The organism is Methyloferula stellata AR4 (assembly GCF_000385335.1).
GTDB lineage: Bacteria > Pseudomonadota > Alphaproteobacteria > Rhizobiales > Beijerinckiaceae > Methyloferula > Methyloferula stellata.
This window is the reverse complement of the sequence record NZ_ARWA01000001.1, coordinates 169,701-226,169: the sequence shown is the minus strand read 5'-3', so window position 1 is coordinate 226,169 and position 56,469 is coordinate 169,701. Positions and strand designations below refer to the sequence as shown.

The 56,469-nt window shown below is 59.3% G+C and carries 56 protein-coding genes, 1 tRNA gene and 1 other RNA gene (2 of these 58 running past the window's edge); 27 read left to right on the top strand and 31 right to left on the bottom strand.

The window, feature by feature from the left end; translation table 11 throughout:
* From A3OQ_RS0101130 to A3OQ_RS0101120, 3 genes are all read left to right on the top strand, one after another.
* Positions 1-689, top strand: the 3' portion of a protein-coding gene (locus A3OQ_RS0101130; RefSeq protein ID WP_020173508.1) for a response regulator. The gene continues 40 nt to the left of window position 1, outside the view; only the last 689 of its 729 coding nucleotides appear in the window; the start codon falls outside the window, past its left edge; it ends in the stop codon at positions 687-689.
* Between the two features lie 150 nt (positions 690-839).
* On the top strand, positions 840-2,087 hold the full coding sequence (locus tag A3OQ_RS0101125) for an ATP-binding protein (protein ID WP_152428270.1): 1,248 nt from the start codon (positions 840-842) through the stop codon (positions 2,085-2,087).
* A gap of 274 nt (positions 2,088-2,361) precedes the next feature.
* Entirely contained in the window at positions 2,362-3,384 is a 1,023-nt protein-coding gene (locus A3OQ_RS0101120) for a hypothetical protein (protein WP_020173506.1), read from the top strand.
* A gap of 42 nt (positions 3,385-3,426) precedes the next feature.
* Here A3OQ_RS0101120 and A3OQ_RS0101115 read toward each other — a convergent pair whose 3' ends face one another.
* A complete protein-coding gene (locus tag A3OQ_RS0101115) occupies positions 3,427-3,738 on the bottom strand; it encodes a hypothetical protein (RefSeq protein ID WP_020173505.1) in 312 nt (103 codons plus the stop codon).
* Positions 3,739-3,900: 162 nt separating this feature from the next.
* Here A3OQ_RS0101115 and A3OQ_RS23870 point away from each other — a divergent pair, with 162 nt between their 5' ends.
* A complete protein-coding gene (locus A3OQ_RS23870) occupies positions 3,901-4,608 on the top strand; it encodes a cytochrome c oxidase assembly factor Coa1 family protein (protein ID WP_020173504.1) in 708 nt (235 codons plus the stop codon).
* Here A3OQ_RS23870 and A3OQ_RS0101105 read toward each other — a convergent pair.
* Positions 4,575-5,231, bottom strand: coding sequence for a pyridoxamine 5'-phosphate oxidase family protein (locus tag A3OQ_RS0101105; protein ID WP_020173503.1), 657 nt, complete (start codon positions 5,229-5,231; stop codon positions 4,575-4,577). The genes A3OQ_RS23870 and A3OQ_RS0101105 overlap by 34 nt on opposite strands.
* Before the next feature lie 143 nt (positions 5,232-5,374).
* Here A3OQ_RS0101105 and A3OQ_RS0101100 point away from each other — a divergent pair, with 143 nt between their 5' ends.
* On the top strand, positions 5,375-7,927 hold the full coding sequence (locus tag A3OQ_RS0101100; RefSeq protein WP_020173502.1) for a heavy metal translocating P-type ATPase: 2,553 nt from the start codon (positions 5,375-5,377) through the stop codon (positions 7,925-7,927).
* A 10-nt stretch (positions 7,928-7,937) separates the two neighbouring features.
* Here A3OQ_RS0101100 and A3OQ_RS21055 read toward each other — a convergent pair whose 3' ends face one another.
* Positions 7,938-8,963 carry a sensor histidine kinase gene (locus A3OQ_RS21055; RefSeq protein ID WP_020173501.1) on the bottom strand — a complete coding sequence of 342 codons (1,026 nt, stop codon included), beginning with the start codon at positions 8,961-8,963 and terminating at the stop codon, positions 7,938-7,940.
* Between the two features lie 218 nt (positions 8,964-9,181).
* On the opposite strand from A3OQ_RS21055, the gene A3OQ_RS0101090 reads away from it, so the two are divergent.
* The gene (locus A3OQ_RS0101090) at positions 9,182-9,799 is read left to right on the top strand and encodes an invasion associated locus B family protein (protein ID WP_152428269.1); all 618 of its coding nucleotides are present in this window, start codon (positions 9,182-9,184) and stop codon (positions 9,797-9,799) included.
* 69 nt (positions 9,800-9,868) lie between these two features.
* On the opposite strand, the gene A3OQ_RS0101085 is transcribed toward A3OQ_RS0101090, so the two are convergent.
* Positions 9,869-10,177 (bottom strand): hypothetical protein, encoded by a 309-nt coding sequence (locus tag A3OQ_RS0101085; RefSeq protein ID WP_152428268.1) that lies wholly within the window; start codon positions 10,175-10,177, stop codon positions 9,869-9,871.
* A 418-nt stretch (positions 10,178-10,595) separates the two neighbouring features.
* Here A3OQ_RS0101085 and A3OQ_RS24775 point away from each other — a divergent pair, with 418 nt between their 5' ends.
* Entirely contained in the window at positions 10,596-10,787 is a 192-nt protein-coding gene (locus A3OQ_RS24775; RefSeq protein ID WP_040579813.1) for a hypothetical protein, read from the top strand.
* Between the two features lie 36 nt (positions 10,788-10,823).
* Here the strand turns inward: A3OQ_RS24775 and A3OQ_RS0101075 are convergent, their stop codons facing one another.
* The 4 genes from A3OQ_RS0101075 to A3OQ_RS0101060 all read right to left on the bottom strand — a co-directional run bounded on the left by A3OQ_RS0101075 (position 10,824) and on the right by A3OQ_RS0101060 (position 13,677).
* The gene (locus A3OQ_RS0101075; RefSeq protein WP_020173497.1) at positions 10,824-11,195 is read right to left on the bottom strand and encodes a hypothetical protein; all 372 of its coding nucleotides are present in this window, start codon (positions 11,193-11,195) and stop codon (positions 10,824-10,826) included.
* A gap of 79 nt (positions 11,196-11,274) precedes the next feature.
* Entirely contained in the window at positions 11,275-11,859 is a 585-nt protein-coding gene (locus A3OQ_RS21045) for a GNAT family N-acetyltransferase (RefSeq protein ID WP_152428267.1), read from the bottom strand.
* 233 nt (positions 11,860-12,092) lie between these two features.
* Positions 12,093-12,401 carry a hypothetical protein gene (locus A3OQ_RS0101065; protein ID WP_020173495.1) on the bottom strand — a complete coding sequence of 103 codons (309 nt, stop codon included), beginning with the start codon at positions 12,399-12,401 and terminating at the stop codon, positions 12,093-12,095.
* 91 nt (positions 12,402-12,492) lie between these two features.
* A complete protein-coding gene (locus A3OQ_RS0101060; protein WP_020173494.1) occupies positions 12,493-13,677 on the bottom strand; it encodes a 2'-deoxycytidine 5'-triphosphate deaminase in 1,185 nt (394 codons plus the stop codon).
* A 165-nt stretch (positions 13,678-13,842) separates the two neighbouring features.
* On the opposite strand from A3OQ_RS0101060, the gene A3OQ_RS0101055 reads away from it, so the two are divergent.
* The 3 genes from A3OQ_RS0101055 (at position 13,843) to argE (ending at position 16,997) form a co-directional block, all read left to right on the top strand.
* The gene (locus tag A3OQ_RS0101055) at positions 13,843-15,069 is read left to right on the top strand and encodes an O-succinylhomoserine sulfhydrylase (RefSeq protein ID WP_020173493.1); all 1,227 of its coding nucleotides are present in this window, start codon (positions 13,843-13,845) and stop codon (positions 15,067-15,069) included.
* An 88-nt stretch (positions 15,070-15,157) separates the two neighbouring features.
* A complete protein-coding gene (gene apaG / locus A3OQ_RS0101050) occupies positions 15,158-15,550 on the top strand; it encodes a Co2+/Mg2+ efflux protein ApaG (RefSeq protein WP_020173492.1) in 393 nt (130 codons plus the stop codon).
* Positions 15,551-15,824: 274 nt separating this feature from the next.
* A complete protein-coding gene (gene argE, locus A3OQ_RS0101040; protein ID WP_020173490.1) occupies positions 15,825-16,997 on the top strand; it encodes an acetylornithine deacetylase in 1,173 nt (390 codons plus the stop codon).
* 133 nt (positions 16,998-17,130) lie between these two features.
* On the opposite strand, the gene A3OQ_RS0101035 is transcribed toward argE, so the two are convergent.
* Positions 17,131-18,549, bottom strand: coding sequence for a glutamate synthase subunit beta (locus A3OQ_RS0101035; protein WP_020173489.1), 1,419 nt, complete (start codon positions 18,547-18,549; stop codon positions 17,131-17,133).
* A gap of 286 nt (positions 18,550-18,835) precedes the next feature.
* Positions 18,836-19,174 carry a hypothetical protein gene (locus A3OQ_RS0101030; protein WP_020173488.1) on the bottom strand — a complete coding sequence of 113 codons (339 nt, stop codon included), beginning with the start codon at positions 19,172-19,174 and terminating at the stop codon, positions 18,836-18,838.
* Positions 19,175-19,432: 258 nt separating this feature from the next.
* Between A3OQ_RS0101030 and A3OQ_RS0101025 the strand changes: the two genes are divergently transcribed.
* The 3 genes from A3OQ_RS0101025 to A3OQ_RS21035 all read left to right on the top strand — a co-directional run bounded on the left by A3OQ_RS0101025 (position 19,433) and on the right by A3OQ_RS21035 (position 23,839).
* Positions 19,433-20,380: an aldo/keto reductase gene (locus A3OQ_RS0101025; RefSeq protein WP_026595356.1), complete on the top strand. Its 948-nt coding sequence runs from the start codon at positions 19,433-19,435 to the stop codon at positions 20,378-20,380.
* Between the two features lie 71 nt (positions 20,381-20,451).
* Positions 20,452-22,305, top strand: coding sequence for an HAD-IIIC family phosphatase (locus A3OQ_RS21040; RefSeq protein ID WP_020173486.1), 1,854 nt, complete (start codon positions 20,452-20,454; stop codon positions 22,303-22,305).
* Positions 22,306-22,483: 178 nt separating this feature from the next.
* Positions 22,484-23,839 (top strand): glycosyltransferase, encoded by a 1,356-nt coding sequence (locus tag A3OQ_RS21035; protein ID WP_051116009.1) that lies wholly within the window; start codon positions 22,484-22,486, stop codon positions 23,837-23,839.
* Here A3OQ_RS21035 and A3OQ_RS24230 read toward each other — a convergent pair.
* From A3OQ_RS24230 to A3OQ_RS0101000, 3 genes are all read right to left on the bottom strand, one after another.
* Positions 23,747-24,457 (bottom strand): hypothetical protein, encoded by a 711-nt coding sequence (locus A3OQ_RS24230; protein ID WP_152428266.1) that lies wholly within the window; start codon positions 24,455-24,457, stop codon positions 23,747-23,749. The two genes, A3OQ_RS21035 and A3OQ_RS24230, sit on opposite strands and share 93 nt — an antisense overlap.
* A gap of 168 nt (positions 24,458-24,625) precedes the next feature.
* On the bottom strand, positions 24,626-25,612 hold the full coding sequence (locus A3OQ_RS24225) for a hypothetical protein (protein ID WP_020173484.1): 987 nt from the start codon (positions 25,610-25,612) through the stop codon (positions 24,626-24,628).
* 18 nt (positions 25,613-25,630) lie between these two features.
* The gene (locus tag A3OQ_RS0101000) at positions 25,631-25,867 is read right to left on the bottom strand and encodes a DUF6471 domain-containing protein (protein WP_020173483.1); all 237 of its coding nucleotides are present in this window, start codon (positions 25,865-25,867) and stop codon (positions 25,631-25,633) included.
* A gap of 106 nt (positions 25,868-25,973) precedes the next feature.
* On the opposite strand from A3OQ_RS0101000, the gene A3OQ_RS0100995 reads away from it, so the two are divergent.
* Positions 25,974-26,942: an IS1595 family transposase gene (locus A3OQ_RS0100995; protein WP_020173482.1), complete on the top strand. Its 969-nt coding sequence runs from the start codon at positions 25,974-25,976 to the stop codon at positions 26,940-26,942.
* A 141-nt stretch (positions 26,943-27,083) separates the two neighbouring features.
* Positions 27,084-27,154 (top strand) — tRNA-Ser (locus tag A3OQ_RS0100990).
* Between the two features lie 366 nt (positions 27,155-27,520).
* On the opposite strand, the gene A3OQ_RS0100980 is transcribed toward A3OQ_RS0100990, so the two are convergent.
* Complete coding sequence (locus A3OQ_RS0100980) at positions 27,521-27,964, bottom strand: hypothetical protein (RefSeq protein WP_020173480.1); 444 nt, start codon at positions 27,962-27,964, stop codon at positions 27,521-27,523.
* A 115-nt stretch (positions 27,965-28,079) separates the two neighbouring features.
* Here A3OQ_RS0100980 and A3OQ_RS0100975 point away from each other — a divergent pair, with 115 nt between their 5' ends.
* Entirely contained in the window at positions 28,080-28,784 is a 705-nt protein-coding gene (locus A3OQ_RS0100975) for a glycosyltransferase family 2 protein (RefSeq protein WP_161607285.1), read from the top strand.
* A gap of 45 nt (positions 28,785-28,829) precedes the next feature.
* Positions 28,830-29,516 carry an RluA family pseudouridine synthase gene (locus A3OQ_RS0100970; protein ID WP_020173478.1) on the top strand — a complete coding sequence of 229 codons (687 nt, stop codon included), beginning with the start codon at positions 28,830-28,832 and terminating at the stop codon, positions 29,514-29,516.
* On the opposite strand, the gene A3OQ_RS0100965 is transcribed toward A3OQ_RS0100970, so the two are convergent.
* From A3OQ_RS0100965 to A3OQ_RS0100950, 4 genes are all read right to left on the bottom strand, one after another.
* Positions 29,498-30,511 carry a tetratricopeptide repeat protein gene (locus A3OQ_RS0100965; protein ID WP_020173477.1) on the bottom strand — a complete coding sequence of 338 codons (1,014 nt, stop codon included), beginning with the start codon at positions 30,509-30,511 and terminating at the stop codon, positions 29,498-29,500. The genes A3OQ_RS0100970 and A3OQ_RS0100965 overlap by 19 nt on opposite strands.
* Positions 30,508-31,140: a thiamine phosphate synthase gene (locus A3OQ_RS0100960; protein WP_020173476.1), complete on the bottom strand. Its 633-nt coding sequence runs from the start codon at positions 31,138-31,140 to the stop codon at positions 30,508-30,510. The genes A3OQ_RS0100965 and A3OQ_RS0100960 overlap by 4 nt, the downstream gene beginning before the upstream one ends.
* Before the next feature lie 185 nt (positions 31,141-31,325).
* On the bottom strand, positions 31,326-32,759 hold the full coding sequence (gene pyk, locus A3OQ_RS0100955; RefSeq protein WP_026595354.1) for a pyruvate kinase: 1,434 nt from the start codon (positions 32,757-32,759) through the stop codon (positions 31,326-31,328).
* Between the two features lie 28 nt (positions 32,760-32,787).
* Positions 32,788-33,219 (bottom strand): DUF1036 domain-containing protein, encoded by a 432-nt coding sequence (locus tag A3OQ_RS0100950; RefSeq protein ID WP_083931645.1) that lies wholly within the window; start codon positions 33,217-33,219, stop codon positions 32,788-32,790.
* 305 nt (positions 33,220-33,524) lie between these two features.
* Between A3OQ_RS0100950 and A3OQ_RS0100945 the strand changes: the two genes are divergently transcribed.
* The 3 genes from A3OQ_RS0100945 (at position 33,525) to A3OQ_RS21020 (ending at position 36,874) form a co-directional block, all read left to right on the top strand.
* A complete protein-coding gene (locus A3OQ_RS0100945; protein WP_020173473.1) occupies positions 33,525-34,361 on the top strand; it encodes an N-formylglutamate amidohydrolase in 837 nt (278 codons plus the stop codon).
* Positions 34,362-34,688: 327 nt separating this feature from the next.
* A complete protein-coding gene (locus A3OQ_RS0100940; RefSeq protein ID WP_020173472.1) occupies positions 34,689-34,970 on the top strand; it encodes a DUF2312 domain-containing protein in 282 nt (93 codons plus the stop codon).
* Between the two features lie 152 nt (positions 34,971-35,122).
* Complete coding sequence (locus A3OQ_RS21020; RefSeq protein ID WP_152428265.1) at positions 35,123-36,874, top strand: outer membrane beta-barrel protein; 1,752 nt, start codon at positions 35,123-35,125, stop codon at positions 36,872-36,874.
* Between the two features lie 211 nt (positions 36,875-37,085).
* Here the strand turns inward: A3OQ_RS21020 and galU are convergent, their stop codons facing one another.
* The 3 genes from galU to A3OQ_RS0100920 all read right to left on the bottom strand — a co-directional run bounded on the left by galU (position 37,086) and on the right by A3OQ_RS0100920 (position 41,998).
* On the bottom strand, positions 37,086-37,976 hold the full coding sequence (gene galU, locus A3OQ_RS0100930; RefSeq protein WP_020173470.1) for a UTP--glucose-1-phosphate uridylyltransferase GalU: 891 nt from the start codon (positions 37,974-37,976) through the stop codon (positions 37,086-37,088).
* A gap of 491 nt (positions 37,977-38,467) precedes the next feature.
* Entirely contained in the window at positions 38,468-39,253 is a 786-nt protein-coding gene (locus A3OQ_RS0100925; RefSeq protein WP_026595352.1) for a Bax inhibitor-1/YccA family protein, read from the bottom strand.
* A gap of 150 nt (positions 39,254-39,403) precedes the next feature.
* Positions 39,404-41,998: an ABC transporter permease gene (locus A3OQ_RS0100920; protein WP_020173468.1), complete on the bottom strand. Its 2,595-nt coding sequence runs from the start codon at positions 41,996-41,998 to the stop codon at positions 39,404-39,406.
* Between the two features lie 224 nt (positions 41,999-42,222).
* Here A3OQ_RS0100920 and A3OQ_RS0100910 point away from each other — a divergent pair, with 224 nt between their 5' ends.
* The gene (locus A3OQ_RS0100910) at positions 42,223-42,441 is read left to right on the top strand and encodes a hypothetical protein (RefSeq protein ID WP_020173466.1); all 219 of its coding nucleotides are present in this window, start codon (positions 42,223-42,225) and stop codon (positions 42,439-42,441) included.
* A gap of 24 nt (positions 42,442-42,465) precedes the next feature.
* Here A3OQ_RS0100910 and A3OQ_RS0100905 read toward each other — a convergent pair whose 3' ends face one another.
* Positions 42,466-43,155: an ABC transporter ATP-binding protein gene (locus A3OQ_RS0100905; RefSeq protein WP_020173465.1), complete on the bottom strand. Its 690-nt coding sequence runs from the start codon at positions 43,153-43,155 to the stop codon at positions 42,466-42,468.
* Between the two features lie 114 nt (positions 43,156-43,269).
* Between A3OQ_RS0100905 and A3OQ_RS0100900 the strand changes: the two genes are divergently transcribed.
* Positions 43,270-43,887 carry an arylesterase gene (locus A3OQ_RS0100900; RefSeq protein ID WP_020173464.1) on the top strand — a complete coding sequence of 206 codons (618 nt, stop codon included), beginning with the start codon at positions 43,270-43,272 and terminating at the stop codon, positions 43,885-43,887.
* Between the two features lie 52 nt (positions 43,888-43,939).
* The gene (thpR, locus tag A3OQ_RS0100895; protein ID WP_020173463.1) at positions 43,940-44,506 is read left to right on the top strand and encodes an RNA 2',3'-cyclic phosphodiesterase; all 567 of its coding nucleotides are present in this window, start codon (positions 43,940-43,942) and stop codon (positions 44,504-44,506) included.
* Here the strand turns inward: thpR and A3OQ_RS0100890 are convergent.
* The 5 genes from A3OQ_RS0100890 to ssrS all read right to left on the bottom strand — a co-directional run bounded on the left by A3OQ_RS0100890 (position 44,496) and on the right by ssrS (position 48,375).
* On the bottom strand, positions 44,496-45,242 hold the full coding sequence (locus A3OQ_RS0100890) for a YebC/PmpR family DNA-binding transcriptional regulator (RefSeq protein WP_026595351.1): 747 nt from the start codon (positions 45,240-45,242) through the stop codon (positions 44,496-44,498). The genes thpR and A3OQ_RS0100890 overlap by 11 nt on opposite strands.
* Positions 45,243-45,389: 147 nt before the next feature.
* Entirely contained in the window at positions 45,390-46,628 is a 1,239-nt protein-coding gene (locus tag A3OQ_RS21015) for a glycosyltransferase family 87 protein (RefSeq protein WP_020173461.1), read from the bottom strand.
* A 77-nt stretch (positions 46,629-46,705) separates the two neighbouring features.
* Complete coding sequence (locus A3OQ_RS0100880; protein WP_020173460.1) at positions 46,706-47,524, bottom strand: TIGR00282 family metallophosphoesterase; 819 nt, start codon at positions 47,522-47,524, stop codon at positions 46,706-46,708.
* A gap of 34 nt (positions 47,525-47,558) precedes the next feature.
* Positions 47,559-48,137, bottom strand: a complete 579-nt coding sequence (locus A3OQ_RS0100875) for a 5-formyltetrahydrofolate cyclo-ligase (protein WP_020173459.1) — start codon at positions 48,135-48,137, stop codon at positions 47,559-47,561.
* Between the two features lie 83 nt (positions 48,138-48,220).
* A non-coding RNA gene (gene ssrS / locus A3OQ_RS23865) (6S RNA) lies at positions 48,221-48,375 on the bottom strand.
* Between the two features lie 542 nt (positions 48,376-48,917).
* Here ssrS and A3OQ_RS23300 point away from each other — a divergent pair.
* Positions 48,918-50,213, top strand: a complete 1,296-nt coding sequence (locus tag A3OQ_RS23300) for a GGDEF domain-containing protein (protein WP_161607284.1) — start codon at positions 48,918-48,920, stop codon at positions 50,211-50,213.
* Positions 50,214-50,223: 10 nt separating this feature from the next.
* Here the strand turns inward: A3OQ_RS23300 and A3OQ_RS0100865 are convergent, their stop codons facing one another.
* Together A3OQ_RS0100865 and A3OQ_RS0100860 are read right to left on the bottom strand one after the other, a co-directional pair.
* Positions 50,224-50,592: a cell division protein ZapA gene (locus A3OQ_RS0100865; RefSeq protein ID WP_020173457.1), complete on the bottom strand. Its 369-nt coding sequence runs from the start codon at positions 50,590-50,592 to the stop codon at positions 50,224-50,226.
* Between the two features lie 48 nt (positions 50,593-50,640).
* A complete protein-coding gene (locus A3OQ_RS0100860) occupies positions 50,641-50,931 on the bottom strand; it encodes a DUF4164 domain-containing protein (protein ID WP_020173456.1) in 291 nt (96 codons plus the stop codon).
* Positions 50,932-51,495: 564 nt separating this feature from the next.
* Here A3OQ_RS0100860 and gap point away from each other — a divergent pair.
* From gap to A3OQ_RS0100845, 3 genes are all read left to right on the top strand, one after another.
* Positions 51,496-52,503, top strand: a complete 1,008-nt coding sequence (gene gap, locus A3OQ_RS0100855; RefSeq protein ID WP_020173454.1) for a type I glyceraldehyde-3-phosphate dehydrogenase — start codon at positions 51,496-51,498, stop codon at positions 52,501-52,503.
* Between the two features lie 14 nt (positions 52,504-52,517).
* Entirely contained in the window at positions 52,518-53,744 is a 1,227-nt protein-coding gene (locus tag A3OQ_RS0100850) for a phosphoglycerate kinase (protein WP_040580333.1), read from the top strand.
* A 214-nt stretch (positions 53,745-53,958) separates the two neighbouring features.
* On the top strand, positions 53,959-54,753 hold the full coding sequence (locus A3OQ_RS0100845; protein WP_020173452.1) for an SDR family NAD(P)-dependent oxidoreductase: 795 nt from the start codon (positions 53,959-53,961) through the stop codon (positions 54,751-54,753).
* Positions 54,754-54,856: 103 nt separating this feature from the next.
* On the opposite strand, the gene A3OQ_RS0100840 is transcribed toward A3OQ_RS0100845, so the two are convergent.
* Both A3OQ_RS0100840 and A3OQ_RS0100835 read right to left on the bottom strand, forming a co-directional pair.
* Positions 54,857-55,921 carry a lysozyme inhibitor LprI family protein gene (locus tag A3OQ_RS0100840; RefSeq protein ID WP_161607283.1) on the bottom strand — a complete coding sequence of 355 codons (1,065 nt, stop codon included), beginning with the start codon at positions 55,919-55,921 and terminating at the stop codon, positions 54,857-54,859.
* 197 nt (positions 55,922-56,118) lie between these two features.
* A protein-coding gene (locus tag A3OQ_RS0100835; RefSeq protein ID WP_020173450.1) for an OpgD/OpgG family glucan biosynthesis protein crosses the window boundary here: on the bottom strand, positions 56,119-56,469 show its final stretch. It continues 1,224 nt past the right edge of the window; 351 of the gene's 1,575 nt are visible here — the last part of the coding sequence; its start codon lies beyond the right edge, outside the window; its stop codon occupies positions 56,119-56,121.

Sequence of the window (56,469 nt, the reverse complement as noted above, 5' to 3'; positions counted from 1 at the left end):
TTATCGTCGAGGACGATAAGGAAATCTGCACATTGATCGCACGTTACCTGAACAATCAGGACATGCGGACCTCGATCGCAAATCATGGGCGCGAGATGGATCTGAAGCTCAGCCATGATCCTGTCGATCTGATCGTCCTCGATCTCAATCTGCCTAAGGAAGATGGTCTTTCAATCTGTCTCAGGCTGCGCAGCACATCGAATATTCCGATCATCATGCTGACGGCGAAAAGCGAGGAGATCGATCGGATCATCGGATTGGAAATGGGAGCCGACGATTATCTGCCGAAGCCGTTCAATCCGCGCGAATTGCTGGCCCGTATCCGGGCGGTGCTGCGGCGTCAAACGAATGAGCGCGACACGAGGCCCAAGCATCTGTTCAATTTCGCCGGATGGCAAATCAACCGGGGGCTTCGGCAGGTTCTCAATCCGCGAGGCGCTAAAGTCATGCTGACCGGCGCGGAATTCGATCTCCTGGCTGCGTTCTGCGAACATCCGGGCCGGGTTCTGTCGCGCGATCAATTGCTCGAAATCACCCAGGGCCGAACGTCGGGCGTCTTCGAACGCAGCGTCGATATTCTGGTGAGCCGCTTGCGCCAGAAGATCGAGGTCAATCCGCGCGACCCGGAAATGATCAAGACGGTCCGATCCGGCGGCTATTTGTTTACCCAAGCCGTCGAGGCAGAGTAATTCGTGAGGATACGCTTTCCGCAGGAAATTGCGACGCAGATCGTTTTACTGCTCATAATCTCCGCGATTATATTCCATTTGTGCATCAGCGCGGCGTTTTTTATCGGCCGGGGTTCCTTCCCGCCGCATGATCCCGGCGCGGAAAATCGCATGATCGCTCGCATCGGCGATTTTCTAAAAATTGCAAATGGGCTTGCCGCGCCGGACCGCGAAAAACTTCTGGCCTGGTTCGAAGCGGATCATCCGCATCTCGACATGAAAGCGGAAACCGTCCCCGCGCAGACCTCGACGTCTGCCCAAAACAACAAGGTGGTCGAGGCGCTCCAAAGTTACGTCGGGCCGGCCATAGGCGTTACCGGCACCGATGCCTCTGGCCGCCAACGCATCGGTTTTCGATTCGAGGACGGTACCTCCATCACGATGGCGGCCCCGCCTGGCGATGGGGAGCATCGGCCGCCGCCGGATCGGGGGCCTCCGCCGCCGGATCGTGGACTTCCCGGCGAATTCGGACGCGGAGCTATGCCGCCGCCACCGTCGCCGATGATTCCCGTCGTCTTCGGGACATTGCTTTTCTTTGCCATCAGTTTCACGATTTTCATTTTATGGGCGGGACGTGGCCTGACCCGTCCATTGCGCAGATTCGCGGAAGCCGTCGACGAGTTTTCGGTCAAGGGGACCATGGCCTTGGTGGAAGAGAGCGGGCCGAGCGAACTTCGCGGCGCCGCGCGCGCTCTGAATCGTATGAGCGAACGCGTCAAGACGATGATCGAGCAAAGAACGCAGATGCTCGCCGCGGTCAGCCATGATTTGCGAACGCCTGTGACGCGCTTGCGGCTGCGGGCCGAATTCATTGAACCGAGTGACGTCCGCGATCCGATATTGCGGGATATCGAACAAATGGACGCAATGGTTCATAGCGCTTTGTCGTTTATTCGAGATGGCAAGGAGGTGCAAAGAAATGCGCTTCTTGATCTCAGCGCCTTGCTGCAAACGATATGCAATGAGTTCGCGGATATGGGCTACAAAGTCCATTTCGATGCGGCTGAGCCAATCTCAATCAAGGGCAATGTGGACGAGCTCTACCGCGCCGTTACGAATCTCGTCAGCAATGCCGTGAAATTCGGAACAGAGGTGGAAGTTCGTCTGCGCTGCGCTTCGCTGGATTGGATAGAGATCGATGTCATCGACGATGGTCCGGGTATTCCCGAAGCCGATAAGGCTGCGATGCTTGCGCCTTTCACGCGTGGCGACGAGTCGCGAAAAGCAGATGCCTTACAAGGTTTCGGCTTGGGCTTGCCCATTGTCCAGGCCATCGTGACGGCGCATCGGGGTCAGTTGCATCTGCTCGATCGCAAACCGCATGGATTGATCGCACGCATTACGCTGCCTCGCGCTTGAAACGGACCTCATGCAACCGCGTTTTACCGCGGAAATTTGTATCGCCACGATGTATGTTTGTGTCCGAATGTTTCTGCGCGCCGTCACGGGCCGACATTAAACGAGCGTGCAACTCCAAGCGTCGAGATGTTTCGCTTGCGTGAAGAAGGGCTGATCGGATTATTATGTTTCCAATCGGAAACATATCTGCAAATCGCGACACATTTTTTTTAAGCTCTGCACAAGATTGCCCTTCGATAACGCGTGCATAAGCAAGAGCGAACGGAGGGCGGCAATGTCCGTTTCAAGCGTAAACTCCAACAACGCGGATTTACTGAGTCTCTATCAGCAGCGTAAGCAATCGCTCACGGAAATCGAAAGCGACGTCGCGTCCGGAAACATAGCGGCCGCGCAGACAGCCTTGTCGTCATACAAGACAGCCTCGACCTCCATTGCAGGCGACGGCAGTACGACTACTGGCACATCCGGCATCGGCTCGGTCCAGATCAAAAGCGATCTGTCTTCGCTCTTGTCTTATGTGCAAGGTGGCGATTTGACGGATGCGCAATCGTCTCTGAGCGCATTGCAGCAGGATGAGGCGTCGCAGGCCAAAGCGGCCGATAATTTTGGGACGGATCTTTCAAACCTCCTTCAATCCGTGCAATCGGGCAACACGACGGGCGCGCAGAGCGCGGCAACTGCCCTCACGTCGGATCTGCAGGCCTTGCTCGGGACGTCATCGAGCGGCAGCACGAGTTCATCGTCTGCGACGACGGATTCGTCGTCGTCGAGCAGCAGCGCAACGTCCGGCAGTCAGTTTCTGACGGATCTGAACTCGCTTTTGAGCGCAGTTCAATCGGGTGACACGGCAACCGAGCAATCGGCGGCGAGCAGCGTCACGCAGGATCTCGCAAATCTGTCGAGTCCACCACCGCCCCCGCCACCACCGCCATCTTTAACGTCAACGGACAGCACGGATAGTTCGCTGGCGAGTCTCGCGAGCGATCTTGGGACCCTTCTCAATTCCGTCTCATCGGGCGATACCACGAGCGCGAAGAGCGCCGCCGACGCCGTCACCAAAGATTTGGAGGCTTTGTTGGGAACGTCCTCGTCCAGCGGCACGAGTTCTTCAACCACCGCTGCATCGTCCAGTTCGGCGACCACGGCGGCCTCCGCCGCCACGGCGTCGAGCAGCAGCGACGGCACAGACGCCACGACGCTTGCCAATAGTCTGGCGTCTAGGCTGATCAGCAATAGCCTCGCTTCGGCGCTTGCCGCTTATCTGCAAAACTCCGGCGATCAATTGACGACGATGTGAGGTCGGGGCCCTGACGCGCGGCCGGAGAGTTTCGAGCGGGCTTTAGTCTGCGAAGGCTTCGGCTTTGTCTTTCGCCGGCTGGGCGTTCAAGGCATCCACGAGGCAGGACGGAAGGTCGACATAGCGAAAGCGGTCGATGGCCCAACCCTGGCCTCCATCGCGTTCGATCTCGTGAAGCAGCACGCCAAAGCCGCTGATGGCTCTACGAGTCCGATAGATCGCCTTAACCGTGTAGACCGCCCGCTCTTGCAAACCGCCTAAGCCCCCGATCCAAATGGCGCGCATGTATTTTCCGTTGGCGCTTGCATCGATGCAGACGACCTTCGTGCCTGCCGGGGTGTGTGGAGAAATCATCGCTATGCCCTTTCCGCGTTCTAGAACTCCTCGCAGAACAACGGGACATGCCTAAGTTTGCGGTTGAACGGAATTAGGGCCGTTTAATTTCCATATGTTTCCGGTCGCCCTTAGGAAAAGCTGATAGATTTCGCCCCCGAAATGCCGCCGGGGACGTGAACCATGGCCGATTCAACCGCTCATATCGACGCTAAAGCCGTTCCCGCGGAAATCGACCGCTGGAACTGGGGCGCGTTCCTGCTCAACTGGATATGGGGCGTAGGAAACAACACTTTCATCGCGCTCCTGACATTCATTCCGTTTTTCGGCATTTTGATCATGCCATTCGTCCTCGGAGCGAAAGGCAGCGCCTGGGCATGGCGCAATGGGCGATGGGACAGCATAGAGCATTTCAAGCGCGTGCAGCGCTTGTGGGCAATCTGGGGCGTCGTCATATGGATTGGCGTGATCGCGCTATGGGGATCTTTCTTTGGCGGCATCCTCTATATGCTAGCACATTCCGACGCCTATAGGCTCGGGGTGGTCAGGCTTGAGGCCAATTCCGAAGCGGTGAACCTTCTCGGGCCGCCCATACGAACGGGCATTCCTATGGGCTCGATTTCGATCTTGGGCGCGTCGGGTTCCGCGCGCCTCAGCTTTTCCGTGAGCGGGACCAAGGCCGCGGGAAAAGCCTTTCTGGAGGCGGTCAAACAAAACGGCGTTTGGTCGATCAAGGGTTTCAAACTCAAAATCGATGGCCGCGACGAGGTGATCGATCTCATGAACGAAACGCGCGCTGAAATCGAGGATTCACAAAGACCGATTGCTGCGAGCATGGGGCTCTTCGCAAATGCCCTTCACGCCTCGCCCTTTGCCAGCAGCGCAAAATAATCGTCCGCGCTCAGGAGCCCGCCATTCGCTTCCGCCTTGCCTTGATCCTTGGCCGGCAGCGCGTCCTGCACGAAGTCGATGCGTTTCCATGCGGGCGCGGGCGTGTCATGGCCGGGCTGCGGCACATATTTCGATGCCGCGCGTTTTTGATAGGTCGGAATATAGCGCGGGCAGTTGATCCAGATCTCGTCCGCGTCGACGCTGACCAGGAATTGCGCTTCGGCATAATCTTGGAGCAGCGGATGTTCGAAATGGATTTCGGCCGTTCCATGCACGCGCAGACGATGCGGGGTCTCGAAATCGATGAAGAGCAGGCCGACCCTGGGCGCAGCCATGAGGTTGCCCATCGAATAATACATGCCGTTGCCGTCATAGCAGGGAAAGATGAGCTGCGATGGACCGGTGACTTTGACGAAGCCGATGGGGCCGCCCTTATAGGAGACGGTGGGGCGTCCAGCACCGTCCACTGTCGATAAGAAAAACATGTCGCGACTTTCGAGGAAGGCTTTTTCTTCCGGTGCGAATTCGCAATGCAGAAGACCATTCTCCATCAGATCGGCCATGCGCGTCGCGTCAAATTTCTCCTGCAGCGCGCGATGTGCCGGTGAATAGAGTTTGCTCATATTTCCCTCCCGATTGGCGGATGATACGGCCGGATCGCTTATTTTTGATCTCGGTCATGGCCTTTGAAGCCGTTTTCACTTTAAGGGGACGATACCATATATCTGGCACACGCCTATTTCCGCCCCGTGCAAGGAGATCCGCTTTGTCCCTCGAGACCGTATCCGCGCCCGTGGCGCTGCCGGAAGCTGGTGCCAGGCTTCAATTGCCGATCGACGGCATGCATTGCGCGTCCTGCGTCGGACGGATCGAGAAGGCCGTCGCCGCTGTGCCGGGCGTGGCAAGCGTGGCCGTCAATCTTGCGACAGAGCGCGCCGACGTGCGTTTCGCCGGAGCTGCGGAGGCGGAGCCCGTCATCGCGGCGATCCGCGCCGCGGGGTTTGACGTCCGGCAAGAGAGCTTGGATCTTCATATCGAAGGCATGCATTGCGCGTCTTGCATCGCGCGCACCGAAAAAGAATTGCGCGCCGTGCCGGGCGTGATCGAGGCCAATGTCAATCTCGCGACCGAACGCGCGCATGTGACGTTCAGCGCCGGGTCGGTGCAATTCGGCGATCTCGCACGGGCGGTCGAGAAGGCTGGCTATCATGCGCATCCCGTGGGCGAACCCGGCGCCCCCGCAGCTCATCATCATCACGATGAAGATGCCAAAAAGCTCGTGCGCGACACGGTTCTCGCGGCGCTGCTGGCGGCGCCTGTCTTCATCGTCGAGATGGGCGGCCATCTCGTGCCGTCGTTCCACATGTGGATCATGCAGACGATCGGGACGACGCCGCTGCGCGTGGCGGAATTCCTGCTGACCGCCGTGGTTCTGTTCGGGCCGGGCCGGCGTTTCTTCACGTCGGGCATTCCGGCCTTGCTGCGCGGTGCGCCGGAGATGAATGCGCTCGTCGCCCTCGGTGCCGGCGCGGCCTTCGCCTATTCGACGCTTGTCACTTTCGCGCCGGGTCTTTTTCCCGAGAGTACGGCGCAGGTCTATTTCGAAGCAGCGGCCGTGATCGTCACTTTGATCCTGCTCGGCCGGACTTTGGAGGCGCGCGCCAAGACCCATACCGGCGCAGCGATCCGGCATCTGCTTAACCTGAAGCCGAAAACCGCGCGGGTTGTGCGCAACGGCGAGACGGTCGAAATCCCGCTTGAGGCCGTCGTCAAGGACGACATCCTCATGGTCCGGCCCGGCGAAACCGTGCCCGTCGACGGCGAAATCGTGGAAGGCTCATCCTTCATCGATGAATCGATGCTGACCGGCGAAGCGGACCCCAAGGCCAAAACGGTTGGAGCGCCGGTTGTCGGCGGAACGCTCAACGGCTCCGGCAGCTTCTCCCTGCGCGCGACAAAACTTGGCGCGGACAGCGTCTTGTCGCAGATCATCCGCATGGTCGAAGATGCGCAAGGCGCGAAACTGCCGATCCAAGCCTTGGCCGACAAAGTCGCAGGCCGGTTCGTCCCGGCCGTGATGGGCATCGCGGCTTTGACCTTCCTTCTCTGGTATTTCCTTGGGCCCGCGCCTGCTCTGCCTTATGCGCTGACCAGCATGGTCGCGGTTCTGATCATCGCTTGTCCCTGTGCGATGGGGTTGGCGACGCCGACGTCGATCATGGTCGGCACCGGACGCGGCGCCGAACTCGGCATTTTGTTTCGTCAAGGCACGGCGTTGCAGACATTGCGCGACGTGACCGTGATCGCCTTCGATAAGACAGGCACGCTCACCAAGGGCCACCCGGAACTGACCGATTTCATATCCCTCGAGGGATTTTCGCGCGACGAAGTTCTGGCGCTTGTCGCTTCCGTCGAAGCGCGCTCGGAACATCCGATCGGCAAGGCTATCGTAACGGCGGCCGAGCAGGCGGGGCTCAAGCTCGCTGAGGTCAGCGATTTTTCCGCCGAAGCGGGATTTGGCGTGACGGCGCGCGTCGCCGGCAAAAAGATCGAAGTCGGCGCCGACCGTTTCATGACCAAGCTTGGCTATGATATCGGATCAGTCGCCGCGCAGACCGCGCCTTTCGGGCTTGCAGCGAAGACGCCGCTTTATGTGGCGGTCGACGGCAGACTTGCGGCGATCGTCGCCGTCTCCGATCCTTTGAAAGCCTCTGCCGCGCCGGCCATTGCCGCGCTCCGGGCCGAGCATATCGAAACGCTCATGATCACCGGCGACAATCAGCGCACGGCCGAAGCCATCGCGGCGCAAGCCGGTATCGACCGGGTCGTCGCCGAGGTTTTGCCCGCCGGCAAGGCCAAGGTCATCGAAGATTTGCGCGCCAAGGGCGGCACGATCGCTTTCGCAGGCGACGGCATCAATGACGCGCCGGCGCTCGCCAAGGCCGATGTCGGCATCGCGGTCGGATCAGGAACCGACATCGCCATCGAAACGGCCGACGTGGTCTTGATGTCGAACGATCTGATGAGTGTCGCAACGGCGATTACGCTCAGCCGGGCCGTGATCCGCAACATCAAGCAGAATCTCTTCTGGGCCTTCGGCTATAATGTCGTTCTGGTTCCCGTTGCCGCGGGCGTGCTCTATCCGGCCTATGGCGTGCTTTTGTCGCCGATGCTTGCTGCGGGCGCAATGGCCTTTTCGTCGATCTTCGTGCTTGGCAATGCCTTGCGGCTGCGCGGTTTCACGCCGCCGCGCCGGCAAGAAGGACCGCAGGCGCGTGCGCTCCCGTTGACCGCGCAGCAAAGTGCGCGGGCGACTTAAGCGACGTCGATTATTCGGTCTTTTCGCGTTCGAGCACGATCGAGCCCGCGGGAACGTCGAGGTGCCAGGCGACGCCTTCGGGATTGAAATCCGCGTGCGATGTGCCGCCCAGCGCCTGTCCCGTGATGCGTTCCATCACGATATGGCCGAAACCCTTGTGGCCGGGCGGGTTGACGGAAGGCCCGCCTTTCTCCTGCCAGGTCATTTGAAGCCTCGGGACATCCTTTTCCGTCTTCAATTGCCAGGAGATGGAGACGTGCCCTTCCGGCACCGACAAGGCGCCATATTTGGCCGCATTGGTCGACAGTTCGTGCAAGGCGATCCCGATATTCTGCGCCGCCTCCGGCCGCAGAAACAGATCTGGTCCTTCGAGATGAAATTTTTCGTCGAACCGGTCTTCGTAATGGCGCAGTTGCGACCGGATGAGATCGCCGAGCGAAGCCCCTTCCCAATCGACATTGGATAAAAGGTCATGCGAGCCCGCGAGGCCGCTCAGACGTTCGCTGAACCGTGTGACGAATTCCTCGGGCGAACTCAGATGACTGAGCGATTGCCGGGCCATGGCCTGGATCACGGCCAAAAGGTTTTTCGAGCGATGCGTCAGCTCCCGCATCAGAAAATGCACGTGCTGCTCGCGCTGTTTCAGCGAGGTAATGTCGCGGACCACGAAGGATGCGCCGATCATGTGGCCGTCCGGCGCCTTCATCGGCGCGCCACGGACCAGGATTTCGATGGGCTCGCCATTCTTGCGGTGCCGGATGGCCTGAAATTCGATCGGTTCGCCGCCGTGCAGACGTTGCAGGAATTGATGGCGCTCTGAGACCCTGTCGGGCGAAGGATCGATGTCGGAAAAGTTTTTCCCGAGGACTTCCGCCGCCGTATATCCGAAAAGCCGCTCGGCTGCGGCGTTCCAGCCCGAAATAGCGTCCTTCTCATCGATGGTCACGATGGCATCGATTGAAGAGGCATAGATCGAGTCCAATTGGGCACGGAGCGAATCTGTGGAGGCCGGGTCTTGAACGGAATTGCTCGTCATGAAGGGTATCGCATGGAAAATGTGTCCCCCTATATTGGGGCGACGGGTATCGCCGCCTATCCCCAGCGTCTTAAAGTCCTATAGCGTTCCAGCCGGATGTAAAAATTCCTGACCTATCGAGCTTCCGCCCTTTTCCGATGTTCCGCTTGCCGATGGGAAGGCGGAAATCGTACAAGGCTCCGCTCAGGCTGCCGGTTGAGACAGAAAGGCTTGTTCCGATGTTGGGAACTCCATTGCGCATTTTGACCTTCGGCTTCGCCGTTTTGATCGCCGTTCCGGGAGCGGCTTTCGCTCAAGGGGCCATCCGTGTCGGGCAGCAAAAGCAGCAGGCGGCGGCTCCGGCTCCGGCCGCCGCCCCGGCGGCACAGCCCCAGGCGCAGCCGCCGGCTCCACCGCAGCCCGTTAGAACCGAAATCTTGAATTTCGACAATTGGAGCGTGACCTGCCGCGAATTCGCCGAAGGCAAACGCAAGCGCATTTGTTTCGCGCTGCTGCAGATCGCTCAACAGAATAACAATCAGAACCAGGTCGTCTTTTCCTGGACGATCGGCACCGACGACGAAAACCACCAGCTTATGACCCTGCAAACGCCGACCGGCGTCTCGATAGCTCCCGGCGTCGATTTGAAATTGGCTAAGGGAAATCACACGGTTCCCTACACGGCCTGCGAGACGGGCCATTGCATCGCAACCCAGCCGCTCGATGCCGCTTTGGTCCGCGATATCGCGGCGACGGCCGAAGTGCAGGCCATCATACACTCTTCGGATGGCCGGGATGTCACGATCAATATTCCCATCAAGGGCTTCGACAAGGCCTATGCCGCCTTGCCGAAATAAAGGTTTCCGACCGCGGTCAGGCTTACTCGCTTTTCGAGCGGCGTGGTGTCTGCTTGCCGGTGGTCCGGCTTAATAGCCGACGCCAAGGATGACGGACTGGGAAGAGCCATAGGCCGGGCGCCCGATTTCGGGGCTCGGCGCATATCTGATCTCGGCCGTTTCATGGATGAAATCTTGCGGTACACGGCGCGGCGCGGCGCTCGGCTGAGCCGCGGCCTGCTGGGCCGGAACACGGACCTGGCTGGGAGCGGGCGCCGCCGTGAAATAGGGCCAAAACAAATAACTGTAACCGGTTTGGGCCTGAGCGGCGCCGAGCTGGCTTAAAATCGCGGTCAAAGCCATCGCCGTCAGCGCCATCCGCTTGAGACTGTGAGCCATCTTCAAAACTCCTGTCTGTAGCGGCCGGGCCATGCCGGTCGCTCGACCTTAAGTCCATGGCCACGATATGGCCCCTCGATATGAACTTTGGTCTTTATCACTTAAAATCTTCCTACAGCTTGAAGCCTTCATATACACAATTGCAGGGGTCGAGCCTATGACCTTGGAGCCACTCTGCTGGAAGATTACTATCAGTTTTGGAGATTCCACGTCGTTTTGTAAATCGCAAAGCTTGGAAAAGCGCTGCTTAGCTGGGTATTACTGGTACCACAAGGTAAAATGGCACCGTATTAACGACCTAATACTCCAGTTTTGGGTCTTCGCGCCGGCTTTGTTTGGGACCCGGATCTCTTCTCGCCACTGGCCCGAAATCCGCTATAGAACCCGCCGAAAAGACGATGAGTTTGGAGACCAGGACGTGAGCGAGTGGCAGCCTATGGCGACAGCGCCGAAAGACGGCAGTGAAATTCTTGTCTGCAAGGCAGGCGCGGAAGATGTCTTCGAGCTGATCGCGTGGAATCCGATTTTGCGGGCATGGCTCGACCGCAATGCAGAACCCTATGAAGGCGCCACGCATTGGCTGGCCATTCCGCCGACGCCGAAACATTAGCTTGTTATCTTGTGGTTCTTCCGGCGGCGTCTGCGATCAAGCTTTCGACATGACGCCATCCCAATCCGGCTTGCCGGTGGTGAGGAAGTTCAAGATGGCTTGGCCTGCTTGAGGCGCTTTGGCGCGCCAGCCGCTATGCTGAAAATTGATGGTCCGGTCGGGAAAGAAGAGCTCTGACAAGGGCTCGTTATTTTGCACGTAACGGCGTGCGCCAAGGACCGAAATGCCATGCGATAGAGCCATATGGCCGCCGATGCAGCAGATCGTGCCGCAATCGGACGCCGCCTGATGCATATCGACTTCGATCGTGTCCGCCATGAGCTTCGGCCAGAGCCCGATCAGCTCTTCGCGCTCCCAATCCTCGATCCCCAAGGCTTCGGCGGACAGATAAGGTTGATGGTGCTTCACGACTGTCTCCCATCTCGATTAAAGACTCTCGGAACGCATGCGTTCCAAGATAGCCCGCTTTTGAGATAGGGCCAGATCCTCAGGAGGGAAGAACGCCCGGTCCATGGAGAAATTTCTCCAAAAGGTGCTTTTGCGCGTCGAACATGGCATCGACAAAGCCAAGGCTGTCTTCGACATATTCGTCCCAGAGCGCCAGGGGCGAAATTTCGCGGGCGATGAGCTGCCCGGTGATTTCATCGCTTTCGAAATGCAGCTCGGCGTCGAATTTACGCGCGAGTTCGAGCATCGCCTGATTATGCGGCAGGCACAGGATCGACAGGGATTCGACGCCGCGATTACAGGCGGCGCGGATCACGCGGGAGAAAAGCTCGGTTCCGATGCCATGGTGGCGCCAATCGCTTTCGACACTCATCGCGGCTTCGCCCGCACCGGCTTTCAGGCGCAATTCACCAGCGCCACGCATCAAATCGCCTTCGAAATAGCCATAGACGATCGAGCCGTCGGAAAGACAGGTCTGGGCATATTCATCAAGGACGGAGTCTGCCGCGTAACAGCCGAAGCGGTCGTGCAACGTGTCCCGGTCGAGGCGATGGAGATGAGCCTTGAACGCGGGGAGGTCGGATAGCCACAGGCGGCGTACCCGCGAACGATTCTCGAAAGTCAACAAAGCTTTTACCTTTCAGTGGCTCAGCTTGGACTTTCCTCCCATTTCTTTCTCCGTATATCGCCCTTTGGGGAGCCTGTGGCAAGGCCTGGTATACCAATTCGCGGAGATGTGACCTATTAGATCACGATGATTATGAATTGAATCAATCCATAATCATTAACGTGATCGATTCTAAGGACTTAAAGCGGGATGCGGGCGCAAAACCGCTCCACAGTTTTGCTTGTCCCGCTTTAACCAATTTCCTCGCGGATGAACCAGATATGCGGCTTTGTTCTTAGCGCAACGGGATGAACTTTGTCTGACTCGGTTGGCTTCGAAATCCGCCAGCGCGCATTCTGCGCCATGATGATGACATCGCCGTCCGGGCGGACCTCGACGACCATGCCGTCGAATTTGCTACGCCGCAGAGTGATCTCGAAATTCAAGATATCGTTGCGGGCGAGCGATCCGTCCTCGCTCGTCGCTGGATTTTCGACGAAATCCAGTTCGAGCCCTTTGGAGAGTTTCGTCGCCGTAAAAAAGACGTCCCAGTTTCTCATGTCGCGGTCCGGGCAAATAGGTAAGTTGTCGCCTCCTTATAATTATTTTGATCTGCGGTCACATTTTTTATGACGGCCCGAGTTCGGCGCCTCAGCTCATCTTGAAATGTTTCGAGAGCTTCAAGCCCTGGCCCTGATAATTGGATGAGCCGGCCTGGCCGTAGAGCACCTGCGGGGCTTCGGCCATTTTCTCGAACATCAAGCGGCCGATGACCTGCCCATCTTCGAGAATGAAGGGCACCTCATGGCTGCGGACTTCCAAAACGCCGCGCGCGCCTGGCACGCCGTCAGGGCTGAAGCCGAAGCCGGGATCGAAGAAGCCTGCATAATGGACGCGAAACTCACCCATGGAGGGATCGATCGGAATCATCTCGGCTGCAAGATCGGGCGGAATGTGCATCCTTTCCTGCGAGGCGAGAATGTAGAACTCGCCCGGATCGAGGATCAGCCGTCTGTCATTGCGCGCGGCGATCGGCTCCCAGAAATCTTTCAGTTCATAGGCGCCGACGCGGTCCACATCGATAGGGTCGGTATGTTTTTGCGCGCGATAGCCGATGACCGGCCCAAGCGTTTCGCCGTCGAGAGCGATGCGCAGGATCAATCCGTGGCGCAGATGCAATTCGCCATCGACGAGCCTCTTTTCTTCGTGCCGTTGACGTAGCTCGCGATCGTCGAGCCCGAAGTCCGTCACGTTGAATTGCTGCGAATTCCAGCGCCGGAAACGAATCTGATTGAGCCGCGAACCTTTGTGAACCCGCACGCTGAAACTGCGCGGCGAAATCTCGGCGTAAAGCTGTCCCGTATAGCCGCGCGCGACATGATCGAAGACTTCGCTGCTATCGGTGATGAGTCTTGTGAAAATATCGAGCCGTCCGGTCGAGCTTTTCGGATTGGCGACCGCGGAAATACTTTCGGGCAGGCTCAGATGTTCGAGCAAAGGCACGACATAGACGCAGCCGCGTTCAAGGATTGCGCCATCGCCTTCAAGATCGATCTCGTCGGATTTCAGAACCGTGAGTTGATCCAAAACCGTCTTGTCTTTGCCCGGCAGAAAGCTGGCGCGCACGCGATACGCGCGGGCACCGAGCCTGAGGTCGAGGCTTGCCGGTTGAATCTGCGCGTCGTCGATCGGCGCGAGGCTCAAGATCATGCCCCGGCGCAGGAGAAAATGAATTTTCTCGCGCGGGAGCAGTCCGAATCGCGGGCCGAGATCGCCCGCTGCCGCGAGCAGGTTCTCGCTGCTGCTGTCCGGGAAAAGCTTAGGTTGCGTAGGCAAAAGCGCGGCTCTCATGTCAGGGCCCGGCAGCGGAGTGAGGAGCCCGATGGTAGAAGAATGCGTGTCTTTAGCGCAGTGGCATCGCAGCCCTGGGCGGGGTCTGTCCACACAAAAGGCTGACTCAGGCGCCTTGAGCGGGCGCCCGTCACGATATAAACCTTTGGAATGACGGATTTTAAGCCAAAACCTGCTGCAAAAGCCCTGCGCCCCGCGACCCAACTCGTCCATGGCGGCACCACCCGCTCGCCCTTCGGCGAAACCTCCGAAGCACTCTTCCTCACCCAAGGTTTCGTCTATGCGAGCGCCGAAGCCGCCGAAGCCCGCTTCAAGGGCGAGGATCCGGGCTTCGTCTATTCGCGCTATGCCAATCCGACCGTCGCCATGTTCGAGGAGCGCATGGCGCTGCTCGAAGGCGCCGAGGCGGCCCGCGCCACGGCCTCCGGCATGGCGGCTGTCACGGCCGCGCTTATGGGGCAGGTGAAGGCGGGCGATCATGTGATCGCCGCGCGCGCGCTCTTTGGGTCCTGTCTCTACATCGTCGAGGACCTGCTGCCGCGCTACGGCGTCGAGACGACGCTCGTCGACGGCGCTGATTTGTCGCAGTGGAAGGCAGCCGTCCGGCCCCAGACGAAAGTCTTGTTTTTGGAGAGCCCGACCAACCCCTGTCTCGAAGTCTACGACATTCGGGCCATTGCTGAGATCGCGCATGCGCATGGCGCGACGCTCGTCGTCGACAATGTGTTTGCGACGCCGCTTCTGCAAAAGCCCATGGCGCTCGGCGCCGATTGCGTCGTCTATTCGGCGACGAAACATATAGACGGGCAGGGCCGCTGCCTCGGCGGCGTCATTCTCGCGAGCAAAGCCTTCATCGAAGCGAACCTGCATAATTTCCTGCGCCAGACGGGGCCGGCTCTGTCGCCCTTCAACGCCTGGGTGCTTTTGAAATCGCTCGAAACCCTGCCATTGCGTATCAACCAGCAGATGCAGAGTGCCGCGCGGATCGCCGATTTCCTCAGCGACGCGCCGCAGATTTCGCGCGTGCTTTATCCGGGTCGCGACGATCATCCGCAGGCCGAGATCGTCCGGCGCCAGATGAGCGGCGGCGGTACCATGGTCGCGTTCGAGACCGCGGGCGGCAAGGCTTCCGCTTTCGCCTTTGCCAATGCGCTTTCGATCATCAAAATTTCAAACAATCTGGGCGATGCGAAAAGCCTCATCACCCATCCGGCGACGACGACCCATCAAAGATTGACGCCCGAAACCCGCGCGGGCCTTGGCATCAGCGACGGCATGCTGCGTCTTTCGGTCGGTTTGGAAGATGTCGAGGATCTGCTCGACGATCTGCGCGAGGCGCTGAGCGCGGTCGCACGGCCGCATCTCGCGGCGGAGTAAGGCGAGCCCGGGCCGGACGTTCCCTCGCGGTACGGCCTATGCTAGGCTCAATCAGATTGTCTTTCGCGTTTGGGGAACGTGATCAACCATGTACAGCTGCGTCACTCGCGATATTCAAATCACGGTGCTGCCGGAATTCGTGCCGGAACGCTCGGATGCCGATGAAGCCACCTATTTCTGGGCCTATACGGTCGAGATCGCCAATCAGGGCGATATGACCGTGCAGCTCACCGCCCGGCATTGGAAAATCACCGATGCCAATGGCAAGCTTGAAGAAGCGCAAGGCCCAGGCGTCGTCGGCGAACAGCCGGTTTTGAAGCCGGGCGAGACCTTCCGCTATACGTCTGGCTGCCCGCTCACAACGCCGTCGGGCATCATGACCGGCAGCTATCGCATGGTGACCGAAAAGGGTGACGTGTTCGAGGCGGAAATTCCGGTCTTCTCGCTCGACTCGCCCTTCGCGCGGCGGGTGTTGAACTAGTTATTTTGAAATGTACCTCTGAAGCCCTCGCGCTTCGAGACGATGCCAATCGCGATCTCGCTGTTGCGATAGATCGCCAGCGAAGGCATCTCCTCAGCATGAGGGCTTCAGGGCTGAAGCGTTAGCCCTCATGCTGAGGAGCTTGCACCCATTTCGAGTTTACTCGAAATGGGCATCTCGAATGTTCTAAGTCGCGCATGCGCGACTTGGAATGCAAGCGTCTCGAAGGACGAGGGCGGCGGGATTTGTTCTGCAACCGCAGAGGCTGAACATCATGTCCCTCGTTGATGGCATCCCGCTCGATAACGCGCTCGATCTGCTTGATCGCCTCATCAGCTTCGATACCGAAAGCTCGAAATCGAATCTGGCACTGGTCGCCGATGTCGAGGCCTATCTGACGGGGCTCGGCATCGATTATGTCAAAGTGCCCAATGCCTCGGGCGACAAGGCGGCGCTCTTTGCCACGATCGGCCCGAAGGTCGATGGCGGTGTGGTGCTTTCGGGCCATACCGACGTCGTGCCCGTCACCGGCCAGACCTGGACCAGCGATCCCTTCCAGATGCGCCGCGCCGATGGGCGTGTCTATGGCCGCGGCACTTGCGACATGAAAGGCTTCGACGCGATCTGCCTCGCCATGCTGCCGGAGTTCCAGAAGATCGGCTTGAAGCGGCCGATCCATCTGCTCCTGAGCTATGACGAAGAAACAACATGCCAAGGCCCGCTCGATACGATCGCGCGCTTCGGGCACGATCTGCCGCGCCCTGGCGCCGTGCTCGTCGGCGAGCCGACGCTGATGCAAGTTGCCGACGCGCATAAGAGCGTCGCCTGCTATGTGACGACCGTGCATGGGCACGAGGCGCATTCCTCAAAACCCTATCTCGGCGCGAGCGCTGTCGAAGCGGCCTGCGATCTCGTGACAGAGCTTTATCGCTTCGCCGAAGAGCTTGTTGCCGAAGGCGATCCGAGCGGGCGGTTCGATCCGCCTTTCTCGACCATCCATGTGGGCACGATTGCCGGCGGCACGGCGCGCAATATCATGGCGAAGGAATGTATCTTTCACTGGGAGTTTCGCGGCCTGCCGGGTGCCTTGCCGAGCCGCGCGTTGCAGAGGCTCGACGATTACGCCGCGCGCGTCGTGCTGCCGAAGATGCGACGCTACGCGCCCGATGCGCGGATCGAAACGATCACCGAAGTCGAAGTGCCGGGGCTCAAGGCGGAGGCGGGATCGTCAGCCGAGACTTTGGCCTTGAAGCTCTCGCGCTCCAATCGCACGATCACCGTGCCTTTCGCGACGGAAGGCGGCCAATTTCAGCTTGCCGAAATCCCGACGATCGTCTGCGGGCCAGGCTCGATCGATCAGGCGCATCAGCCCGACGAATATATAGAGATCGCGCAGATCGAGGCGGGCCTTGCGTTTCTGCAACGTCTCGCGAGTGAGCTGAGCTGAGCAAACTGCATCGCCGTCATGCCCGGCCTTGAGCCGGGCATCCACGTAGAAGCTGAACATCGTTGGTGCGTGGATGGCCGGGTCAAGCCCGGCCATGACGGCGCTCATGGTGCATGGCGAAGCGGCTTGGCATTCACCTCGGCAGCACGCTCGATCCCGTCAGAAATAGATCGACCGCCTGCGCCGCTTGTCGTCCTTCGCGGATCGCCCAGACAACCAAGGATTGCCCGCGCCGCATATCGCCGCAAGCAAAGACCTTATCGACCGAGGTTTTGTAATTCGTCGTCTCGGCCTGGACATTGCCGCGCGGATCGAGCGCGACGCCGAGGTTCTCGATCAGCCCTTCGTGGACCGGCGAGACGAAGCCCATTGCGAGGAGAACGAGATCGGCCTTGATCTCGAAGTCGCTGCCGGGAATTTCCTGCATCTTATGATCGACGCGCACGCATTTCAGCTTTTTGACCACGCCGTCTTCGCCGATGAATTCCTTGGTGAGCACGGCGAAATCGCGCTCCGCGCCTTCTTCTTGGCTCGACGAGGTGCGGAATTTCAAAGGCCAGTTCGGCCAGGTCAGGAGCTTGTCTTCCTTCTCCGGTGGCTGCGGCATGATTTCGAGCTGTTTCACCGCGACCGCGCCTTGCCGGATCGAGGTGCCGATGCAATCCGAGCCCGTATCGCCGCCGCCGATCACGATCACATGCTTGCCGGCGGCCAGGATCGGCAGATTGCTATGGATCGGCTCCTTGCCGACGCGGCGGTTTTGCTGCGGCAGGAAATCCATCGCGAAATGAATGCCTGCGAGATCGCGGCCGGGAATCGGCAGATCGCGCGGCTTCTCGGCGCCGCCTGCCAGGATCACCGCGTCGTAATCGGCGAAGAGCTTCGCGACTTCGAGATCGACACCGACATTGACGCCACAATGGAAAATCACGCCTTCGGCTTCCATCTGCGCGACGCGGCGGTCGATCAGATGCTTTTCCATTTTGAAGTCGGGAATGCCATAGCGCAGCAATCCGCCGGGTTTGAGATTCTTCTCATAGACATGCACGTCATGCCCGACGCGCGCGAGCTGTTGCGCGGCGGCAAGCCCGGCAGGACCTGAGCCGACGATGGCTATGCGCTGATGCGTCTTGCGCTCAGGTGGCTCCGGTTTCACCCAGCCGCTCTCCCAGGCGCGATCGACGATCGTGCATTCGATCGTCTTGATCGTGACCGGCGTCTCTTGCAGATTCAGCGTGCAGGCCGCTTCGCAGGGTGCTGGACAGACGCGGCCGGTGAACTCGGGAAAATTATTGGTCGAATGGAGATTGCGCGCGGCTTCTTCCCACTCCGCGTGATAGACGAGATCGTTCCAATCCGGGATCTGGTTGTTCACCGGACAGCCCGTATGGCAATAAGGAATGCCGCAATTCATGCAGCGCGCCGCCTGATCCTTCGTCGCTTCTTCCGATAAAGGAATCAGAAATTCCTTATAGTGGCGGATGCGATCGGAAGCTGGCGCATAGCGCCGGTCACGCCGGTCGATCTCGATAAAACCCGTCACCTTGCCCATGGATTAAGTCACACGCCTTTTCGATGTGGAGAATGGTTCGGATCAACAGCCGCGAATGCGGCCGGAGTCAAGCTCTGACCGCGCCTTGCGAGGCCGGGTTTCATGCGCTTTGCGGGGAGCGGATCGGCGCCTGACGCCTCATCTCGATCATCCCGGGGAGGCCAGCCATCCGGGAGCTCGTCATTCAACCCGGACGCCGACGTGGACGATCCTGGAATGCATGGGCACTCCAGGATCGTCTTAAGGGCATCGATCAAAGCTTTGGTCTGAGCCAAATATCGTCAAATCAGGCGGCGGGCATTTCTTTGAGAAAAGGAATGATCTGGAAGATATCCTTATCATTATACCTGCCAAAAATAGCAGTATTCTCAGCTCCCACGCCAAGCTGGCCGATCAAAACGTAATCGTGAGCGGGATTGATGCATTTCTGAAATAGAGGGGCGACATGTTCGAAATCTATGTTGGTTTCGAAGATGTAAAGCGACGGTGATTGACGCCACCAAGTCAAAGCATATTCTTCGACAACCTCAACGAGATTTTCATAACGCCTCTTATGATTAGGCTTTACGGCGGTCTCCTCCGGATCTTCGATGCGGAAATTCAACCAATAGATGCGGTTAGCCACGGCTTTGTCTTTCTTCGAATGGGGCCTGAGCGGGGACGGCGCTGACCCAAAGGGTCGCCGCTGACCTTCACCCGATCATGCAAGTGTTCAATTGGCGGGCCCTTGTCGCAGAAAGCGCCCCAGACCTCAATCCTCTTAGCAAAAACCGCTCCTCACGGTGCCAGGATCGGAACGGCTTTTCTCAGAAACGCCTTACACTTTTCTCCGGCCCGCTTTAGGACAACCGCGCAACAAAGCGATGATGGTGTGGAGCGTTTGGTGGAACAAAGATCTTTGGGTGCTTCCGGCCTGCGCATCGCGCCTTTGGCGCTCGGCGGCAATGTGTTCGGCTGGACGGCGGATGAAGCGACGTCGCTGTCGCTGATCGACGCCTTCGTCGAACGCGGCTTCTCCCTGATCGACACGGCGGATGTCTATTCGACCTGGGTCGAGGGCCACCAGGGCGGCGAGTCGGAAGAAATCATCGGCCGCTGGTTGAAGCGCGGCGGCGCCCGCGAGAAAATCGTCGTCGCGACCAAGGTCGGGATGGATATGCGCAAGGCCGGCAAGGGCCTTTCCAAAGCGCATATCGTTCAATCGGCGGAAAATTCGCTGCGGCGGCTCGGCACCGATCACATCGATCTCTACCAGGCCCATATAGACGATATTTCCGTGCCGTTTGAGGAGACGTTGGAGGCTTTTGCGAGCCTCGTCAAAGCCGGCAAGGTGCGCGTCGTCGGCGCTTCGAATTACGTGGCGCCGCGGCTCGCCGAAGCGCTGGCGGTCAGTGCAAAGAGCGGCCTGCCGCGCTTCGACTGCGTGCAGCCGAATTTTAATCTCGTCAACCGCTCATTGTTCGAAGGCGCCTTGCAAAAGCTTTGCATCGACGAGCATCTCGGCGTCATTCCCTATTATGCGCTGGCCGCCGGCTTCCTCACCGGCAAATATCGCAGCGTCGCGGATCTGCCGGGCAGCGCGCGGGCAGGGACTGTCGCGCATTATCTCGATCCGCGCGGCCTCGATATTTTGGACGAACTCGATAAAATCGCGGCCCGCCTCAACGCGACGCCGGCGCAGATCGCGATCGCCTGGGTGATGGCGCAGCCGGGCGTCACCGCGCCGATCGTGAGCGCGACAAGCTTGGCGCAACTCCAAGATGTCATGAAGGCAACGGCGATCACGCTCGACAGGAAGGCGCTCGACCGTCTCGACCGCGTGAGCGCTTAAGGCGGCGCGCCGCCGCGTTTGCGGTTGCATCGCGAGATCCATGCTTCCCGTCGCCTTGCCGGAGCTTGCCCTTGGACGCGGCCGAGTTTCTCTTTCCTTCCGACCTCACCGTCACCCGCACCAAGATCGGCAAGGTTCTGCTCATCGGCTCCTGCATGGCGGAAGCCTATCTGAAATATTTTAAAGAGATCGCACCCGACACTGTCTTCGATTGGGTGATGTTTGCCAATTTGGCCGAACTCCCCGATATGGAAGAAGCCGAGCTCCGCTCTTACGACTTCCAATATATCCAGCTCTCTCTGCGCCATGTCGTGATGGACGAGGTCGTCAATTTCTCCGGCTTTTTGGCGGATGGCGCGGCGGAGGCGATCCTGGCTCGGGGCCAGCAAATATTGCGGCTCATGCTCGACGCCGCCCTCAAGCACAATAAAAGCCATAACGTACCGAGTTTCGTCGCCAATTTCTTCGTGCCGCAGGTTCCCGTGGTCGGCGCGCTCGACCAGATCGGGTCGGCAAAGGATTTCGCGGCAATCGTCAGGCGGCTGAATGACGAGCTCGCGAGCTTGGTTCGGCACTATAAAAACGTCTATCTGGCCGATGTCGACGCGATCGGCAATTCCATCGGCAAGCGATATTTCCTCGAAGACGCGATCGGTTTCTATTCGCATTCAGCCTATTGGGGCCCGGTGAACGACGCGTTCGACCTGTCGCCAACGTATAACGCGCCTTCAAGCGGGCGGATCGAGCGTCTGCCGAGCATGGACGAGGTCTATGGCTCGCATGCGGATCAGCTTTTCAAAGCGCTGTGGCGGCAGATGGAATGTCTTGTCCGCACCATAAACCAGATCGACATGGTCAAATTGGTGATCTTCGATCTCGACGATACGATGTGGCGCGGCCAGATCGCCGAACATTACGGCGAGGCGGGCGGGTGGCCGGTTCTGCACGGTTGGCCGGCGGGCATTTGGGAGGCGGTTCAGCATTTGCGCGCGCGCGGCATCATTGTCGCGATCTGCTCCAAGAACGAGGAGACCCTCGTGCGCGAGCGCTGGCCGCGTGCCGTCCCGATGTGGCTTACGCTGGACGATTTCCCGCTTCGCGAGATCAACTGGAGGCCGAAGGCGGAGAATGTCGGCAATATCATCAAGGCCGCGAGCGTTACGCCAAGGAGCACGGTCTTCGTCGATGACAATCCCGTCGAGCGGGAATCGGTCCGCGCTGCTCTTCCGGGCATTCGCACCATAGGCTCGAACCCGCATGTCACGCGGCGCATTCTGCTTTGGTCGGCCGAGACGCAATTGGCGTTTCGCTCGCAGGAAACCGCCAAACGCGAAGAGTCCATCCGGCAATTGCAGCTACGCGAAAGCGATCGCGGCGCTCTATCGAGGGACGAGTTTCTTCAGAGCCTCGGATGCACGGTCCTCGTCAAGCACATTCAATCCTCGACCCATCCGGACTTCGCGAGAAGTCTGGAGCTGCTCAATAAGACAAATCAGTTCAACACGACGGGCGTCAGATGGAATGCGGCGCAACTGGAGACGTTCTTCGGCATAGGGGGAGAGATATTCACGTTCCAGGTCTCTGATAAATATACCGATTATGGAATTGTCGGCGTCATCCTTTACCGGGAGGGGACTTTCGCGCAATTCGCGATGAGCTGCCGCGTCCTCGGTCTGGAAATCGAGACCTCGGTCATGCATTTCATCATGGCGCATCTCCGCGCAACAGCGGGACGTACGGAATTCGTGGCACGTGTGTTCGAAACGGACGCGAACATGGTCTGCCGCGATATTTTCATCCGCTGCGGATTTGAACCGGCTGACGGCGTTGTCGGCTTGCAGCTCCGCGGAGCGGCACCCATCCCCTCCATAGCCGGTCATCTCTCCATGGGCTTTGCTTCGGAAACGGCGATGGCCGCCGAGTGACGGGCATCTAATAGTTTAGAGCGGGATACGGGCGGAAAACCGCTCACACTTTTCCTCATCCCGCTCTCGCGAAAGCCGTAGCGCGCCGACCCGCACGTTCCCGTCATATGCCAAAAAGATGAGTGCAAATTCCAGCGCGGGTGGTTAACCTTAAGCTTGCGTTTGCGTGAGTGGGCCCGTGCGTTTCGACGGTTCGACCAAAACGATCGAGACAGCGAGCCCGCCGGACGCGCGTCCCTTGCGGTCTGCCGGAGGTTTGGCGTCTACTTTCGAGACGCGTTTAAACGCAAGCGGCCTGCCGCCGGAAATCGCCTTTCTCTCGGCCTATGGCGTCGTGCCGGCGCAATTGATGGCCGCGGCTGAGCGCGCCCGCAAACAAGGCGTCCCGCCCGACCGCGCATTGCTGGCGAGCGGTGCTCTCACCGAGCGCTTTTTCTATCAGTCTCTGGCGCATCATCTCGGCCTTGCCTTCATCGAGGAGCCTGTCCAGCTGCAGGACAGGGCTACAGATACTTATCCGCGAGCGATCCAGGCCGGGATTGTTCGCTTCGAGGGGGCGGCCGGTCCCTGCTGGCTGGCGGCACCGCGCGGCGACGGCCTCAAAGCGCTGTTACGCGCAGTCCAGCGCGACGGGATACAAAGCTCCCATCTCGCGATCACGACGCCATCGCATCTGTCGCGATGCGTCCGCGAGGCCGCGCGTCGCCGGATTGGGGCCGAGGCGAGCTATGCTCTTTTAAGCGCCGATGCGGATCTCAGCGCCCACCGCGGATCAAATCTGTTTCAGAAGGTCTTCGCCTCGATCTGTGCGCTCATCTTCGTTTTGTCCTCCGTGATCGTTCCTTTGACGGCCGCCAACCTTTGGGTGGTCGCCTTAGGGTTCGTGTTTATCGTCACGGTTCTTTTCAGGCTCTTCTTGTCCGCCGCGGCGCTCGGCGTGCCGCGCAGGCGGAATGAGCCGCTCGAAGACCACCAATTGCCCAATTATACGATCGTGATCGCGCTCTATAAGGAAGCGAGAATTGCCCGCCGGCTCGTCGCGATGCTCGACCGCATCGACTATCCGCGCGCCAAGCTGGATATTAAATTCGTGCTTGAGGAAGATGATTTCGAGACGCGCCGCGCGCTCGAATCCTTGCCGCTCGCACCGATCTACGAGATCATCGTCGCGCCGAACGGGCAGCCGCGGACCAAGCCTCGGGCGCTGAACATAGCGCTGCCGCTGGCCGAGGGCGATTTATGCGTGGTTTTCGATGCGGAAGACGCGCCAGATCCGCAACAGCTCTGCCGCGCGGCCGAGCATTTCGCGCGTTCGCCGGCGCAGCTTGCCTGCCTCCAAGGGCGCCTGGCAATCGACAATGCCCGCGAGACTTGGCTGACGCACGGTATTATGGCGCAAACGCCACCGCTGCGGAGACCGATCGATGATCGGCGCCTTTTGCTACGGTTTGCTGCCGATAAACAATCTGATCGGGGCTATCTTACCGACCGGAGCCGGGCCAACGGCAGGCATAGGAAAATCATCTGTCGTTAGATCAGAAGCAAGATTTGTAGATATACCGGCCGCGTTTAACCCGTCTATCAAAGCGCCAGCCGCCAGTCTTGCCGAAGCATTTGACCCGTCACGAATAGCAATGGATGCCCCTGAAAGCTGTTTACCACTCAAGTCTGTCCAAGTTCGAACAATCCATCCGCTCTCTGATAGAATCCTTTCAATCTTTTCGGCGAGGGGCGCTATGTCAGGGCTTCCGACCGGGAAAACTACAATATCGATAGGTTCGCTGCTGAATGGTTTGAGCCGAGCGACCAACTGTGTTTTTTCTTGTAGAGAAAACGATCTTGGTGCGAGCTTTTCTTCGAGCTTAAGGCGTTCTATACGTTCCGATTCAGCTGCTAGATTTGCTTGTGCGGCCCGTTCGTTCGCTTTCGCGGCGGCTTCATTAGCTATCGCAGCAGCGGCTTTGGCAGATTCAGCTGTTGCGCCAGCTCTAGCTACTTCCGCTTCATTCGCTAATGCGCGTTCCTTCGCAAAATATTCCCTCGCGGCCGACATCGTGAATGCGCCTATTGTGCCGACAAATATTGCGAGCGCCCCCAAAATCAGCAACCAATTCGATGCTGCGAATAATAAATCCGCCATCGGCTCAGACACATTCCACATAAGCGCCTTCGCCGTCTTTGGATTTGTCTCTGTCTGTCTGGTCGGCATGGCAGCGATATTAATCGCAACGGGACAAGTTATCAAAAAATTGAAAATCGCGTTTGGAAACGGGCCTAGTTAGAGGCGCCGCGCGCCATGGTGCGCGCGGCGCTCGCGGCGCTAATCTGCATCGTTATGACTATCTGTTACGAGCCATACGGCTGCGCCGCGTTTATTTTTTGGCAGCAAAATAAGAAAACTGAAATTTGTGGTGCGCGGCTCCTTAAAAGCGTCGTCATATTTAATTGCGCCATAGACGTGGAAGACCAATTCTCCTCTGAGGATTCTTCTAATTTCAGAGAATGTTGCATCACGATTAAAAACTATCCTCTGAAATTTAGTTTGCCTGGGCGAAATAGTAGTGGAACTTCTAATGTTCTCGTTATTTACGGTAAAATCAAAATTAGCAATGCTGGAAGCACTTTCTATAAGACCGCAGTTAGACAAGACTCTAACATTGTAGGCCGGTGTCTGGCCGTTATTGATTATGTTAGGACGAAATTCGAATCTCCAGTGTCCATACTTGGTCTGTCTAAAATATGTACCGATGTCGATGGACATGTAGGCTCTCATTTGCCTTTGCCAGAAATCCCGCTGGCTAGCCATGATGCCTTTATTGATGACTACAGTCTCGTTTATGGCGGTGGCAACCTTGCCCATTTCGTCGGCAGCGCGAGTGGCCTCTCGGATAGAATCGCCCATGTCTTTGGTTTGGCCGCGCGCCACTTCGTCCATTTTGACGATAGTCTGCTTAAGCCGGTGAGCCTGCAGGCCGAAAACAACCAATTGAGAAACGAGAATTACAAGCGTCCCGCCGCCAATTACAAATATCGTTATCCAGTCATTCCAGCGCTTTTCATATTTTTCGTTAGCTTCATCGGCGGCTTCTTGCTCACTCTTTATGGGTGGGATCAATTTGACGGAAAAAGCCGGATCGTCGGCGTTCTCTGTCTTGGAAGTGGATACGTCTTGGCTTTCTGCGGAATATGTCTTTGGCTGATTGGTTGGCTTGGGACGATGCCAAAGAGTCTCTTCTAAAAAGCCACCTGCAAGGATCGAAATAGCGAGCAAAGGAAAAAGTAAATAGCGGCTGATCGCGTCAGGCATTTAGGCAGTCCAATTATTTTAGATATCCTCCAATCTTACGCCCTCTAATTCCAGCGCAGCAAGACAAGCCAGAAAGAACGATGCTGGCACCGTGGCCCGCGCGAGCTTGTTTGCGATACCCGCCTTCGTCTCTTCAAAGCCATGCGCTTTGAGACGTTCCGCAAGCTCTTCATAGGTGACGCCCGCGCGTTTCAATTCGGCTTTTAGGTGCCGGACTGCGCGCTCTCCCCATTCCTTTTCGGTCTTAGCCAGCACTCGGAAGCCTCAAAATCTCGGATTCGAATGAAAGTTATCATATCTGATATCTTATTATTGACAATGATATCATATCAGATATTATGTTCTCAGAAACGAGAACATAATGCAACATTTCCTCCTCTCCGCCGCTGCAAAGACCCTGAGCCTCGCTCAGGTCTTCCGCATGTCGGACGAGGAAGCCGAAAAGCTCTTCCGTTCGCTGCGCTGGCCCGAGACCGAAGGCGCTCCGGTTTGCCCGTCATGTGGTGGCCTCGACGCCTACGATTGCCGCCGTCCTACTGGTGCTCCGCGCTTTCGCTGCCGGGCCTGCAAAAAGGATTTCAGCGTTACATCCGGTACGCTCTTCGCGAGCCACAAACTGCCCCTGCGCGGCTATCTCGCGGCCATTGCGATCTTCTGCAATGAAGTGAAGGGCAAGTCTTCCTTGGCCCTCTCCCGCGATCTTGGCGTCACCTACAAGACGGCCTTCGTTTTAGCTCATAAGCTCCGCGAAGCAATGTCCGAAGAACTCAAGGGCCGCACGCTTGGCGGCGAAGGCGAGACGGTCGAAATCGACGGCGGTTATTTCGGCGGGTACGTCAAGCCGACAAACCTTCGCGAGAACCGCAAAGACCGCCGCTTCACTCACAATCAATCCGGTAAGCGCAAATGCGTCGTCATCGTTCGCGAGCGCGGCGGCAATTCGCTTCCCGCGATCTTCCGCACGGAAGGCCAAGCGCTTTCTTTCATTCGCTCGCGCGTCGCTAAGGGGACCATCATTCAAGCCGACGAAGGCAATGGCTGGAATGATCTTGCTGGCCCGTTCGAAATGAAGCGGATCAATCATCAAGAGGCTTACAGTCTTGATGGTGCCTGCACGAATGCGGCGGAGTCGTTCTTCTCCCGCATCCGTCGCGCCGAAATCGGCCATCATCACCACATCGCGGGTGTCTACCTTCTCCGCTATGCGCAAGAGGCATCATGGCGCGAGGATAACCGCCGTATGTCAAATGGGGATCAGGTGATGCGGCTTACTGGGCTCGCGATGAAAGGGAAGCCGAGCGTAGACTTTGCTGGTTATTGGCAGAGGTAAATAAAGTTCCGTTATTCTTATATTAATCCACAACATTTAGTGTTGCGTGACCCAATAATATCAATTGCTCGCGAGCCGTCGCCTGAAATAGGTTAAGCTCCCAAATGATTCGCCCCGCCTTTGGAGGGCGGGGCGCTGTATGACCGGGTGGCAGAATGGCTATGCAGGGCTCTTGAAAATCTCGCACGCCGGTTCGATTCCGGCCCCGGTCTCCCAGAGGGCCTCTCCGAAAGGGGAGGCCCTTTTTATTTAAGCGCATCGGTGTTTCCGATGCGAATCGATTCGACGTGAGCCAAACATACAATAAGATAGGAAAAAGTATATTCAAATTTTGTGGCGTAGCTTCAATGCCGAAACCATCCACAGGGGCGCGTTTAGCCCAGATAGGGTTAGGCAAAGACCTTCTAGAGAGATTCAGCGATTTTCGGGAAGCTTATCTAGGCGCGCCAGAGGTGCGAATAATTTCAGAAGCGTTGGAAATGTTTATGGAACATACGCTTAAGCGAAATCCTGATATTAGCGCCCGCTACGAAGCGGCTCGGCAGAAACGGTAATAGATATTGCCAAACTTTTGACCGCTATTCACAAGCCGCGCTTAATGACCACTTCGCTCCTCTACGGTCCCCGACCTTCGTCACCGTCCCCCGTGTCCTTGCTAGATAATTCAGGTTCGCCCGCACGCGGTTTATAAGCCCCCGCGCCGTGTCTGGACCATGCCCCAGCTCTTCCACTACGGCGGCGGTGACTTCCTCGGTTGAGAGGGGTTTTCCGGCCTTCCTGAGCGCACCTAGAACCAAGCGATTCAACTCGCCTTCCTTGAACAGGTTGACGCGCTTGTAGGGCTTCTTTTCTGGGATGGTGCCAGGATCAATGTCAGAGAAGAGGCGGAGGGTTCCGTCTACATGCTCGACTAATTGGCGGAGATAACGAAGGCGGGATTCAAGCGAAGAGATTTCGCCGGCAATCATAGCGCGGCGCTCTTTGAGAGCGGCAAGAGCGTATTTGTTTGAGAGTTCGTTCATGCACCGAATTTAGGTGCGGAGGGGATTCATTTCTTGTGGCGTTTGCGCCATAATACCGCTGACGCATCTCTTTGCTATCGAATATGCCGCGCTGTTCCATGTCCAGAATATCGGATTGGCGGATCAGGGCCTGCCGCTTCCCGTCAGCGGGTCGTCCAATCATTTCCGGACATCCGTTCTGCGCGAGATTCATGGATGGGATGCGTGGAACGTCACGGAAGATGCCGATATCGGTCTGCGGCTCGCCCGTTTCGGCTATTCGGTCGGCGTGCTCGATTCGACCACCTATGAAGAGGCGCCGATTTCGCTCAAGGCCTGGTTCGGTCAAAGGCGGCGTTGGTTCAAAGGCTGGCTGCAGACCTTCATCACCGTCACAAGGTCGCCGGTCACGCTCGTGGCGGAACTGGGCGTCTTGCGGACGGCTGCCCTGACTCTATTATTCCTGTCCTTGCTGGCTGGTCCGTTGTTTTGGATTCCCTCCAGCCTTTTCGTCTTGATCGGAGTCGTCTCCAACCGTCTATGGACTCCGGCGGATTTTTCCGGCATTTGCCTTGCGACGCTTTATGCCTCCGTCACCACATTGGGGACGGCTTCGCTTTTCTGGTATGCCCTTCTCGGCATGAAGCGGCAGCGGCTTCTTTATCTTTGGCCGGCTCTGATTCTGCTGCTTCCCTATTACTGTCTTCATGCGGCAGCGGCTTGGATGGCGCTTTATGAATTGTTCAGGCAGCCCTTTCACTGGCACAAGACGGAGCATGGGCTTTCGCGTTCCACGCGCCGCGCGCGCGCCGAACCTACCGGCAAGAAGGCGCTCGCCTGACAGAGCATCGGGCCGGAACCTCGGCGCTCCGGCGCCTGGCTGCCCATGACGCCGGAAGATTTACATGCGCGGCTTTTGTATCGTGACGGGCTGATGCTCGTTGTCGATAAGCCGGCGGGCATTCCGGTCCATAAAGGACCGAAGGGCGGCGAAAATTTCGAAGCCTATTTTTCCGAACTGCGCTTCGGCCTGCCGCGCAATCCGGCGCTTGCGCATCGGCTCGACAAGGATACGTCCGGCTGCCTGGTGCTTGGGCGTCACCATAAGGCGCTTGAAAAACTCGGGCTCCTGTTCAAGCAAGGCAAGATCCGCAAAACCTATTGGGCGGTCGTCGAAGGGCATCCGCAGGAAGCGGAAGGGCTGATCGACTTGCCGCTGGCACGGCTCGACCAGGATCGCGGCTGGTGGATGAAGGTCGATCCCGCTGGCCTGCCGTCGCAGACGCGCTGGACCGTGCTCGAACGCATGGAGGGGTATAGTTTTCTGGCGCTCGAACCTTTGACAGGACGTACGCATCAATTACGCGTCCATTGCGCGTCGCAAGGCTGGCCGATCCTCGGCGATCCGATCTACGGGACCGGGACGAAGAGCGCCGCCATGCTGCATCTTCACGCGCGGGCCGTGGCCATACCACTTTATAAAAACAAGGACCCGATCGAGGTCACCGCGCCGCTGCCGGAGCATATGCGGAAAACGCTAGAGCGGGACGTGGCTCAATTGCCGACATATTGATGGATGGCGACCGCGACGGCGCCCTTATCTTCTTGCGAGAGCTGATCGAGCTTGCTGTCGAGCCACGCATCATTGATGCCGGCTGTGCGCGCCAGCAGATGCCATTTCATCGCCTCGACCATATTCTGTTTGATGCCGCGGCCGGCCGCGAGGAGCCGTGCAATACGGTTTTGCGCGACGGGATTATTATGCGCCGCGGCTTTGAGAAAGAGCTTCGCGGCGGCGGTCTCGTCCTTTTCGACGCCGGTGCCGTTGAACAGGATGATGGCATATTCGACCTGGGCCGGAATATCGCCTTCGTCGGCGCTGCGGCCGATCCATTCGGCGGCCCGTGAGAGGTTTTTCTCGACCCCGGTTCCGTTGCGATACAAAATGCCGAGCCCATAGGCGGCATCGGGATCGCCCAAGTCCGCCGCTTGCTTGAAATAGCGCGCGGCCTTTGGGAAATCGGAAACGACGCCATTATTTTCGAGCGCCATGACGCCGAGATTATAAAGCGCGCCCGGATGGTTCTCGGCCGCGGCTTTCAGGAAAAGCTGCCTTGCGCCATCGCGATCCTTCGGCACGCCGTTGCCGTTCAATTTGGCGAGGCCAAGGCCGAAGGTTGCTTGCCGGTCGCCGTGATCGGCCCCGAGCTTCAGCCAGCGCGCCGCCTCGACGGGGTCTGCGCGCACGCCAAGGCCCTGCGCATAAATCTCCGCGATCAAGGTCATGGCGGCGCCGTCATTGGGATTGGCATCGACGCGTTTCGTCGCCTCGCGCATCGCCGTGAGGTAATAGCCGCGTTGAAACGCGCCGAAGGCCAAATCGGGCTTGCCTTGCGGCGGCGATGACGTGGTTTGCCCGGCGCTCCACGCGGGCCCGCCGATGGTCGACGGCAAAGTTGGCGCGGCTGGCGTCGCCCCAAGACCCTGCGCCGCTGCGCGCGGCATGGGTAGATGCAGTCCGATGACGACGCAGGCGCCGAGAAGGAGGAGCGCACGAAAGGGTCTCATTGCGCGGCTTGCCGGGTTTTGGCCAGGATCTGAGACAGATCTTTCAAGACAGGCCCGACACCGCGCGGATCTTCCCAAAGCGCATCGCAAACGGCGACGAAATCGGCGCCGGCCTGAACGAGGGCAGCGGCCTCAGTGAGACTATGCGCGTAACCAACGCAAGGGACGTTGAAAATATCCGCCCACCAGGCGACGCGCTCGACGATGCTGTCCGCCGTTTCGTCCGCCTGCGGGCCGCCGAACATCAGATAATCGACGCCGGCTTCTCCGGCGACCATGGCGTCGTCGCGGGTCATCAAACCACTGGCGCCGACGATGCGTTGGGGTTTCAACTGTTTCAGCGCGCTATCGAGCGCTTCGCCGCCGAAGTCGACATGCACGCCGTCGACTTCGGTATGTAACGCGAGCCGCGCATCCCCTTCGATGAGACATGCGACGCCGCGCTGTTGCGCTGGAGCTGCGAGCGCCCGGATGATTTTCTTCGCCTCGCCTTCGTCAGGCGCGTTTTGCCGCAGCAAGACACAGGCGACATCGCCCGCCTCAAGCGCGGCTTCGAAGACCGGCAGGAAGGCGGCGGCATCGCGGATCACGGGCGTAATCAGGAAAAGACGGCAAGCGTCTTCGGGCATGGATGGCGGACCCAGATAGCGAGTGAAGCGAATGCGCCTTCAATCGCCGGAAAATGGGGCGAAAGCAGGACTTTAAGCACCTTGCCTGTCCCCGCGACGGCTGGGACAGGCTTGAGATGTGCTGAAATGTTTCGTCACGTCAATATCAAGGCGTCAAGCGCAGGTCCCGCCGAGGGGGCGGCGGCTCAACCCGCGGTGGAACCTGGGGCGAGATAGGCGATCCGGAACATATTCGTGGCGCCCGGCGTACCGAAGGGGACGCCCGCGACGATGATGATCCGGTCGCCCGGCGCGGCAAAGCCTTCCGTGCCCGATAAAGTGCAGGCGCGATGCACCATGTCGTCGATGTCGTCGGCATCTTTTGCCACGACGGCATGCACGCCCCAAACGATCGCCAGGCGGCGCGCGGTGTCGGGCGAGGGCGTCAGCGCGAGGATGGGCGGCTCGGGGCGCTCGCGCGCGATGCGCGAGGCGGTCGAGCCGGACGAGGTCCAGGCGACGATGGCTTTGAGATCGAGGGTTTCGGCGACATCGCGCGTGGCAATGGCAATCGCGTCGGCGCCGGTCGCTTCGGGTGCCGCGCGCTGCGCATTGATGATGCTGCGATAATAGAGATCGTATTCGACCTCCTCGGCGATCCTGTTCATCGTCGCGACGGCTTCGACCGGATATTGGCCGGCGGCGCTTTCGGCCGAGAGCATGATCGCGTCGGCACCTTCGAAAACGGCGGTTGCGACGTCCGACACCTCGGCGCGTGTCGGCACCGGCGCCGAAATCATCGACTCCAGCATCTGCGTCGCAACGACGACGGGTTTGCCGTAGCGGCGGCCGAGACGGGTCATGCGCTTTTGCAGGCCGGGCACTTTTTCAAGCGGCATTTCAACGCCGAGATCGCCGCGTGCGACCATGACTCCGTCGGAAATCTCATAGATTTCCTCGAGCCGTGAAATCGCCTGCGGCTTTTCGATCTTCGACATGACCAGCGCGCGCCCAGCGGTCATTTTTTTGACCTCGGCGACATCGTCTGCGCGCTGCACAAAAGATGCGGCCACCCAATCGACGCCTTCGGCCAGCCCCGCTTCGAGATCGGCGATATCTTTCTCGGTCATGGAGGAGACCGGAATTTCGGTGTCGGGCAGACTGACGCCCTTACGATTCGAAATCTTGCCGCCGACATCGACGATTGCAACGGCGCGCTGCGGTGTGGCTTCGATCACATGCAGCCGCACCTGGCCGTCGTTGATGAGCAGGGTATGACCCGGCTTCAAGGCGCTCAGGATTTCCGGATGCGGAAGATGGACCCGATTGATGTCGCCCGGTGCCGGGTCGCTGTCGAGCACGAATTGCGCGCCTTTGACGAGATGCACGGCATCGTCCTTGAAGGCGCCGATGCGCAGCTTCGGTCCTTGCAGATCGAGCAGGATCGCGACGGGACGGGCGAATTCCACTTCGAGCGCGCGGATCTTCTTGATCCATTCGCGCATGCCCTCATGCGAGGTATGACTCATATTGACGCGGAACACATCGGCGCCGGCGTTAAACAAAGCACTGAGGATCGTCGGGTCGGCACAGGCAGGCCCCAAAGTCGCAACGATCTTGCACCGGCGTAGCCGTCTCATATGATGAACGCCCTCCACTAAAACCTGATCAAGGGGTTGGGCGCGCCGGGACCGGATCGGTCAATTGGACCGTCCAGTTCTTTGCTTCCTTGCCCGTATCCACCTCGAAAAATCCGGTGCGGTCAAAGCCGCGAACAAAACAATCTTCGCGGCCGACGATGCGAAATTCGTGGTCGCGGGTGCACATGAAGGCTGTGCCCTTCCATTCGCCGGACCGTTCGTCCATGGCGTATACATAATAGAACTCCGCCGCGAGCGGTCCGCGCAACAGGGTTTCGCAGGCGCTAGCCTTGAGGTTCCACCAGCCTTCGCTGACCCAGGTTTCGCCGTCCGTATAGGCGAGCGCGACACTCAATCTGCTGCTCGTATTGTTGCACAAGCGGAAATCGGCTTTGGCCGGCGCCACGAGAAACCCGCTCGCAACAATGGTTCCGACGATCAATGTGAGACGATGCTTCAGCAAAGTGATGATGGCGGTTCTGATGGCTTCGAAAGGAGCTATGGGAGACAGATCACGATATGGGCGAAATTTTGGTTCAAACTTCGCGAGGTTTGAACAAGTTTGACCCTTGAACACGACAGGATCAAGACTGAAATCCGATGCAATGCAAGCAAAACCTCGTGCGCGGGCCGTGTGAAGCGCAAATCTTTCCATCAAATCCTATGCTGCTATGCAACATCTTCGTCGCCGGGCTCAAACAAAGCCGGTGTATATTCGGGTATGTCGTTCCTTGCATTGCGACATGGATAGGATGATCGACACTCATGCGCGATGATCGCAGCGGTTCACCGGCCTGTGATGCTTTCGGTCCTGTGGAGGAGATTGCCGGGCGTGATGGCGCGGGCGTTTTGTTTGTCTGCGATCACGCGACAAATGCTCTGCCGCAATCTTATGGCACGCTTGGATTGGAGCCAGCCGACCTTACCCGCCATATTGCCTATGACATCGGGGCGGCGTGGGTCACACGGCGCCTCGCCACAGCTTTCGAGGCGCCAGCGATCCTCTCGACATTCTCGCGTCTGCTGATCGATCCCAATCGCGGCGCGGACGACCCGACCTTGGTTCCGAAGCTCTCGGATCGCCGGATCATTCCCGGCAATGAGGCGGCGGATGAGGCCGAAGTTGCACTGCGCCGGGATGCGTTCTGGTCGCCCTACCGGCGTGCGATCTCGGCGCGGATCGAGGCCATGCTGGCGCGTGGTCCGGTGCCCATCGTCATTTCGATTCATTCTTTCACGCCGTCCTGGCGCGGCGATCCGCGCCCCTGGGAGGTCGGAATTTTGTGGGACAGCGATCCGCGCTTGGCGAAACCCCTGATCGAAGCGCTCGCAGCCGATGGGCTGGTGACAGGCGATAACGAGCCTTACGACGGCGCGCTTATAGGCGATACGCTGGACGATGAGGTGACGCGGCGCGGTCTTGCCGGGCTCCTGATCGAGACACGCCAGGATCTCATCGAGACGCAAGACAGGGCCGAGGCTTGGGCCGATCGGCTCGCCCGCATATTGCGGCCGCTTCTAGCGCGGCCCGACCTGCATCAGGCGGCGTTTCATCCCAGCCGGACGGGCCGATTCCAATCGCGAGACCCAATAAAAGAATAGGTCAAGGCCCGGAGACGTTTTTGTGCGGATAGCGGGGATTGCCGGCCGTCTCGCCTTGACCCGTCAGAGCGGAGCGCGCCAAGTGGAAGCGTCCTTGAGCGATAGCGCATTCATGCGCGAAGCCCGGCCATTAGATCACGATGATTTTTGACTGAATCAGTCAAAAATCATGAAACGTGATCGATTTAATGAGTTAGAGCGGGATAGGCAGATAAGTTTACGCAATCTGCATGAATTTGATTGCGTCGCAAAACCGCTTACACTTTTGCTCATCCCGCTCTAGCGATCGCCGCGCGCGAGCGATTCAAACGAAACTTAGGTTGTTCCATGTCAAGACAAGCCACCGCCCGAAAAGAACAAGAAGATATCGCCGAGACAGGCGTCGCGGCGCAGGAATTGAAGCAATTCGTCGAGCGGGTCGAACGGCTGGAAGAAGAGAAAAAGGCTATTGCCGATGACATCCGCGACGTCTTCGCGGAAATGAAGGGCCGGGGCTTCGACACCAAGGTGGTGCGGCAGATCATCCGGATCCGCAAACAGGACCATGCCGAGCGCAAGGAGATGGAGGCGATCCTCGATCTCTACATGACCGCGCTCAATATGACCTGATCTCGCAGAGTTGCCGCCACAGCCAGGTCAAAAATCCTGATAATGTCCTGGTTTGGCACGCTATTCGTGCCCTCCTCAACCAAAGATTAACCATGTCTGCCTAACGCTGTCGGAAGCGCGTTGCTGGAAACGCGCGCGCCAGCGGGGGACCCGTGCCGTTTCCGATTCCGAGCAGAGTTCTAGGGGCAAGCCTGAGACTCCTGGCGGCTGTGATCGGTTTCGCGGCGCTTGCCGTCCCATTGTCATGCGCTTGGGGGCAGGCGGCACAAGACGCACAGGGGCAGGCCGGGGCCCGAGGCGACGCGGCCGGGCTGCGGCCGAGCTTGCGCGGCGATCCGCGTGCAACTGGCCTGCGCGGTACAACCAATGCGGCGGCGACGCCGGCTCTTCCGGGCGAGGACGCGACTCCCGCTCCGCCGGCAAATGCGGCGGCGGGTGATTCGTCAATTGGCACCAATTACGGCCGGCCGAGGCTGAAGCCGCCGACACTCTTCACGCCGAAGTCGCCGCTCTATGCGCCCGACCTGCGGGTCTCGCCGCCATTGCCGCCGCTGATGCCTTATGCGACCGCGCCCGGCACCAAGAAACGCAACAGCAATGCTCCGGTGGCTCCCGTCACGGCTGCGGACAAGGCTGCCGCCACGGCAGCCGCGGCGGCGTCCGGAGCAGCGCCCGCGGCTCCGGCCGTTCCAGCGCCGACCGTCTCGGTTCTCCCATGGATTCCGCCGCCGCTCCGCCCGCGGCTGGACGACAAGCCTTTCGATCCGCTCGGCGTCGATGTGGGCACGCTTCGGCTCTTGCCTTTCGTCGAATTGAGCACCGGCTACGACACCAACCCCAACCGGCTCTCATCCGAGGTGAAAGGCTCGCCCTATGCGCGAGCGGCCGGCGGCCTCGACGTCAATTCGCAATGGGACACGCATAGCCTCACCGCGACGCTGCGCGGTGGCTACTCGGATTATTTTTCCTTTCATGAGGCGGATCGTCCGGACGCTCAGGCGAAGGCGATCGGCCGCGTCGACGTCAGCCGCGACACGATCCTCGGTCTTGAAGGCCGCTTCACGCTCGATACGCAGCAGCCGGGCTCGCAGCAATTGGCCATTCCCGGCAGTTCGTTCATCGTTGGACGGCCGTTGGTCGAGACTTTCGGAGCGACACCCGGCATAACCCAGAACTTCGGCCGCCTGTCGCTGCGCCTGCGCGGCACCTTCGACCGCTTCCAATATCAGGATGCCACGCTGTCGAATGGCTCGATCCTGGCGCTTTCCGAAAATGATTATAACGACATCGGCATTAACGGCCGCGCTTCCTATGAGCTGACACCGGGTTTCATCCCCTACGTCGATGTGACCGGCGACAAGCGAGACTATGATTCCCTGTTCGATTCGAGCGGTTTCATCCGGAGCTCAATAGGCATCGCTGGCAAAATCGGTACGACCTTTGACATAACCCGCGATGTGCTCAGCGGCGACTTGGCCGGCGGCTATACCGAGCGCCATTATGACGATCCCCGCCTCATCACTGCCAGGGGCCCGACGCTCGACGGCAGCATCATCTGGACTCCGTCGGCGCTGACCAAGGCGACGCTGACCACCGCAACCGATTTCGTCGAAACGACGCTTGCCAATTCGCCAGCGGCCGTCAGCCGCAGGATCAGCCTCCAGATCGCGCATAGCTTCTTCCGCAATTTCACTTTGACCGGAATAGGCACGTTCCAGGTCAATAATTATATCCAGCAGCCCGTGGCCGAGCATCTTTATACGGGATCGCTGCTGGCTGAATATAGTCTCACGCGGGATGTCGTGCTGCGCGCGACCTATCGCCACGAAAGATTCATCAGCACGCAATTGGATTCAAATTTCACGGCCGACGTGTTTTTGCTGGGCGTGCGCTTGCAGCGGTAGGCGCTTGTCATGGCCGGGCTTGTCCCGGCCATCCACGCCGAGACATTGCGACAACACTTCCAACACTTCCAAGGATGTGCAGCGTCTTTGCGTGGATGCCCGTGACAAGCACGGGCATGACGCGGTGGAAGTGGGGCCGCTAATTCCATCGTTCGCGCGCTAAACCGGACAGCCGTGACACAAGTCCGCGCAGATGTTGCGGCGCTTTGCGTCAGAACCCGCCGACGATCTTGCGAAGCTCGTTCTGAAAGCCGCTCGCAAGAGCCGGATCAGCCAGAGCGAAGGCAACATTCGCAGCCAGAAATCCGAGCTTCGAGCCGCAGTCGAACGTGCGACCGTCGAAACGCACGCCATGGAAACTTTGCATCTTGGCGAGTTCGATCATGCTGTCGGTGAGCTGGATCTCGCCGCCGGCACCTTGCTTGCCTTTGCTCAAAAGGTCGAAGATTTCGGGCCCAAGGATATAGCGGCCTGAAATGATGAGATTGGACGGCGCGGTTCCCTTCGGCGGCTTCTCGACCATGCCGGTGATCTCGAACGTGTCGCCGAAATCCTTGCCGAGCGAGACGATGCCGTATTGATCGGTGTCTTCCTTCGGCACTTCCTCGACGGCGATAATATTGCCGCCATAGGAATTATAGGCGTCCATGCATTGCGACAGACAGCGGTTCTTCTTCGGGCCCGTGCCCATTGTCACCATGTCGGGGAGCAGAACCGCGAAAGGCTCGTCTCCGACGATATCTCGCGCGCACCATATGGCATGACCAAGGCCGAGTGGCGCCTGCTGGCGCGTGAAGCTTGTGGCTCCCGGCGGCGGCAGGGCCGACATCAGGAGCTCATATTCCTTGGCCTTGCCGCGTTTTCTGAGCGTGTCTTCGAGCTCGTAGGCAATATCGAAATGATCTTCGATGACGCCCTTGTTGCGGCCCGTGACGAAGATGAAATGCTCGATGCCCGCCTCGCGGGCCTCTTCGACGACATGCTGCAACACCGGCCGGTCGACGACCGTCAGCATTTCCTTCGGCATGGCCTTGGTTGCTGGAAGAAATCGCGTGCCGAGACCGGCCACGGGAAAGACGGCTTTGCGAATATGTTTGCTCATGTTCGAATCTTGAAACCGCTCGTACGAGGACAATAGATCACGATGATTTTTGATTGAATCAATCAAAAATCATGAACGCGATCGATTCTAATAACTTAGAGCGGGATGCGGGCGGAAAACCGCTCACACTTTTCCTCATCCCGCTCTAGGATGAATGCGCGGGCCACGGCGTAAGCGGGGTGCACCTATGCGAAGCCGGGATGGCTGTCTTTGATGGAGCTCAACTGTAAGTTTCTGTTCCCCCATAAGTTCCGTATCGTCGCGGTGCGCGCAGATTAAATTGTCATGCTTTGTGAAGCTCTGCGCGGCCAGATGCAAGAGCCCCGGTCACGCTGGCGCGGTACTCACGGCCGTCAGGCGCAAAAAAAGCCCCGCTCACGCGGGGCTTTTCATGTGATGGACCAAGCCGAAGAGTCTTCAACTTTTCGGGACGACGCCTTTTTTACCGCATCGTCCCTATCCGAAAAGCCTGCATCTTTCCGGGGCCATGTTTAGTTGTTGCGCGAGCCGGTCAGCATCAGCAGCGACTGGAAGATGTTGATGAAATCGAGATAGAGCCGCAAGGCGCCGTTCACCGATTTCTTGGTCGCGACCTCATAGCCGTCGCTCTCGTAATACATCTCCTTGATCGCTTGCGTATCCCAGGCGGTGAGGCCGGAGAAGATCAGCACCGACAGGATCGACAGGCCGAACTGGAACGCCGTGCTCTGCACGAAGAGATTGACCACGCTCGCGATGATGAGGCCGAAGAGGCCCATGATCAGGAACGAGCCGATCGGCGACAGATCGCGCTTCGTCGTGTAGCCGTAAAGGCTCAAGGCGCCGAAGGCGGCGGCCGTCACGAAGAAGGCCCGCGCCACCGATGTTCCGGTATAGACGAGCAGCAGCGTCGACATGGACAGGCCCATCGCCGCCGAGAAGGCGAAGAAGAGCATGCGGGCCGTCGTGGCCGATACTTTTTCGATCCTGAACGAGATGAACAGGACGAAGGCGAGCGGCGCGAAGATGATCAGCCATTTGAGCGGCGAACCATAGATTGCGACACCAAAGGATGTGAGCCCGATCTTGCCCATCTGGGCGGCCACCTGCGACGGGTCGGTTGCCACGGCAAGCATATTGGCGCCGAGGGCGACAAGGCCCGTGATGGCGAGACCAATCACCATGTTATTATAGACGCCGAGCATGAAGGAGCGGAGGCCCTGGTCGATCTCGGCGCGACCGGCTTGGGCTACGCTTTGTCCCCAGCGGGCGCCTGCGTTGCGGTCAAAGTCGGACATGTTTCCCTCTAAAGGTTGGAGAGGCGCGATTGCCTCCATCCGCTTGTTCGGGCCGATATGGCCCGGAAGCGTCGGTGATAATATGGCGTGGTCCTCGAAACGCTACAAGAGGGATCAATGCGACGCCCGTCTTAAAGAACGGTAAGGATTTCAAAGCTCCCGCAAATAAGGCGCCGGGCTGCGTCCCAGGATGCGCCAGGTACTCAAAAGCCCCAGCACGATGGTGACCAGGATGGCGCCGAAAGCCGCCAGAAGCGCTTGCGGCCAAAGCCAGACGAAATCGAGGTGCATGACCTGGGTCACGATCGCATAAGCGGCACCCGCTCCAGCCAAAATGCCGAAAATCGCGGTGCAGAGCCCGAGAAATCCGAATTCGGCCAAAAAAGCGGCGAGCAGGCGGGCACGGGTCGCGCCAAGCACTTTCAGGACGACGGCGTCATAGAGCCTTGCCTGCTGTCCGGCGGCGAGCGCCCCCGCGAGCACCAGGATCGAGGCCGAAACCGCGATGGCCGAGGCCGAGCGGACGGCGACCGCGAGCCGAGTGACGAGATCGTTGACGGCATCGAGCGCTTCCTTGACCCTGATCGTCGTGACCGTGGGGAAAGCGTTTGTCGTATCGCGTAACAGGGATTTCTCGGTGCTTTCATGGCCGCCGTCCGGGAAAGCCAATGTCGCGAGATCGCTATGCGGCGCGCCGGCGAAGGCATTCGGCGAGAAGACCAGCACGAAATTCATGCCGAAGCTGCGCCAATTGACCTTGCGCAAATTGGCGACGCGCGCCGTGACGGCGCGGCCGAGAACATTGACCGTGATGTCGTCGCCGACGGTCAGCCCGATCCCGTCGGCGACTTCGGTCTCGACCGAGACGAGCGGGGGGCCGGCATAGCCTACAGGCCACCAGGCCCCAGCCGTCAGTTCCGACCCCTGCGGAACCGTCTCGGAAAAGGTGATGCCGCGATCGCCTTGCAGCGCCCAGGCCGCATTGTCCTTGGGCTTCACCTGCTCGGCGGGAATGCCTTTTACCTTGACGATGCGGCCGCGCATCATCGGCATGAATGTGGTCTTCGCCTGTGGCGCCAACCCTTGCAGAAATGTTTCGAACCGTCCGGCCTCGGCGCTTGGGATGTCGAGGAAATAGAAGCTCGGAGTCTCGCCCGGCTTTGCCTCATGGAGCTGATGGCGAATATTGCCGTCGATCAAAGTCAAAGTGACGAGAAGCGCGAGGCCGAGACCAAGCGACAGAACGATCGACGGCGTCAGCGCGCCCGGCCGGTGAATATTGGCAATGGCCAGCTGCAGGATGACGTGCCGCGACCGCGGCAGGCGCCGGGTGATCGCCATCAGAAGAAAAGCGACGCCGCGCAACAGCAGGAAGCCCGCGAGCGTCACGCCCATATAGATCAAGGCAAGCCGCCGGTCCTGCGACAGGATGAGAATCGTCGCGGCAAGCAGGAGGGCGGCCGCGCCCGTCATGAGAAGATAACGCAGCCTGAGGCGATGCGGATCGGGATCGATCCGGTCGCGAAACAGCGCCGAAACTGGTACGTCATGAGCGTGACCAAGCGGCGCCAGCGAGAAGGCAAGCGCCGTCAGGAGGCCATAAAGGCATCCGGTGGCGATCTCAGTCGGGTAAAGCGCCGGCGCCAAGGGAAATGGCAGGAGCTGCCCGAAGAGCGCTTGCGCGAGGAAGGGCAGCGACGCCCCGAGCGCGGCGCCGATCGCCGTGCCGAATGCGGCGATGAGCATCACCTGGAGCAGCATCAGGCCGAAGACATGCGAGCCTGTCGCGCCAAGTGCTTTCATCGTCGCGATGCTCGCCTGTTTGCGCGCGACGAAGGCGCGGATCGCATTGGCGACGCCGACGCCGCCGATGATCAGCGCGGTCAGTCCGACGAGCGTCAGGAATTGCGTGAACTGATCGAGATTGCGTGAAAACTGCACCGAGACTTTCGTCCTCGTGCGGATCTCCCATCCGGCATCGGGGAAGGCGGCCTTGGCTTCGTCGATCACGTGATCGAGCGCGGCGTCCGATGCGGGGTGCTCGGCCGTGCCGAGCGTCAGGCGGTTCAGCCATCTGACGAGCGAGCCAGGTTGAATGAGGCCCGTGGCGCGCAGCGCTTTTTCCGACATCAAGACGCGCGGGCCATAGCCGATGCCCGCCGCGAGCTTGTCGGGCTCGGCGATGAGCATGGCGCGCAATTGAAAAGACTGATTGCCGATCTTGAGCCGGTCGCCGACCTTGAGATTAAGCTTGGTAAAAAGCGCCGGGTCGGCGGCGATTCCGAAGGCGCCATCCTTGTCTTCGAAACTTTGGTGCAGATCCTGCGGCGGATCGAGATCGACCGCGCCAGCCACCGGATAAGTGGGATCGACGGCCTTGATCTCGACGAGCGTGAAATCGCCCGCCCCAGTCCGTGCCATGGCGCGCAACAGCGCCACCGGCGCATATTGGCCATGACTGAGGAAGAATTGCCGCTCCGCGTCGCTCGCCTCGCGCTGGATCAGATCGAAGGAGAGATCGCCGCCAAGGATGATATGGCCTTGCCGGGCGAGCCCGTCGGCGAGTGATCGCGAGAGCGAACCGACGCCGGTGATCGCCATCACGCCCAAGGCGATACAGGCGAGGAAAATGGCAAAGCCGCCGAGTCCGCCGCGCAATTCGCGGACGGCGATCCGCAGAGCCAACGGCAGGCTGGATGCGGGCAGCCGCGAAGGGACAAGTTTCTCTTCGGCTATATCGGTCATCAGGCGCGTCCTTCTCCCAGTGGGAGAAGGTGCCGCCGCAGGCGGCGGATGAGGGGTTGCGATCTTTGAAAAAGAGCGCATTTTTTCGACGTTCGTAACCCCTCACCCATCTTGCTTTGCAAGCCACCCTCTCCCACAGGGAGAGGGCTGGCGCTAACGATCTTGTTATAGGCGCACAGGGGCTTATTCTTGATTTCAACTCGATCAAACATGAGGAGGGGCATGTGCCCTTTTATGTCTATGAAATTCCGGCGCATAAACATCGCGAGGAACGCAATTGGACGAATGAAAAGGAGGCTGTGAGCGCCATCAAACATGTGGCCCGCCGCGCTTTGACGGAAGGCGCTCCACAGGATGCTCAGATCATCTTTAGCGAGAAGAAAAATGGCAATGTCCTCTATCAAGGCCCTTTGAACGAGGCTTCCAAGGGCGTGACGATCTGAGACGAATGCGGCGCTTGTTATCATTCAGGCCGTCAGCTCCGTGGCGGATTTTGGCGCCGCCTCGATCCGGCCGGAGCGCAGGCCGATCGTGCGGTCGCAGCGTGCCGCCAGCGAAAGATCATGCGTGACGAGCACCAAAGTCGCTTCGCGGCGTCGTTTCAGCGCGAACATGAGATCGATGATGCTCTCGCCGGTCGTCTCGTCGAGATTGCCAGTCGGCTCGTCGGCAACGAGAATGGCTGGCGAAGGCGCAAGCGCCCTCGCCAGCGCGACGCGCTGCTGCTCGCCGCCCGAAAGCTGCGCCGGATAATGCGTGAGCCGGGTACCGAGCCCGACGCTTTCGAGCTCGGCCGCGGCTCTCTCGAAGGCGTCTTTGACGCCGGCGAATTCGAGCGGGATGGCGACATTTTCAAGCGCCGTCATCGTCGGGATCAGATGGAAAGATTGGAAGACGATGCCGATCCGGGCGCCGCGAAAGCGCGCCAGATCATCTTCGTCGAGCCCTGACAAATCGGTGCCGTCGACCATGATTTTGCCGCGATCCGGCCGCTCCAGCCCGGCGATCGCCATGAGCAATGTGGATTTGCCTGAGCCCGACGGCCCGACGAGGCCGATCGTTTCGCCGCGCCCTATATGCAGGGTGATGCCCTTCAATATATGAACATGGGCAGCCCCCCGGCCGAGGCTTAAATGCACATCGTCAAGTTCGATCACAGATCCATTCCCGAATTTCAGCCGGGCACTGACCTAGCCAGCGATCGGGCCGCTTCTATGGCAGAGCCTCGGCCGGTCCTATATGGGCACCGCCGCCAAGTCCTCCAACTTGGCTTGGCATTTGCTCTTTCAGCTCTGCTGTTCCCCGGCCGTCTCAAAGCCTCGGCGCCAGTGAAAATCGTTGCCTTCGGCGACAGCCTCATCGCCGGCTATAAGCTGCCGGAGGGGGATGCCTTTCCGGCCGTCCTCGAAAAAACGCTGCGGGCCAAAGGATTCGACGTCAATGTGGTGAACGCCGGCGTGTCCGGCGAAACGGCCGAGGACGGGCTCGCCCGCTTCGATTGGACCTTCGCCGAAGGCGCCGATGCCGCTATCCTCGAATTGGGCGCGAATGACATGTTGCGCGGGTTCGATCCCAAGCTGACGCGCGCGACGCTCGATACGATTCTCGCGAGGCTCAAGAGCCGCAAGATCCCGGTCCTGATCGCGGGCATGCTGGCCTCGCCCAGCCTCGGGGTGGAGTATCAAGAGGCCTTCGACGGGATCTATAGGGATCTTGCCCACAAGTATGATGCGCCGCTCTATCCCTTCTTTCTTAAAGATGTCATGAACAACCCCACATTGCAGCTGGCGGATGGTTTGCATCCGAATCGCGAGGGGGTCGAAAAGATCGTCGAAAACATGCTCCCAAGCGTCGAGGACTTTATCAAAAGCCTTTCGAGCCGGAGCTGATTTTCAGCGCATTTTCTCGACCTTCGCAGCTCAAGACGCCGAGGAGGGCCTCATGCCCCGTCTCTTCACCGGCCTCGAAATTCCGATCGATCTCGCAGCGGATCTTGCTTTGCTGCGCGGCGGCCTCTCAGGAGCGCGCTGGATCGATGTCGAGAATTATCATCTCACTTTGCGCTTCATCGGCGATATAGACGACAAGACAGCTTACGACGTCGCCGCCGTGCTCGAAACGGTGCGCCGGCAGCCTTTCACGGTCAGGCTGGAAGAGCTCGGCTCCTTCGGCGGCGACCGGCCCCGCGCCATCGTTGCCAAGGCAAAGCCGGCGCAGGCGCTTCTCGAATTGCAGGCCGAACAAGAGCGCCTGATGCGGCGGATCGGCATTCCGCCGGAGCCGCGCAAATTCACGCCGCATGTGACCTTGGCGCGGCTGCGCGGGGCCTCGACTTTGGCCGTGGCCGATTATCTCGCGATGCGCGGCGGGTTTTTCTCCCGCAGCTTCGAGGCGGCGCGGTTCGTGCTGTTCTCATCGCGCGACTCGGTCGGCGGCGGCCCCTATGTGGTCGAGGCGGCGTATCCGCTGCAGTCGAGGACGCGGCAAGACGCCATCGCTAGCCGCTGAGCTTCGCCATCAGTGCGTCGGAAATCTCGAAATTGGCATAGACGTTCTGCACGTCGTCATTGTCCTCGAGCACGCCGACAAGCTTCAAGATCTTTTCGCCCGCCTCATCTTCGACCGCAATCGTGTTCTGCGGTTTCCAGATCAAGGCCGACTTACGCGGCTCGCCGAACTTGCTTTCGAGCGCTTGCGCCACTTCGCGCAGGCTTTCGAGCGCCGTGACGACCTCATGGCCGAACTCGGTCGTGGCGACATCATTGGCACCGGCCTCGATCGCCGCTTCCATCATGGCGTCCTCAGTCGCGACCTTGGGATCGAATTCGATCATGCCGACATGATCGAACATGAAGGAGACCGCGCCCGTCTCGGCCAAGGCGCCGCCCGCCTTGGTGAAAGCGGAGCGTACCTCGCCCGCCGTCCGGTTGCGATTGTCGGTCAGGGCTTCGATGATGACGGCGACGCCGCCCGGCGCATAGCCCTCGTAGCGGACTTCATCGTAATTTTCGCCATCGGTGGCTGCTGCCTTCTTGATGGCGCGCTCGATATTGTCTTTCGGCATATTTTCGACGCGGGCCGCGATACAGGCGGCGCGCAGCCGCGCATTCATATTGGGGTCGGGGAGGCCGAGCTTCGCGGCGACGGTGATTTCGCGCGCCAGCTTGGAGAAGAGCTTGGAGCGGATCGCATCCTGCTTGCCCTTCTTATGCATGATGTTTTTAAACTGACTATGACCTGACATTCCCGTCCTCAGTGCCCAAAGGTTTGCCGGGTCCCGGCCCGGCCGATGCTGTCAGCGTGTCTTATAATGCTCTTATTTCAGGGAGAAAAGCAGCCCTATCGCGCGCCTCTGACGCAGTCTCTCGGCCCCATATGGCGGAAGCAACCGTCAGGGTGCTATAGGCACGGCGGAAGGGCAGGGATTTGGCGGTGCCGGGTCGCGGCGCAGAAAAGCCCAAAGCGCGAAGCCAACCGGGACGATCGCCACCCCCGGTATATGGGCGACGCCGGCGGCCATCTGCAGCATGGGCAGAAGGAATATGGCTTTCACGGCAAGGGAGCCCCATTTGTCCAAAGGCTCGGCCACCGCCAGCATGACCGCCGCGGCGGTGACGGCGACGAGATCGTGCGCCAGAAGATAGGGCGCGGCAAAGACCGAACAGGCGAGAAATAGGGCGGTCTTGCGCGCGTCCATTGGGCCGCGCCGGCATCCGATTGCGACCAGCAGAGCGGCGAGCGCGGCAAAGCCCAATTGAAGGATCGCCGCGGCTTTCGCATCAAGGCCAGCCATGATCAGCGCCGTCGTGATCGTCGGGGACCAGGGGGTGAGCACCTGATAGGTCCCGGCCGTATCGGCGAGCTGAGCCGGCAGGCCGAGGCCGATGTAATCGCGCCAGATGTCGACGCCCCAGATCAGCAGGCTCGCGGCGGCGAGGCCGCATGTGCCAAGCGCCGCTGCGCATAAGACCCGCCAGCGTCCCGAAGCGACGAGCAGAACTGGAATCAGGAGCCCTGTCTGCGGCTTGACCGTGCAAAGCGAGATGAGAAAGCCGGCGATGAGCGGCCTGCGGTCGAGATGCCGCAAGGCGGCCAGCATGAAAGCCGCCAGAAAGAACGAGATCTGGCCAGAAATGATGCAAAACAAAGCGGCGGGCGAGGTCAGAATCGTAAAGGTCGAAAGCCGGTCGCCGCGTATTGCGCCGTAAAGCGCGGCGAGGCCTGTGAGGGTCCAGACGGCCAGAGCCAGCGGATAGGGAAGATAGCCAAGAGGCGCTGCCATCAGCAAAAAATGCGGCGGATAGGACCATAGGCGTTCGACAATATTATTGGGCACGACCTCGCTGACCCAGCCTGCATAGGCGTCGTGATCGTAAAACCTGCCGGGATCGTCGAGAAAAGCGGCCTTGCCGAAGAACCATGTATTTAGAAAATCATGGCCGAGAATATTGCCATTGCCGTCCTGCGGAAAAGGCAGGGAGCCATGCAGTCCGAGGGCATAGGCGCCAAGCATGCCAATGAAAAGGACCGCCGAGGTGAGCGCGAGAAACCTGAGAGTCTCTCGGGAGGTTGCCGAGGCGCCGGTCGCCGACGGGCTGAAATCCTGTGCGGGAGAAGTCGTTTGGGCCATGCCCGCAGCTTTAGCGCGGCTTCCTTAAGAGCGGGTTCCTCGAGGTTTGTGCTTTTGCCGCCCGCGAGCGGGCCCTGTCAGCCCCAAAATTCCGGCTTCGCCTGGGACAGCCGCCCGCCGACCCGAACCGGCGCGATATTGATCGCGAGGCCCTTCGCATCGGTTTCGACGGCAACGCCGCAGAGCGTCGCCTTGCCCGAGGCAGGTTCGACCCGCGGCCCCGGCAGGCGTGTCGAGAATCGCCGCACAGGTTCTTCCTTTTCCATGCCGATCACCGAATCATAATCGCCGGTCATGCCGGCATCGGTCATATAGCCGGTGCCCTGGGGCAGAATCTGATGATCGGCGGTCGGCACATGCGTATGGGTGCCGACGACCAGTGAGGCGCGCCCGTCGACGAAATGCGCGAAAGCCTGTTTCTCGCTCGTTGCCTCGGCGTGGAAATCGACGATCGCCGCGTCGCAGGCGGCACCCAGCGGGCAGGCGGAGAGCTCGCGCTCGATCGCCGGAAAGGGATCGTCGAGCGCGTCCATGAAAAGCCGGCCGAGCACATTGACGACAAGCACTCTTTGGCCCTTGGCGGTTTCGATGAGATTGGCGCCGCAGCCAGGCGTGCCCGGCGGGTAATTCGCCGGCCGGATCAGGCGCGGCTGGCGATTGATGAAAACCATCGCCTCGCGCTGATCGAAAGCATGATTGCCGAGCGTCACGCAATCGACGCCGGCTGATAAAAACTCGCCGCAGATCGTCTCGGTGATGCCGAAGCCGCCGGCGGCATTCTCGCCATTGACGACGATGCAATCGAGATCCCAGGCGGCCCGCAAGGCCGGAATTTCGTCGAGAATCGCAGCGCGGCCGGCCTTGCCGACGACATCGCCGATGAACAAAAGACGCATATTTATCCTTTAAAACCCGATCCCCGGATCGGGATTAGTGCCGGCAGACAATCAGACTGCGCTCGGTTAGCACATAATCGAGCGGCTCATCGTGCGGCTCTTGCGGAATTTCTTGCAATTCCTGCACCTCGAAGGCGATGCCGACGGCTGTGATCTTCTTCATGGCGCGAAGCTTGGCGAGGGTGCGGTCATAATAGCCGGCGCCGTAGCCGAGCCGTCCGCCCCGCCTGTCGAAACCAGCGAGCGGCACGAACAGCAGGTCCGGCAAGACCTCTGGCGCCTCGGGCGGCGGCTCCTTGATCTTCATCTGGACCTCGGCGAGCGGCTCGCCCGGCCGCCAGGCGCGGAAGGTCAGGGGCTGGTCGCGGCCCGTCATCACCGGGAGGCTCGTGACGATGCCGCGACCGCTGAGCGTTTCGAGCAGCGGCAGGGTCGAAGGCTCGTTCTTGATCGGCCAGAAGCCGGAAACCGCCTCTGCCTGATATTCGGCGGCGAGTCCGGCGCCGATTTCGGCGAGCCGTTTCGCAAAGGCCTCGGCCTCGGCCTTGGTGACGAGGCCACGCCTTGAAAGCGCTTGCACGCGCAGCGCGGCCTTCGGTTCGGGAAGAGTCATTACGCCTGGCAGGTGAGAAGGGGCTTTTGGTTTTGACGCATAACCCACCCGGAAAGTCAGCAACTTTCCGGGATTATGTGAAGTGCGGGGCCGCCAAGGCCGTGGGATATCGACCCCGGGAACCTACAACGTAGGTGGGCGCCGTGTGTCCAAGTCCACGGACTTGGTCAGGGACAGCTCCCTTAGAGATCGATAAGGCCCCGGGAATACAGATCCAACACGCACCCCGCAGCTCCGCCTGCGTAATGTAGGACGCAATGATGCAAAGTGCCAGCGGGCGCGGTGCGTCTCGGTTAAATATCCATTTTCCGTGAAACCAGCCATAAGCCGAGGTCCACGGCGACACTTAAAAGCAGACTTAATATAGCCTGGTGCAGGCTCAAACCATTGTAAATATTATGGGTATATGGGGCGTACTCAATTCTGCCTTGATATTTAAGGCCGCAGAAATGGATAGAGCGCAGACCAGATCGCTGGCTTCCAAGCCGCGCGAGATGAAAGTTGGCCCCGCCAATGCACGCTTCGTCCACGACCAGACAGCATAGGACACCCGGCGAGTCGTATGGCTTCTGCCTCGGTTGCTTCGCTCAAGCGGGTGCCCTGTTTGTCATCGCCGTCGCGACGACTGCCGCCATTGGCTGGGTTTTCGACATCGAAATCCTTAGGAGCTTGCTGCCTGGCTTGGCGACATTGAAAATAAACACGGCCTTCGGTTTCCTCACCGCTGCTGCATCGCTTTGGTTATTGAATAGCCCGGCCCCAAAATCCTGGACGTCTCGTTTGGCCAGGATCCTTGCAGCACTCGCGGCGATGATCGGCGCGCTTTCGATAGTCGAAAACGTCTTCAATATTGATCTCAGGATCGATCAATTCATTCTGCGCGACAACGAATTGTCCCCACCAGGCCGCCGACCAGGCCTGATGTCGCCCGCGACATCCCTTTCCTTTATGTCCGTAGGCACTGCTCTATTGTGTCTCAAGGCGCGCAAGCCAAGTATCGCGCTTTGGGCCCATTGGGTCGTGATTCCGGGTCTATTCATCTCGACCCTGGCGCTCATGGGCTACATATATGGCGTCGACGCTCTTTATCAGATCAGGCTGTACACGACGATGGCGTTGCCTACGGCCTTGGCTTTTTTCATTCTCGAACTGGCCATTATGGGCTCGGATAGAGCCTATGGATTTGCCGGCCTCGCCACGAGCGATACGGCCGGAGGCGTCGTATGCCGAAGACTGTTTCCCGCCCTTCCTGTTTTCCTCTTTGGACTGGGATGGGTACATATAGCGGGCGGCCGTGCAGGGTTTTTCGGCTACCAATTCGGTGTTGCCTTGCTGGTTCTCCTCAGCATGGTGGTTTGTATCATCGCTGTCGCATCGACGGCGATCACGCTTCACGGGACCGACGTCATCCGCAAGCGTGCCGAGGTTGAGATAAGAGCGCTCAATGCAGACCTTGAACAGCGGGTTTACGAACGCACCCAACAGCTCGAGGCCGCGAATAAATCACTCGAGCAATTGGCTTTGGAAGACGGGCTGACCCATCTCGCCAACCGGCGTTTCTTCGACACTTATCTCGAAGCTCAGATCGCTATCGCGATGCGTTTCCACCGCACCTTGGCGCTCGTCTTGTGCGATATCGATGCATTCAAAGCCTATAACGATCACTACGGGCATCCAAAGGGTGATGAATGTTTGAAGCAAGTCGCGGAAGCCATACGCTCTTGCTGCCGTCGGCCGGCCGATTTGGCGGCCCGATATGGTGGTGAGGAGTTCGCCATGGTCTTGCCTGAGACCGAACTTGCCGGCGCGATTCAGCTTGCCGAGGCGGCGCTCGAGGCCGTGTCGCGGCTGCGGATTCCACACGGATATTCACCCGCGGGACCCTATGTCAGCATAAGCGGCGGCGTGTCTATCATGTCGGGCAACGCCGACTTGACCGCAAAGCAATTGATCGCAGAGGCCGACCAAAGATTGTATCAGGCGAAACGCCTCGGGCGTAATCGGATGATCGCCTTAAAAGCTGAGCCCGACCCCAGTCAAAGTCGGGACGGACGGCCCTCGGCGCGGGCATCGTGATCTGCGCCGTTCAGTCTTGAACGCCGCCGTTCAGATCCTGCGCCACGCGCTCGATCCTGGCCGCCGCGTCGACGAGCGAATCAGCTATGTGATCGGCCCAGGCCTCGCGATTCGACAGCACATGCGAGGCATTGGCCTTGAGGTTTTGAACTTCGGCTTCGAGCCTGGCGATTTTGCCTTTGGCCTCGGCCAATTCATCGGCAACCGTGATCGCTGCCATAATAGTGATGCGCTGATCGCCGATTTCGCCGAATGTCTCTTTCAGGTGCTCGATCTTTTCATCGACCGATCGGGCGAGGCCTTGCAGATGCGCTTCTTCGCCCTCGGCGCAGGCCATGCGATAGGTATGGCCAGAGATCGTCACGGTCACTTGAGGCATTAGGATCACCAGAGGCGTGAGCTGCCGCTTATTTGAAGGAGAAATGCGCTATTTCTCTGTCAAATAGGCCTTTTCCAAAATCGTCTTGATCGTCGTGCCGACGCCCTGAAGGCGCCGGGCCACCTCGTCATTGGCCAATTCCAAAGTGGACGAGCGGGCGAGCACGCCGTCGAGTTCGACGGCGAGCCGCGTGCGATCATCCTGCATCACGGTGAATTCTTCCTCCCGATTGGCCCGCCCCGCGTCGGCCTGCGCACGCCTCTCTGCCGCCGCCTCGAGTTGGTCGAGCGCAGCAGTGAGCCGTTTGAGCGCGGTCTCAAGTCGGGGTGGCGTTGTCATTTGCCGTGATTTACCAAGATCATCCATTAGGAGGCAGTCCGCCGCACCCGTCAACGCGCAGTTCGGGGTTCACCACAGGGGAGTGAGTCTATGCCCGTTTGGGATCGCTCAGTTGCCCCTCCAATACCGCCGCGACATTTTGGCTCGCTAGGAGAACCCCGCATTGCGCGCGGCGCCGCCCGATGCAAAACGAAAAAGACATCAAAAGCGTGGCCGCCGATGCGGGCGGGCAGCCCATTGGGGAGGCGGGCAGGGCGCTCCGGGCTTGTTTTCACGGAAGGTCATCGTGATCTAAGCGCAAGACGGGAGAGCATAACGACGGATAGCTGGCCTCCGGCTATATGATATAAGCCGAAAAAATCGGTCGAAAGCATCGGGTTCGGAAGCGGGCAGCGATTTCGGAAAATCCGGTGCGAAGACAAAGAGCTGGAGCATTGGACCTGGTTCAACTTAAACGTCCGAGGCTCTGCGGACCTGAAGCTCAGGCCGACCGTCGTCGCGGATCCATAGGGGTCCCGATTGTCTCACGCCGCACTTGATTTCCAACAGGAAGGAACATTCGGAATGGCCGTTCATGTCGCGATCAACGGATTTGGCCGCATCGGCCGCAACGTGTTGCGGGCGATCATCGAATCCGGGCGGCAGGACATCCGCGTGGTTTCAATCAATGATTTGGGCCCGGTCGAAACCAATGCGCATCTTTTGCGTTTCGACTCGGTTCACGGCCGGTTTCCCGGCGAGGTGAAAGTTTCAGGCGATTGCCTTGATGTCGGTACTGGCCCGATCAGGGTTACGGCCATCAAGGACCCCGCTGCATTGCCGCATAAGGAACTGGGTGTCGATATCGCGCTTGAATGCACGGGCTTCTTCACCAGCAAGGAGAAGGCCTCCGCGCATCTCAAGGCCGGAGCACGACGCGTGCTTGTCTCGGCGCCCGCGGAACAGGCGGATCTCACGGTCGTCTATGGCGTCAACCACGAAAAGCTCACCAGGGACCACTACGTCGTCTCGAACGGCTCCTGCACGACGAATTGTCTCGCGCCCGTCGCCAAGATCATGAACGACGCTTTGGGAATCGAAACCGGCTTCATGACGACGATTCATTCCTATACCGGCGATCAGCCGACGCTCGATACGATGCACAAGGATCTCTATCGCGGCCGCGCCGCGAGCCTCTCGATGGTGCCGACCACCACCGGCGCCGCGAAAGCCTTGGGGCTGGTGCTGCCCGAGCTCGCCGGGAAATTGGACGGGGCGGCGATCAGGGTGCCGACGCCGAATGTCTCCGTCATCGACCTCAAATTCGTCGCCAAACGCTCGACCAGTGCCGACGAGGTCAAGGATATCGTGCGGCGCGCGAGCGAGCAGGAGCTGAAAGGCATTCTGGGCTATACTGATTTCAAGAACGTCTCGATCGACTTCAACCATGATTCCCGCTCGTCCATTTTTCATATGGATCAGACGAAGGTCATGGGCGATAATTTCGTCCGCGTCGTATCCTGGTACGACAACGAATGGGGCTTTTCGAACCGCATGGCAGATACCGCTGTCGCCATGGGCAAACTCGGCTGATGAGGGCGTCGAAGATGTCTAGCTTCCCGACGCTCGATAATGTCGATCTCAAAAACAAGCGCGTTCTTGTGCGCGTCGATCTCAATGTGCCGATGGAAGACGGGCGCATTACCGACGTCACGCGCATCGACCGCATTCTTGCGAATATTCGCGAAATCTCCGAAAAGGGCGGCAAGGTCATTCTCTTGTCGCACCTCGGCCGTCCGAAGAACGGGCCAGACCCTTCGACCTCTTTGAAATCGGTCGCTGTCGAACTCGAACGGCAGCTCGGGCGCATCGTCGCCTTCTCGTCGGATTGCGTCGGCGATGTCGCCAAAAGCGCCGTCGGCGCCTTGCATGCCGGCGATATTCTCCTCCTCGAAAATACACGCTTCCATAAGGGCGAGGTTCAGAACGATCCGGCCTTCGTGCAGGCGCTCGCCGAACTCGGCGATGTTTATGTGAACGACGCCTTCTCGACGGCGCATCGCGCGCATGCCTCGACCGAAGGTCTCGCGCATATATTGCCGGCCTATGCCGGCCGCACCATGCAGTTCGAACTCGAAATGCTGACGAGCATGCTGGCGCATCCGGTGCGCCCGCTCGCGGCTTTCGTCGGCGGCGCCAAAGTCTCGACCAAGCTCGAATTGCTCGGCAATCTCATGCGCAAGGTCGAATATTTGTTCATCGGCGGCGGCATGGCGAATACGTTTCTGGCGGCGAGTGGCAAGGCGATCGGCAAATCGATTTGCGAAATGGAACTCGCCGATGTCGCGCGTAAAATCATGGCCGATGCCGAAGCGGCGAAATGCGAGCTTGTTCTGCCTTGCGATGCGATCGTCGCGCAAAAGCTCGCGCCCGACGTCACGGTCCGTGCCGTCGATATCGATTCCGTCGGTGAAAATGACATGATCCTCGACATCGGCCCGAGGACGATTTCGAAGGTCGTCGGTCTTCTGGCCTCGGCCCGCACGCTCGTCTGGAACGGCCCGTTCGGCGCCTTCGAAGTGGCGCCTTTCGACATCGGCACGGTGACTGTCGCGAAGGTCGCGGCGCTGCTGACCAAGGTTTCGGCGCTGGAGACGATCGCGGGCGGCGGCGATACGATCGCGGCGCTGAATGTCGCCGGTGCCTTCAGCTCCTTTACCTATGTCTCGACGGCGGGCGGCGCTTTTCTCGAATGGCTCGAGGGCAAGAGCCTGCCGGGCGTCGAAGCCCTGCAGCGCGCCGCGCCGGCAAAGATGACCGGCACCGAAGGCTGAACCCGAAACGGGTGGACCCTCCTCAGGATGAGGGCCGGAAGTTCCCCTCACCCTGAGGCGCGAGCAAAGCGAGCCTCGAAGGGCGAGGGGATTTTTCATAGCTTCAGCCGATCCAAAGGCACGCTCTGACGCGAATGTGTGACCGGCTGTTGCCTTTGCGTATTTCCACTCCCGGCTCTCCGCACTACCTTCCGGCAAACAGTGGGAGTGCAGCATGAAAATCGATCTGACCGGAAAAACAGCCATCGTCACGGGTTCGACCGAAGGCATCGGCTATGGAACCGCGCTGGGCCTTGCGCAGTCCGGCGCCGAGGTCGTTATCAACGGCCGCACGCAAGAAAAGGTCGATCACGCCGTCGCAAAACTCAAGGCGGCCGTTCCCGACGCCAAGGTGAAAGGCGTCGCCGCCGATGTTTCGACCGCGAAGGGGTGCGATACGCTCGTTGCCGCCGTGCCGCGCGCGGACATCCTCGTCAATAATGCCGGCATCTTCGAGTTGAAACCCTTCTTCGACATTCCCGACGAAGAGTGGGAACATTACTTTCAGACCAATGTCATGTCGGGCGTGCGGCTGTCTCGCGCCTATCTGAAGGGCATGATGGAGCGCAATTGGGGTCGCATCGTTTTCCTCTCCTCCGAATCCGGCATTAATATTCCGCCCGAAATGCTGCATTACGGATTTACGCGCACGGCGGTGCTCGGCATCTCGCGCGGCCTTGCGAAACTCGCACATGGCACCGGCGTCACCGTGAATGCGGTGCTGCCCGGTCCGACCCTTTCCGAGGGCGTGGGGCATATGATCGAGAAGATGGCGAAAGAGAGTGGCAAACCCGTCGCGCAAGTCGAGAAGGAATTCGTGCCGAGCATTCGTCCGACTTCGATCATCGAGCGCATCGCCAGCGTCGAAGAGGTTGCGAATATGATCGTCTATGCCTGCTCGCCGCAGGCCTCAGCCACGACGGGCGCGGCGCTGCGCGTCGACGGCGGCGTGGTCGAGTCGATCATTTGAATGTTGTTGGCGTCGGATGAGGTTTGGCAGCCCGAATGGCAGGTTTGGGGCGCGAAGCGGGCTGGCTGGTTTGGAGTCTTCGGCACTGCAAAGCAGACGTTCGTCACTTCTGAAGCTTGAACAATTTCTCTACTTTTTCGATTTCTGATGGTGCTGAGTCAGGAGCGATTACACACACTGTTTCGCTCTGCTTCGCATCGTTGAGGAGATAAACAGCCGCCTCGCCGCCAAAAACATCGCCAGCAATTATATAGACGTGGTCGTAATAATTGATTGGCTCTTGCGGAAAGTGATCGCCGATGCCTCTGACAACAGTCTTAGTGATCTCGTCCGGCGGATGACCGGTCGGAAACGAAAGCGAAAGTGTACCCCTAGAGTTTTTAGCGGGAACTTGCAGATCGACGACGCTGGGGTCGATGTTAAAAAAATCGTCTTTATCAGGAGTTGGACTTCTAAAAGGCGTATCGGGTTTCAAAAACCAAATAGTTGTTTGATAATCGCCATGCGATCCGAGCCCATCGTTTCTAACCCGCACTAGGCGGTGCTCCCCGTTACCTTTCACATCTCCTTTGAAAAAGACGTCTGAAGGTGGATCAGCTGGCTGTCTCAGAAAATCCTTTACGGCATCGGCAGGAGTTTCACTGGTATAAAAACCGTCTAAATCGTTATCGGGACGATCAATCCAGGGCAGTGGCTTTACTCCCGGCTCCATCATCAAGGCATTGCGTACATCGCTCAAATAAATCGCGTGCGGAAACCGCAGGTGCAATGTCACGAGCGATTTGGTCATAGGCCGGCAAATCCTATCGTCGGCGCTATAATAGAGTTTAGCCGTCGAGCTCAGCCAATCGACTCTATCTCGATAAAGTTTTGCGAGACAATCGACCGCAGCGGTCTTTCGTGGAGGAGTTTGAGACGGTGACTGCACACGGCATGCATCAGTTCGACTCTTAAGCCATTGTCTCTGAGCTTCCAGAAATGTCTTGAATAAATCAGGCCCAAGCTCGGTTTTTTTCGCTAGGAATGCGTCGGAAAGCTGACCATCCAGATCGCCGAGTGCCCGATTGCTACAGATCAGTTGCTCGAGATAAGCCGATGCTTTCGAGCAATCAAAACTTGGTGCGGCATTCCCTTCGCCAAAGAGAGCAAACAAAGCAAAAAGCGACAAGAAGATTATTCTCATAGCAGCTTTCCATGTTCTTCCGCGTCTCTCTCAAAACATGCGAATTTGATGGCCTTCTTGCGTGTCACATAAATCTTGGTATTTGGTCAACGTAGCGTCCGCTTTCGGAAACGACCAGAGCGCCGCCCGGCGGCCGACATGGGCGCCAAACTCAAACCGCCAGCGCCAGCTCTCTTCCCTGCCTAAAACGGATGATATTGAAACAGCCAGGTCTCGCTGATGATCTTATCGTCCACTTTGAGCTGAAGCCGCATTTCGACGGGATCTGAGCCCGTCACGGTGAGATCGAACCAGGCGCGCCAATGGCCCTTCACGCTGTCTGGCACGGCTTCCGTAAAGACATAAGAAAACGTGCCGCGCGAGGCCCAGAGCGCCGGTTCGGGTTTCACGCCATAAGGCAGCGTGGCGAGTTCTCCGCCTAAAAATTCGACGACGAATTTGCGCACGCCTTTCGGGCGCGGCTTGCCCGGCTGGCCGCCGTTGCCGAGCCGCGTCGCCACGCAGCGCGCGAGCGGGGTCGGGAAGGGTTCGTC

Coding starts and splice junctions, on each gene's coding strand:
- A3OQ_RS0101090 (WP_152428269.1), top strand. CDS start 9,182: ATGTTGGGAACTCCATTGCGCATTTTGACCTTCGGCTTCGCCGTTTTG.
- A3OQ_RS0100970 (WP_020173478.1), top strand. CDS start 28,830: ATGACGCCGGAAGATTTACATGCGCGGCTTTTGTATCGTGACGGGCTG.
- A3OQ_RS0100860 (WP_020173456.1), bottom strand. CDS start 50,931: ATGACAACGCCACCCCGACTTGAGACCGCGCTCAAACGGCTCACTGCT.
- A3OQ_RS0100850 (WP_040580333.1), top strand. CDS start 52,518: ATGTCTAGCTTCCCGACGCTCGATAATGTCGATCTCAAAAACAAGCGC.
- A3OQ_RS23870 (WP_020173504.1), top strand. CDS start 3,901: ATGGCCGATTCAACCGCTCATATCGACGCTAAAGCCGTTCCCGCGGAA.
- thpR (WP_020173463.1), top strand. CDS start 43,940: ATGCCCCGTCTCTTCACCGGCCTCGAAATTCCGATCGATCTCGCAGCG.
- A3OQ_RS0101120 (WP_020173506.1), top strand. CDS start 2,362: ATGTCCGTTTCAAGCGTAAACTCCAACAACGCGGATTTACTGAGTCTC.
- A3OQ_RS0100865 (WP_020173457.1), bottom strand. CDS start 50,592: ATGCCTCAAGTGACCGTGACGATCTCTGGCCATACCTATCGCATGGCC.
- argE (WP_020173490.1), top strand. CDS start 15,825: ATGTCCCTCGTTGATGGCATCCCGCTCGATAACGCGCTCGATCTGCTT.
- A3OQ_RS0101035 (WP_020173489.1), bottom strand. CDS start 18,549: ATGGGCAAGGTGACGGGTTTTATCGAGATCGACCGGCGTGACCGGCGC.
- A3OQ_RS0101105 (WP_020173503.1), bottom strand. CDS start 5,231: ATGAGCAAACTCTATTCACCGGCACATCGCGCGCTGCAGGAGAAATTT.
- A3OQ_RS0100995 (WP_020173482.1), top strand. CDS start 25,974: ATGCAACATTTCCTCCTCTCCGCCGCTGCAAAGACCCTGAGCCTCGCT.
- A3OQ_RS0100845 (WP_020173452.1), top strand. CDS start 53,959: ATGAAAATCGATCTGACCGGAAAAACAGCCATCGTCACGGGTTCGACC.
- A3OQ_RS0100960 (WP_020173476.1), bottom strand. CDS start 31,140: ATGCCCGAAGACGCTTGCCGTCTTTTCCTGATTACGCCCGTGATCCGC.
- A3OQ_RS0100920 (WP_020173468.1), bottom strand. CDS start 41,998: ATGACCGATATAGCCGAAGAGAAACTTGTCCCTTCGCGGCTGCCCGCA.
- A3OQ_RS21015 (WP_020173461.1), bottom strand. CDS start 46,628: ATGGCCCAAACGACTTCTCCCGCACAGGATTTCAGCCCGTCGGCGACC.
- A3OQ_RS24225 (WP_020173484.1), bottom strand. CDS start 25,612: ATGCCTGACGCGATCAGCCGCTATTTACTTTTTCCTTTGCTCGCTATT.
- A3OQ_RS0101055 (WP_020173493.1), top strand. CDS start 13,843: ATGACGGATTTTAAGCCAAAACCTGCTGCAAAAGCCCTGCGCCCCGCG.
- A3OQ_RS21055 (WP_020173501.1), bottom strand. CDS start 8,963: ATGACGAGCAATTCCGTTCAAGACCCGGCCTCCACAGATTCGCTCCGT.
- A3OQ_RS0100940 (WP_020173472.1), top strand. CDS start 34,689: ATGTCAAGACAAGCCACCGCCCGAAAAGAACAAGAAGATATCGCCGAG.
- gap (WP_020173454.1), top strand. CDS start 51,496: ATGGCCGTTCATGTCGCGATCAACGGATTTGGCCGCATCGGCCGCAAC.
- galU (WP_020173470.1), bottom strand. CDS start 37,976: ATGAGCAAACATATTCGCAAAGCCGTCTTTCCCGTGGCCGGTCTCGGC.
- A3OQ_RS0100945 (WP_020173473.1), top strand. CDS start 33,525: ATGCGCGATGATCGCAGCGGTTCACCGGCCTGTGATGCTTTCGGTCCT.
- apaG (WP_020173492.1), top strand. CDS start 15,158: ATGTACAGCTGCGTCACTCGCGATATTCAAATCACGGTGCTGCCGGAA.
- A3OQ_RS0101065 (WP_020173495.1), bottom strand. CDS start 12,401: ATGAGAAACTGGGACGTCTTTTTTACGGCGACGAAACTCTCCAAAGGG.
- A3OQ_RS0101125 (WP_152428270.1), top strand. CDS start 840: ATGATCGCTCGCATCGGCGATTTTCTAAAAATTGCAAATGGGCTTGCC.
- A3OQ_RS0100880 (WP_020173460.1), bottom strand. CDS start 47,524: ATGCGTCTTTTGTTCATCGGCGATGTCGTCGGCAAGGCCGGCCGCGCT.
- pyk (WP_026595354.1), bottom strand. CDS start 32,759: ATGAGACGGCTACGCCGGTGCAAGATCGTTGCGACTTTGGGGCCTGCC.
- A3OQ_RS0100925 (WP_026595352.1), bottom strand. CDS start 39,253: ATGTCCGACTTTGACCGCAACGCAGGCGCCCGCTGGGGACAAAGCGTA.
- A3OQ_RS0101085 (WP_152428268.1), bottom strand. CDS start 10,177: ATGGCTCACAGTCTCAAGCGGATGGCGCTGACGGCGATGGCTTTGACC.
- A3OQ_RS0100965 (WP_020173477.1), bottom strand. CDS start 30,511: ATGAGACCCTTTCGTGCGCTCCTCCTTCTCGGCGCCTGCGTCGTCATC.
- A3OQ_RS0100980 (WP_020173480.1), bottom strand. CDS start 27,964: ATGAACGAACTCTCAAACAAATACGCTCTTGCCGCTCTCAAAGAGCGC.
- A3OQ_RS0100890 (WP_026595351.1), bottom strand. CDS start 45,242: ATGTCAGGTCATAGTCAGTTTAAAAACATCATGCATAAGAAGGGCAAG.
- A3OQ_RS0101115 (WP_020173505.1), bottom strand. CDS start 3,738: ATGATTTCTCCACACACCCCGGCAGGCACGAAGGTCGTCTGCATCGAT.
- A3OQ_RS0100875 (WP_020173459.1), bottom strand. CDS start 48,137: ATGACTCTTCCCGAACCGAAGGCCGCGCTGCGCGTGCAAGCGCTTTCA.